General features: G+C 64.3%; 58 protein-coding genes and 3 pseudogenes. 39 read left to right on the forward strand and 22 right to left on the reverse strand.

The features are described 5' to 3' along the window. The 13 genes from PYV55_RS08875 to PYV55_RS08935 form a co-directional block, all read left to right on the forward strand. The coding region (locus tag PYV55_RS08875; RefSeq protein ID WP_472924677.1) for an EF-Tu C-terminal domain-related protein at positions 1-244 on the forward strand (244 nt) is incomplete at its 5' end. Between the two features lie 26 nt (positions 245-270). Further along, entirely contained in the window at positions 271-582 is a 312-nt protein-coding gene (rpsJ, locus tag PYV55_RS08880) for a 30S ribosomal protein S10 (protein ID WP_005796953.1), read from the forward strand. Between the two features lie 266 nt (positions 583-848). Further along, complete coding sequence (rplC, locus tag PYV55_RS08885) at positions 849-1,523, forward strand: 50S ribosomal protein L3 (RefSeq protein WP_275850297.1); 675 nt, start codon at positions 849-851, stop codon at positions 1,521-1,523. Continuing rightward, positions 1,523-2,143, forward strand: coding sequence for a 50S ribosomal protein L4 (rplD, locus tag PYV55_RS08890; RefSeq protein WP_275850298.1), 621 nt, complete (start codon positions 1,523-1,525; stop codon positions 2,141-2,143). Before rplC ends, rplD begins: the two co-directional genes overlap by 1 nt. Then, complete coding sequence (gene rplW / locus PYV55_RS08895; protein ID WP_275850300.1) at positions 2,140-2,454, forward strand: 50S ribosomal protein L23; 315 nt, start codon at positions 2,140-2,142, stop codon at positions 2,452-2,454. The genes rplD and rplW overlap by 4 nt, the downstream gene beginning before the upstream one ends. A 3-nt stretch (positions 2,455-2,457) precedes the next feature. Beyond that, the gene (rplB, locus tag PYV55_RS08900) at positions 2,458-3,282 is read left to right on the forward strand and encodes a 50S ribosomal protein L2 (RefSeq protein WP_275850302.1); all 825 of its coding nucleotides are present in this window, start codon (positions 2,458-2,460) and stop codon (positions 3,280-3,282) included. 10 nt (positions 3,283-3,292) lie between these two features. Further along, entirely contained in the window at positions 3,293-3,571 is a 279-nt protein-coding gene (gene rpsS, locus PYV55_RS08905) for a 30S ribosomal protein S19 (RefSeq protein ID WP_114484378.1), read from the forward strand. Positions 3,572-3,580: 9 nt separating this feature from the next. Continuing rightward, a complete protein-coding gene (gene rplV / locus PYV55_RS08910) occupies positions 3,581-3,913 on the forward strand; it encodes a 50S ribosomal protein L22 (RefSeq protein WP_275850305.1) in 333 nt (110 codons plus the stop codon). A gap of 17 nt (positions 3,914-3,930) precedes the next feature. Beyond that, on the forward strand, positions 3,931-4,806 hold the full coding sequence (gene rpsC, locus PYV55_RS08915; protein ID WP_275850306.1) for a 30S ribosomal protein S3: 876 nt from the start codon (positions 3,931-3,933) through the stop codon (positions 4,804-4,806). Between the two features lie 2 nt (positions 4,807-4,808). Then, the gene (gene rplP / locus PYV55_RS08920) at positions 4,809-5,225 is read left to right on the forward strand and encodes a 50S ribosomal protein L16 (RefSeq protein WP_275850308.1); all 417 of its coding nucleotides are present in this window, start codon (positions 4,809-4,811) and stop codon (positions 5,223-5,225) included. A gap of 17 nt (positions 5,226-5,242) precedes the next feature. Next, a complete protein-coding gene (gene rpmC / locus PYV55_RS08925; protein ID WP_275850309.1) occupies positions 5,243-5,449 on the forward strand; it encodes a 50S ribosomal protein L29 in 207 nt (68 codons plus the stop codon). Between the two features lie 9 nt (positions 5,450-5,458). Continuing rightward, positions 5,459-5,728, forward strand: a complete 270-nt coding sequence (rpsQ, locus tag PYV55_RS08930) for a 30S ribosomal protein S17 (protein ID WP_275850310.1) — start codon at positions 5,459-5,461, stop codon at positions 5,726-5,728. Between the two features lie 331 nt (positions 5,729-6,059). Further along, the gene (locus PYV55_RS08935) at positions 6,060-6,575 is read left to right on the forward strand and encodes a peroxiredoxin (protein WP_275850311.1); all 516 of its coding nucleotides are present in this window, start codon (positions 6,060-6,062) and stop codon (positions 6,573-6,575) included. 326 nt (positions 6,576-6,901) lie between these two features. Here PYV55_RS08935 and PYV55_RS08940 read toward each other — a convergent pair whose 3' ends face one another. After that, entirely contained in the window at positions 6,902-7,393 is a 492-nt protein-coding gene (locus PYV55_RS08940) for a GNAT family N-acetyltransferase (protein WP_275850312.1), read from the reverse strand. 60 nt (positions 7,394-7,453) lie between these two features. Continuing rightward, positions 7,454-8,122 carry a cytochrome b/b6 domain-containing protein gene (locus tag PYV55_RS08945; protein WP_275850313.1) on the reverse strand — a complete coding sequence of 223 codons (669 nt, stop codon included), beginning with the start codon at positions 8,120-8,122 and terminating at the stop codon, positions 7,454-7,456. Positions 8,123-8,267: 145 nt separating this feature from the next. Here PYV55_RS08945 and PYV55_RS08950 point away from each other — a divergent pair, with 145 nt between their 5' ends. Beyond that, positions 8,268-8,714, forward strand: a complete 447-nt coding sequence (locus PYV55_RS08950) for a c-type cytochrome (protein WP_275850315.1) — start codon at positions 8,268-8,270, stop codon at positions 8,712-8,714. 104 nt (positions 8,715-8,818) lie between these two features. Here the strand turns inward: PYV55_RS08950 and PYV55_RS08955 are convergent, their stop codons facing one another. Then, complete coding sequence (locus PYV55_RS08955) at positions 8,819-9,331, reverse strand: TlpA family protein disulfide reductase (RefSeq protein ID WP_275850316.1); 513 nt, start codon at positions 9,329-9,331, stop codon at positions 8,819-8,821. Between the two features lie 120 nt (positions 9,332-9,451). Between PYV55_RS08955 and PYV55_RS08960 the strand changes: the two genes are divergently transcribed. The 4 genes from PYV55_RS08960 to ptsP all read left to right on the forward strand — a co-directional run bounded on the left by PYV55_RS08960 (position 9,452) and on the right by ptsP (position 12,752). Then, positions 9,452-10,003 carry a hypothetical protein gene (locus PYV55_RS08960; protein ID WP_275850317.1) on the forward strand — a complete coding sequence of 184 codons (552 nt, stop codon included), beginning with the start codon at positions 9,452-9,454 and terminating at the stop codon, positions 10,001-10,003. A 280-nt stretch (positions 10,004-10,283) separates the two neighbouring features. Further along, on the forward strand, positions 10,284-10,736 hold the full coding sequence (locus PYV55_RS08965; RefSeq protein ID WP_275850319.1) for a PTS sugar transporter subunit IIA: 453 nt from the start codon (positions 10,284-10,286) through the stop codon (positions 10,734-10,736). Then, positions 10,705-10,974: an HPr family phosphocarrier protein gene (locus PYV55_RS08970; RefSeq protein ID WP_275850321.1), complete on the forward strand. Its 270-nt coding sequence runs from the start codon at positions 10,705-10,707 to the stop codon at positions 10,972-10,974. The genes PYV55_RS08965 and PYV55_RS08970 overlap by 32 nt, the downstream gene beginning before the upstream one ends. A gap of 23 nt (positions 10,975-10,997) precedes the next feature. Next, on the forward strand, positions 10,998-12,752 hold the full coding sequence (ptsP, locus tag PYV55_RS08975) for a phosphoenolpyruvate--protein phosphotransferase (protein ID WP_275850323.1): 1,755 nt from the start codon (positions 10,998-11,000) through the stop codon (positions 12,750-12,752). 119 nt (positions 12,753-12,871) lie between these two features. Here the strand turns inward: ptsP and PYV55_RS08980 are convergent, their stop codons facing one another. From PYV55_RS08980 to PYV55_RS09015, 8 genes are all read right to left on the reverse strand, one after another. Further along, positions 12,872-13,714: a TatD family hydrolase gene (locus tag PYV55_RS08980; protein WP_407066784.1), complete on the reverse strand. Its 843-nt coding sequence runs from the start codon at positions 13,712-13,714 to the stop codon at positions 12,872-12,874. A gap of 59 nt (positions 13,715-13,773) precedes the next feature. Continuing rightward, positions 13,774-14,445, reverse strand: coding sequence for a histidine phosphatase family protein (locus tag PYV55_RS08985; RefSeq protein ID WP_275850325.1), 672 nt, complete (start codon positions 14,443-14,445; stop codon positions 13,774-13,776). 97 nt (positions 14,446-14,542) lie between these two features. Further along, entirely contained in the window at positions 14,543-15,277 is a 735-nt protein-coding gene (locus PYV55_RS08990) for a LysE family translocator (protein WP_275850326.1), read from the reverse strand. A gap of 107 nt (positions 15,278-15,384) precedes the next feature. Further along, the gene (locus PYV55_RS08995) at positions 15,385-16,590 is read right to left on the reverse strand and encodes an HDOD domain-containing protein (protein WP_275850327.1); all 1,206 of its coding nucleotides are present in this window, start codon (positions 16,588-16,590) and stop codon (positions 15,385-15,387) included. A gap of 27 nt (positions 16,591-16,617) precedes the next feature. Beyond that, positions 16,618-17,847, reverse strand: a complete 1,230-nt coding sequence (gene flgL / locus PYV55_RS09000) for a flagellar hook-associated protein FlgL (protein ID WP_275850328.1) — start codon at positions 17,845-17,847, stop codon at positions 16,618-16,620. A 29-nt stretch (positions 17,848-17,876) separates the two neighbouring features. Continuing rightward, positions 17,877-19,823, reverse strand: coding sequence for a flagellar hook-associated protein FlgK (gene flgK / locus PYV55_RS09005; protein WP_275850330.1), 1,947 nt, complete (start codon positions 19,821-19,823; stop codon positions 17,877-17,879). Between the two features lie 16 nt (positions 19,824-19,839). Beyond that, positions 19,840-20,754 (reverse strand): flagellar assembly peptidoglycan hydrolase FlgJ, encoded by a 915-nt coding sequence (flgJ, locus tag PYV55_RS09010; RefSeq protein ID WP_275850332.1) that lies wholly within the window; start codon positions 20,752-20,754, stop codon positions 19,840-19,842. Beyond that, positions 20,754-21,881, reverse strand: coding sequence for a flagellar basal body P-ring protein FlgI (locus PYV55_RS09015; protein ID WP_275850333.1), 1,128 nt, complete (start codon positions 21,879-21,881; stop codon positions 20,754-20,756). The genes flgJ and PYV55_RS09015 overlap by 1 nt, the downstream gene beginning before the upstream one ends. A 115-nt stretch (positions 21,882-21,996) precedes the next feature. On the opposite strand from PYV55_RS09015, the gene PYV55_RS09020 reads away from it, so the two are divergent. Continuing rightward, positions 21,997-23,277: a glutamate-5-semialdehyde dehydrogenase gene (locus PYV55_RS09020; protein WP_275850334.1), complete on the forward strand. Its 1,281-nt coding sequence runs from the start codon at positions 21,997-21,999 to the stop codon at positions 23,275-23,277. 319 nt (positions 23,278-23,596) lie between these two features. Here PYV55_RS09020 and PYV55_RS09025 read toward each other — a convergent pair. From PYV55_RS09025 to PYV55_RS09040, 4 genes and pseudogenes are all read right to left on the reverse strand, one after another. Continuing rightward, positions 23,597-23,704 (reverse strand): annotated as a pseudogene (locus PYV55_RS09025) (transposase); the annotation flags it as partial. A gap of 312 nt (positions 23,705-24,016) precedes the next feature. Continuing rightward, positions 24,017-24,586: a YceI family protein gene (locus PYV55_RS09030; RefSeq protein WP_275850336.1), complete on the reverse strand. Its 570-nt coding sequence runs from the start codon at positions 24,584-24,586 to the stop codon at positions 24,017-24,019. A 28-nt stretch (positions 24,587-24,614) separates the two neighbouring features. Further along, on the reverse strand, positions 24,615-25,187 hold the full coding sequence (locus PYV55_RS09035) for a YceI family protein (protein WP_275850338.1): 573 nt from the start codon (positions 25,185-25,187) through the stop codon (positions 24,615-24,617). A gap of 9 nt (positions 25,188-25,196) precedes the next feature. Then, entirely contained in the window at positions 25,197-25,781 is a 585-nt protein-coding gene (locus tag PYV55_RS09040) for a cytochrome b (protein WP_275850340.1), read from the reverse strand. Positions 25,782-25,851: 70 nt separating this feature from the next. Between PYV55_RS09040 and PYV55_RS09045 the strand changes: the two genes are divergently transcribed. Then, on the forward strand, positions 25,852-26,832 hold the full coding sequence (locus tag PYV55_RS09045; RefSeq protein WP_275850342.1) for a LysR substrate-binding domain-containing protein: 981 nt from the start codon (positions 25,852-25,854) through the stop codon (positions 26,830-26,832). Positions 26,833-26,859: 27 nt separating this feature from the next. Continuing rightward, a complete protein-coding gene (locus tag PYV55_RS09050) occupies positions 26,860-28,134 on the forward strand; it encodes an IS256 family transposase (protein ID WP_275850344.1) in 1,275 nt (424 codons plus the stop codon). An 89-nt stretch (positions 28,135-28,223) separates the two neighbouring features. Here the strand turns inward: PYV55_RS09050 and PYV55_RS09055 are convergent, their stop codons facing one another. Next, entirely contained in the window at positions 28,224-28,382 is a 159-nt protein-coding gene (locus PYV55_RS09055; protein ID WP_275850378.1) for a hypothetical protein, read from the reverse strand. Between the two features lie 203 nt (positions 28,383-28,585). On the opposite strand from PYV55_RS09055, the gene PYV55_RS09060 reads away from it, so the two are divergent. Beyond that, complete coding sequence (locus PYV55_RS09060) at positions 28,586-29,569, forward strand: zinc-dependent alcohol dehydrogenase family protein (protein WP_275850376.1); 984 nt, start codon at positions 28,586-28,588, stop codon at positions 29,567-29,569. A 55-nt stretch (positions 29,570-29,624) separates the two neighbouring features. Continuing rightward, complete coding sequence (locus PYV55_RS09065; RefSeq protein WP_275850346.1) at positions 29,625-30,320, forward strand: dienelactone hydrolase family protein; 696 nt, start codon at positions 29,625-29,627, stop codon at positions 30,318-30,320. Positions 30,321-30,338: 18 nt separating this feature from the next. Here PYV55_RS09065 and PYV55_RS09070 read toward each other — a convergent pair whose 3' ends face one another. From PYV55_RS09070 to PYV55_RS09095, 6 genes are all read right to left on the reverse strand, one after another. Continuing rightward, positions 30,339-30,974, reverse strand: coding sequence for a phosphoribosyltransferase (locus tag PYV55_RS09070; protein WP_275850377.1), 636 nt, complete (start codon positions 30,972-30,974; stop codon positions 30,339-30,341). Between the two features lie 154 nt (positions 30,975-31,128). Next, positions 31,129-31,551 carry a universal stress protein gene (locus tag PYV55_RS09075; RefSeq protein WP_275850348.1) on the reverse strand — a complete coding sequence of 141 codons (423 nt, stop codon included), beginning with the start codon at positions 31,549-31,551 and terminating at the stop codon, positions 31,129-31,131. Positions 31,552-31,626: 75 nt separating this feature from the next. After that, positions 31,627-32,466 (reverse strand): metallophosphoesterase, encoded by an 840-nt coding sequence (locus tag PYV55_RS09080; protein ID WP_275850350.1) that lies wholly within the window; start codon positions 32,464-32,466, stop codon positions 31,627-31,629. 263 nt (positions 32,467-32,729) lie between these two features. Next, positions 32,730-34,595, reverse strand: coding sequence for a phosphoenolpyruvate carboxykinase (GTP) (locus PYV55_RS09085; protein ID WP_275850352.1), 1,866 nt, complete (start codon positions 34,593-34,595; stop codon positions 32,730-32,732). 277 nt (positions 34,596-34,872) lie between these two features. After that, on the reverse strand, positions 34,873-35,577 hold the full coding sequence (gene queC / locus PYV55_RS09090) for a 7-cyano-7-deazaguanine synthase QueC (protein ID WP_275850354.1): 705 nt from the start codon (positions 35,575-35,577) through the stop codon (positions 34,873-34,875). A 70-nt stretch (positions 35,578-35,647) separates the two neighbouring features. Further along, positions 35,648-35,797 carry a hypothetical protein gene (locus PYV55_RS09095; RefSeq protein ID WP_275850357.1) on the reverse strand — a complete coding sequence of 50 codons (150 nt, stop codon included), beginning with the start codon at positions 35,795-35,797 and terminating at the stop codon, positions 35,648-35,650. 215 nt (positions 35,798-36,012) lie between these two features. Here PYV55_RS09095 and rpmH point away from each other — a divergent pair, with 215 nt between their 5' ends. The 16 genes and pseudogenes from rpmH to PYV55_RS09175 all read left to right on the forward strand — a co-directional run. Beyond that, positions 36,013-36,147, forward strand: coding sequence for a 50S ribosomal protein L34 (gene rpmH, locus PYV55_RS09100; protein WP_114484042.1), 135 nt, complete (start codon positions 36,013-36,015; stop codon positions 36,145-36,147). A 75-nt stretch (positions 36,148-36,222) separates the two neighbouring features. After that, positions 36,223-36,702 carry a ribonuclease P protein component gene (locus tag PYV55_RS09105; protein WP_275850360.1) on the forward strand — a complete coding sequence of 160 codons (480 nt, stop codon included), beginning with the start codon at positions 36,223-36,225 and terminating at the stop codon, positions 36,700-36,702. Continuing rightward, positions 36,699-36,991, forward strand: a pseudogene (gene yidD, locus PYV55_RS09110) (membrane protein insertion efficiency factor YidD). Before PYV55_RS09105 ends, yidD begins: the two are co-directional and overlap by 4 nt. After that, on the forward strand, positions 36,988-38,712 hold the full coding sequence (gene yidC, locus PYV55_RS09115) for a membrane protein insertase YidC (RefSeq protein ID WP_275850361.1): 1,725 nt from the start codon (positions 36,988-36,990) through the stop codon (positions 38,710-38,712). The pseudogene yidD and the gene yidC overlap by 4 nt, the downstream one beginning before the upstream one ends. A gap of 101 nt (positions 38,713-38,813) precedes the next feature. Continuing rightward, entirely contained in the window at positions 38,814-40,238 is a 1,425-nt protein-coding gene (gene mnmE, locus PYV55_RS09120) for a tRNA uridine-5-carboxymethylaminomethyl(34) synthesis GTPase MnmE (protein WP_275850362.1), read from the forward strand. 349 nt (positions 40,239-40,587) lie between these two features. Beyond that, positions 40,588-41,898, forward strand: coding sequence for a tyrosine-type recombinase/integrase (locus tag PYV55_RS09125; RefSeq protein WP_275850363.1), 1,311 nt, complete (start codon positions 40,588-40,590; stop codon positions 41,896-41,898). 8 nt (positions 41,899-41,906) lie between these two features. Further along, the gene (locus PYV55_RS09130; RefSeq protein ID WP_275850365.1) at positions 41,907-42,404 is read left to right on the forward strand and encodes a hypothetical protein; all 498 of its coding nucleotides are present in this window, start codon (positions 41,907-41,909) and stop codon (positions 42,402-42,404) included. A 91-nt stretch (positions 42,405-42,495) separates the two neighbouring features. Continuing rightward, complete coding sequence (locus PYV55_RS09135; RefSeq protein WP_275850366.1) at positions 42,496-42,741, forward strand: helix-turn-helix transcriptional regulator; 246 nt, start codon at positions 42,496-42,498, stop codon at positions 42,739-42,741. A 2-nt stretch (positions 42,742-42,743) separates the two neighbouring features. Continuing rightward, positions 42,744-43,226 carry a helix-turn-helix domain-containing protein gene (locus PYV55_RS09140; RefSeq protein WP_275850367.1) on the forward strand — a complete coding sequence of 161 codons (483 nt, stop codon included), beginning with the start codon at positions 42,744-42,746 and terminating at the stop codon, positions 43,224-43,226. Further along, positions 43,227-43,814, forward strand: coding sequence for a hypothetical protein (locus tag PYV55_RS09145; RefSeq protein ID WP_275850368.1), 588 nt, complete (start codon positions 43,227-43,229; stop codon positions 43,812-43,814). Between the two features lie 87 nt (positions 43,815-43,901). After that, entirely contained in the window at positions 43,902-44,567 is a 666-nt protein-coding gene (locus PYV55_RS09150; RefSeq protein WP_275850369.1) for a hypothetical protein, read from the forward strand. Beyond that, positions 44,564-44,860 carry a hypothetical protein gene (locus PYV55_RS09155; RefSeq protein WP_275850370.1) on the forward strand — a complete coding sequence of 99 codons (297 nt, stop codon included), beginning with the start codon at positions 44,564-44,566 and terminating at the stop codon, positions 44,858-44,860. Before PYV55_RS09150 ends, PYV55_RS09155 begins: the two co-directional genes overlap by 4 nt. 55 nt (positions 44,861-44,915) lie before the next feature. Beyond that, positions 44,916-45,158, forward strand: coding sequence for a hypothetical protein (locus tag PYV55_RS09160; RefSeq protein ID WP_275850371.1), 243 nt, complete (start codon positions 44,916-44,918; stop codon positions 45,156-45,158). A 10-nt stretch (positions 45,159-45,168) separates the two neighbouring features. Then, the gene (locus tag PYV55_RS09165; RefSeq protein WP_275850373.1) at positions 45,169-45,432 is read left to right on the forward strand and encodes a hypothetical protein; all 264 of its coding nucleotides are present in this window, start codon (positions 45,169-45,171) and stop codon (positions 45,430-45,432) included. A 205-nt stretch (positions 45,433-45,637) separates the two neighbouring features. Next, the gene (locus PYV55_RS09170; protein WP_275850374.1) at positions 45,638-45,796 is read left to right on the forward strand and encodes a hypothetical protein; all 159 of its coding nucleotides are present in this window, start codon (positions 45,638-45,640) and stop codon (positions 45,794-45,796) included. Between the two features lie 454 nt (positions 45,797-46,250). Continuing rightward, positions 46,251-46,685 (forward strand): annotated as a pseudogene (locus tag PYV55_RS09175) (IS3-like element ISAzo10 family transposase); the annotation flags it as partial.

The raw sequence follows: 46,685 nt of genomic DNA on the forward strand, positions 1-46,685 counted from the left end.
GGAAGAAGGCGGCCGCCACACGCCGTTCTTCAACAACTACCGTCCGCAGTTCTACTTCCGCACCACCGACGTGACCGGCGCGATCGAGCTGCCGGCCGACAAGGAGATGGTGATGCCCGGCGACAACGTGTCGATCACCGTCAAGCTGATCAACCCCATCGCCATGGAAGAAGGCCTGCGCTTTGCCATCCGTGAAGGCGGGCGCACCGTCGGCGCCGGCGTCGTGGCAAAGATTCTTGCCTGAGCAGGGCATCAAGCAAGGAAAAAGCCATGTCCAAACAGAAAATCCGTATCCGCCTCAAGGCATTCGACTACAAGTTGATCGACCAATCCGCCGCCGAGATCGTCGATACCGCCAAGCGCACTGGTGCCATCGTCAAGGGGCCAGTCCCCCTGCCCACGCGCATGAAGCGTTTCGACATCCTGCGTTCGCCGCACGTCAACAAGACGAGCCGCGACCAGCTCGAAATCCGCACGCACCAGCGCCTGATGGACATTGTCGACCCGACCGACAAGACCGTCGATGCGCTCATGAAGCTGGACCTGCCAGCGGGCGTGGACGTCGAAATCAAGCTGCAGTAATCAAGCGAAAACGCAGCGGCACCCTGCTGCTGCGACGCTGAAGCAGCATAGTCCCACGCGAATCTTGCCCACCAGCGAGGTTCGCGTTATAATTTGCGGCTTCGTTTTTTGCGCCGCGCAAGCGGGTAAAAAACGAAGTATTTATTAACCTTCTTCCATGCGCAGAAAGTGGCCGGAGCTTCGCCTGAGGGCGGGTTCAGGACAGCCAAGGCGCAACGTCGCAGCCAATTGCAGTTGCGATGGTGGGAGTTTTGGAGAAACAACCAATGAGTCAGAGCAACTCCCTCGGGTTGCTGGGGCGCAAGGTGGGCATGATGCGTCTGTTCACCGATGACGGCGATGCAGTGCCTGTCACGGTGGTCGATGTGTCGAACAACCGCGTCACCCAGATCAAGACCCAAGAGAACGACGGCTATGTGGCCCTGCAGGTCACGTACGGCGCGCGCAAGGCATCGCGCGTAACCAAGCCCGAAGCCGGTCACCTTGCGAAAGCAGGCGTCGAAGCCGGTGAAATCATGCGCGAATTCCGCGTCAGCACCGAAACCGCAGCGCAGTACCAGCAGGGTGCCGTGCTGCCCGTGGCGTCGCTGTTTGCCGTGGGCCAAAAGGTCGATGTGCAGGGCACTTCGATCGGTAAAGGCTATGCCGGTACCATCAAGCGCCACAACATGGCCTCGCAGCGCGCCTCGCACGGTAACAGCCGCTCGCACAACGTGCCCGGCTCGATCGGCATGGCGCAAGACCCGGGGCGCGTGTTTCCCGGCAAGCGCATGACGGGTCATCTGGGTGACGTCACCCGCACCACGCAAAACCTCGACATCGTTCGCGTCGACGAGGCGCGCCAGCTGCTCCTGATCAAGGGTGCGGTGCCCGGCGCCAAGGGTGGTTTTGTCACCGTGCGTCCCGCCGTCAAGGCGCCCGCTGCGAAAGGAGCGAACTGATGCAGCTCGAACTCCTCAATGAACAAGGCCAGGCCGCATCCACGTTGGAAGTGCCCGAGACCGTGTTCGGTCGCGCTTACAACGAAGACCTGATCCATCAGATCGTCGTCGCCTACCGTGCGAACGGGCGCCAGGGCACGCGTGCTCAGAAAGACCGCGAGCAGGTGCGCCACTCGACCAAAAAGCCCTTCCGTCAGAAGGGTACGGGCAATGCGCGCGCCGGTATGACGTCCTCGCCGCTGTGGCGCGGGGGCGGTCGCATTTTCCCGAATTTGCCCGACGAGAACTTCTCGCAGAAGATCAACAAGAAGATGTACCGCGCCGGGATGTCTGCGATTCTTTCGCAGCTGGTGCGCGAAGGCCGTCTGGCGGTGGTCGATTCCATGAAGCTCGATTCGCCCAAGACCAAGGTGCTGGCCGGCAAGTTCAAGGCCATGAACCTGGACTCGGTGCTGGTGATTGCCGAAGAGGTCGATGAGAACCTGTATCTCGCCTCGCGCAATCTGAAAAACGTCTGCGTCGTCGAACCCCGCTATGCAGACCCCGTGTCGCTCGTGTTTTACAAAAAGGTGCTCGTCACCAAGGGCGCGATCGACAAACTCAAGGAGATGTTCGCATGAGCGCGCCCAAGTTTGACGAAGGCCGCCTGATGCAGGTGCTGCTCGCGCCCATCGTGTCCGAAAAGGCCACCATGGTTGCGGAAAAGGCGAATGCCGTGGCCTTCAAGGTGCTGCAAAACGCCACCAAGCCCGAGATCAAGGCCGCCGTGGAATTGTTGTTCAAGGTCGAGGTGCAGGGCGTTTCTGTGCTCAACACCAAAGGCAAGCAAAAGCGGTTTGGCAAGACCATGGGCCGTCGTGACAATGTGCGCAAGGCCTATGTCACGCTCAAGCCCGGCCAAGAGCTGGACCTCACCGGGGGAGCTGCGTAAATCATGGCTGTCATCAAGATGAAACCTACTTCGCCGGGCCAGCGTGCCGCGGTGAAGATCTCGCGTGGCCACCTCTACAAAGGTGAGGCGCATGCCGCGTTGCTGGAGCCCCAGTTCCAGAAGGCCGGCCGCAACAACAACGGTCACATCACGACGCGCCACAAAGGCGGTGGGCACAAGCACCACTACCGCGTGGTCGATTTCAAGCGCAACAAGGACGGTATTCCGGCCAAGGTCGAGCGCATCGAGTACGACCCGAACCGCACGGCGCACATCGCGCTGCTGTGCTACGCCGATGGCGAGCGCCGCTACATCATCGCTCCGCGCGGTGTGCAGGAAGGCGCCACGCTGCTGAGTGGCTCGGAGGCGCCGATCCGCGCCGGCAATACGCTGCCGATCCGCAACATTCCGGTGGGTTCGACCATCCATTGCATCGAGCTCAAGCCCGGTGCCGGTGCGCAGATTGCGCGCTCTGCGGGTGCTTCGGCAACGCTGCTGGCGCGCGAAGGCACCTACGCCCAGGTGCGTATGCGTTCGGGTGAAGTGCGCAAGATCCATATCGAGTGCCGTGCCACGATTGGCGAGGTCGCCAACGAAGAACACAGCCTGCGCCAGCTTGGCAAGGCCGGCGTGAAGCGCTGGATGGGCATTCGCCCGACGGTGCGCGGCGTGGCCATGAACCCGATCGACCACCCGCACGGTGGTGGTGAAGGGCGCACCGGCGAGGGCCGCCATCCTGTCGATCCCTGGGGCAATCTGACCAAGGGCTATCGCACCCGCAACAACAAGCGCACGCAGAACATGATCGTGTCGCGCCGCAAGAAGTAAGGGGTAGCAAATGACTCGCTCGCTCAAAAAGGGTCCGTTTGTTGACCATCACCTGCTGGCCAAGGTCGAAAAGGCCATCGCCACCAAGGACAAGAAGCCCGTCAAGACCTGGTCGCGCCGCTCCATGGTTCTGCCCGAGTTCATCGGGTTGACCATTGCCGTGCACAACGGCAAGCAGCATGTGCCGGTCTATATCACCGACCAGATGGTGGGGCACAAGTTGGGCGAATTCGCCCTCACGCGCACCTTCAAGGGTCACCCCGCGGACAAGAAAGTCCAGAAGAAATAAGGAACGACCATGTCTGAAACACGTGCAGTCCTCCGGGGCGTCCGCTTGTCGGTTGACAAGGGGCGCCTGGTCGCTGACCTGATCCGCGGCAAAAAAGTGGATCAGGCGCTGAACATCCTGAATTTCACGCAGAAAAAAGCGGCAGGAATCATCAAAAAGGTGCTCGAGTCGGCGATCGCCAACGCCGAGCACAACGACGGCGCCGACATCGACGAACTGAAGGTTACGACCATCTACGTCGAGCAGGGCACCACGCTCAAGCGCTTCACGGCGCGCGCCAAGGGCCGCGGCAACCGCATCAGCAAACCCACGTGCCATGTGTACGTGTCCGTTGGCACCTGAAAGCCTGAAGGAATACCATGGGACAGAAAATCCATCCGACCGGCTTCCGGCTCGCGGTCAGCCGCAACTGGGCCAGCCGTTGGTACGCCAACAACCGCGACTTCGCCGGCATGCTCGCCGAGGACATCAAGGTGCGCGAGTACCTCAAGTCCAAGCTCAAGAACGCCGCCGTCTCGCGCATCCTGATCGAGCGCCCCGCCAAGAACGCGCGCATCACCATTTACTCGGCCCGCCCGGGCGTGGTGATCGGCAAGAAAGGTGAGGACATCGAGAACCTGAAGAAGGAACTCACGGCGCGCCTGGGCGTGCCCGTGGCGGTGAACATCGAAGAAGTGCGCAAGCCCGAGATCGACGCCAAGCTGATCGCCGACAGCATCACGCAGCAGCTCGAAAAGCGCATCATGTTCCGCCGCGCCATGAAGCGCGCGATGCAAAACGCGATGCGTCTGGGTGCCCAGGGCATCAAGATCATGTCTTCGGGGCGCTTGAACGGCATCGAAATCGCGCGCACCGAGTGGTACCGCGAAGGCCGCGTGCCGCTGCACACGCTGCGCGCTGACATCGACTACGGCACCTCTGAAGCCAAGACCACCTACGGTGTGATCGGCGTCAAGGTGTGGGTCTACAAGGGTGACACGCTGGGCCGCAACGACCTGCCCGCAGCCGAAGCGCCGCGTGCGGAAGAAGAGCGCCGCCCACGTGGCCCGCGCCGCGATGGCCGCCCCGGTGGCGATCGCGCCGGCGCTGGCCGTGCACGCCGCCCCTCTATGAATGCCGCGCCTGCCGATGGCAGCGACAAACCTGCCGGTGCCGGTGGCACCGACGCCAACACCGCCGTTAAGCGCGTTCGTAAAGACGCGCCCGCTACAGCAGCGGACGGTAAAGGAGAATAAACATGCTGCAACCTGCTCGTCGCAAATACCGCAAGGAGCAAAAAGGCCGCAACACCGGTGTCGCCACACGTGGCAACACTGTGGCGTTCGGTGATTTTGGCCTCAAGTGCACCGACCGCGGCCGCCTCACGGCGCGCCAGATCGAAGCCGCACGCCGTGCCATCTCGCGCCACGTCAAGCGCGGTGGCCGCATCTGGATCCGCGTGTTCCCGGACAAGCCCATCTCGACCAAACCCGCCGAAGTGCGTATGGGTAATGGCAAGGGCAATCCCGAGTACTACGTGGCCGAAATCCAGCCCGGCAAGGTCGTGTTCGAAATCATGGGCGTGTCCGAAGAACTCGCCCGCGAGGCCTTCCGCCTGGCCGCAGCCAAGCTGCCGCTGCGCACCACCTTCGTCAGCCGTCTGGTCGGCGCTTGAGTGCAGGAGAAACCACGATGAATACTTCTGAACTGCGCCAAAAAGACGTGGCCGGCCTCGAAGCCGAGATCAAGTCTTTGCAAAAAGCCCATTTCGGCCTGCGCATGCAAAAGGCCACGCAACAGCTGGGCAACACCGCCACGCTGCGCGACACGCGCCGCGCCATCGCGCGCGCCAAGACCATTCTTGCTGAAAAGCAAGCCGCTGAAACCTCCAAGGCTTAAGGAGCGAACATGACGGAAGCTAAAAAATCCCTCAAGCGCACCTTGATTGGCAAGGTTGTCAGCGACAAGCGTGCGAAAACCGTAACCGTGCTCGTGGAGCGCCGCGTCAAGCACGCGCTCTACGGAAAGATCGTGATCAAGTCGAGCAAGTACCACGCGCACGACGAGAACGGCGAGTACCAACTCGGCGATTTGATCGAAATCACCGAGAGCCGTCCGCTCTCCAAGACCAAGAACTGGGTGGCATCCCGCTTGGTGCAAAAGGCAGGGCTGCTTTAACCCATATTGTTCATTAGGACGCGGGATGGTGGCGAGGCGGCTGGCGTGGCAGTTTGGTCGCGGGAGAGAAGTCCATGGCCAGTGCCATGGACGCCGAAGCCGCGGCAAAAATGACCGGCAGACGTCCGCCAACGCCCGCGTAGGTGCGCAGCACCGCCTAATGGACAATCTGGGTTTAAGCCCACCTTTTTTAAGCCCATCGCCGCGCAGGCTGCAAAGCCCCGGCAAACGACCCACAATGTGCGACCCACATCGTGGGTCGTTTTGTTTTGTGGGCTTTGCTTGGCGGGCGCATGGTGCGCCCCGGCGGGCCCCTCGGAGGAGAAACTTCATGATCAAAGTCGGAGATATGCTGCCTGCCATCACGCTGATGGAATACATAGACACGCCCACCGAAGGGTGCAGCCTGGGCCCCAATCCGGTGCCCGTGCAGCAGGCCGCTGCAGGCAAGACCATTGCGCTGTTGGCTCTGCCCGGTGCGTTCACGCCCACCTGCTCGGCCAAGCATTTGCCAGGGTACGTCGAGAAGGCTGCTGAATTCAAGGCTGCCGGCGTCGATGAAATCTGGTGCCTGAGCGTGAACGACGCCTTCGTGATGGACGCCTGGGGTCGTGAGCAAAATGTGCAAGGCAAGGTGCGCATGCTTGCCGATGGAGATGCGGAGTTTGCCAAGGCCACAGGGCTGACGCTGGACTTGACCGGCAAGGGGCTGGGTCTGCGCAGCAACCGCTATTCCATGCTGGTGCGCGACGGCAAGGTGCTGACGCTGAACGTCGAAGGGCCGGGCAAGTTCGAGGTCAGTGACGCCGACACTCTGCTCGCGCAGGCCAAAAGCCTCAAGGGCTGATGGTGCTGGATGCTCCTTAAACAGGAGCTTCTTGCGCTTGATGTAATTGGGCTGGAGGCCAAAAAGACTTCCAGCCAGCGGGGTTCAACCCAGATGGTCCATGAGGCGGTGCTTCGCACCTACTCGAGCGCTGGCGGGCGCCTGGCGGTCATTTTGGCCGCTGCAAAGGAACTCGTCATTGCGAGCCCCGCAGGGGCGCGGCAATCCAGTCCTGTCCGTTGCGGCGTGCGCAGGCGTTATTGCGCAGGCCCCATGGATTGCCGCGGGCCTTCGGCCCTCGCAATGACGGGGCACGATCATCCCGCGTCCGAATGAACAATCTGCGCTCAATCGATATCCACCTTGAGGTAGTGCGCCCCCGGAATCGGGTTGTGGTAATAGGGTGGAATCTCCGTGAAGCCCAGGCCGGCATACAGGGCGCGCGCCGACTCCATTTCGTCGAGCGTGTCGAGCAGCACGCAGGCGTAGCCCGCCTGCCGCGCCGCGTCCAAAATGGCCTGCGCCAGTTCGCGCCCGAGCCCGAAGCCGCGGAACGCCTTGCGCACGTAAAGGCGCTTCATCTCGGCGGCGTTCGGGTAGTCGGCGGTGTCCAGCGGGCGCAGCGCGCAGCAGCCCGCGATGGCGTCGTCGATGTGCGCCAGCAGCAGACAGCCGCGTGGCGGGGCATATTCGCCGGGCAGCGCGGCGAGCTCGGCTTCGAAGTCCTGAAAGCACAGGTCCACGCTGAGGCTATCGGCGTATTCGCGAAAGATCGTGCGCGTCGCCTCGATCTGCTCGGCAGTCGAAGGCGTCAGCAAAGTGATCTGGGGCTGGTCCACGGTGGCAAGAAAAAGCGCTGGAGCGGCAAAGTGTATCGTCTGCCAGCCGGCTCAAAGAGGTCAAAGGGCGTCCAGCCGCGACACCCACCACGCCAGCGCTGCGCACAGCACCAACAGCAGCAAAGCCCCCAAGCGCGTCCAGGCGTCGTCGCGCGCAGCCGGCACGGGCATGGGCAATTGCTTGTCGCCGCTCAACATGGGCGGCACCAGAGCCTGCTTTTTTTTCACGGCGTAAAAGACGATGCTCAGCACGTGCAGCGTCACCAGCGCCAGCAGCAGCAATTTGCCGACCTCGGAGTGGTAGGCCGTTGCCAGCTCCACGGTGGCGCCCGAGACGAAGCGCGTGAGGGGCCCGGCGAAGGCGATTTCGTCGTCGCTCAGCAGGCCCGAGCCGACCTGTGCCGCCAGCAGCAGCAGCAGCGCCAGCACCGACCATGCCCCCAGCGGGTTGTGCCCGACCATGTCGGTGGGCTCATGGATGCCGCGCAGGTAGCGCAGCGCCCGGGCGGGGGACGATAAAAACGTGCCAAAGCGCGACCAGTGTCCGCCCACGAAGCCCCAGACCAGCCGAAACAGCAGCAGCGCGAGCACCGTGTACCCCAGACGGAAATGCCACACCATGGCGTTGCCGCCGATCTCGGCGGTGACGACCAGGCTGACGACGCAGACGACCAGCGCCCAGTGGAACAGGCGCGTCGGAAGATCCCAGATGCGAACGGTGTAAGCCATGTAAATGCGCTCCAAGCGAAGAGCGTACATTGTGCAGGATGGCGTTCCGTAAGCCCCCAATGTCCGAGCAGCATGCTCGCGCAAAGGTCGGTTCGCGGCATACTTGCGCGCTGGAATTTTTCAACCATCCCCAAGGAGTCTCACCATGAAAGCTTTTGCTGCCCTCATTCTTGCCGTCGCCGCCGCGGGCGCGAGCGCGCCGGCTGCCGCGCAGTTCGCCAAGGCCGAAGATGCGGTCGAATACCGTCAGGGAGCCCTGTTCGTCATGGGCCAGCACTTCGGGCGTATCGGCGCCATGGTCAATGGCAAGGCACCATTCGACGCCAAGGCCGCGCAGGAGAATGCCGAAGTGGTCGCAAGCCTGGCCAAGCTGCCCTGGGCCGCTTTCGGGCCGGGCACGGAGGGTGGCAAGGCCAAGCCCGCCGTCTGGAAGGAGTCCGCCAAATTCAAGGAAGGCGCGGAAAAATTCGAGGCAGAGGCGGTGAAGCTCGTGGCCGCGACCAAGACCGGCAACCTGGACCAGATCAAGACGGCCTTCGGCGCCACGGCCAACACCTGCAAGGCTTGCCACGACGACTTCCGCAGCAAGTGATGGGTACGCCAAGCGCTCCTCATATGAGAGCTGCTTGTGCTTGATATGCCTTGACAAACGGCCGATTTCATTGCAAATTTCATTGCAAATCGGCCACTGTGCTTTCAGCCCTCGGCGAGCAGCGTTTCGATCAGCTGGTGCAACTCGGCAAAGTCGGGCGCGCCCACGTAGCGTTTGACGATCTCGCCGCGCTTGTTGACGATGAACGTGGTTGGGGTGAGCTTGACATCGCCCCAGGCCTGCGCTGCGGCGCCGGTGTTGTCGATCGCGACCTTGAACGGCAGTTTGCGGCTTTGGGCGAAGTTGAGCACGTAGCTCGGCGGGTCGTAGCTCATGGCCACGGCCAGCGTGTCGAAGCCGCGGGCGTGGTACTTGTCATAGGTGGCGACGATCTGCGGCATTTCGGCCACGCAGGTGGTGCAGCTCGTGGCCCAGAAGTTGACCAGCGTGACCTTGCCGCGCAGGTCCGCAGTCGTCTGGCGCGAGCCGTCGAGCAGCACGAAGGTGGATGCGGGCGCGGGCGCGCGGCCCGACCCCAGATAGACCCAGGCCCCGACGGCGGCGACCAGGGCAAAGGCCGCCACGGCGGCCCCTTGTTTCCATTGTTTGATGCGCATGGCGTTTCCCGAAAGTGCATGATTGTGCAAGAGCGCACGGCTGTGTGCATGGGACGGCCCGGGGGCGGAAAAGTTCGCCCCGCTGCGCGTGGGGGCGACAGTGCGGCCGATAATCGAAGCATGCCAATCCCGAAACATGCGCTGGCGCCCGGTGGGGCCGGTTTGCTGGCTTTTTTGCTCGCGGCCTGCAGCCCGGCGCTGAACTGGCGCAGCGTGCCGCTCGAGGGCGCCGCGCTCAGCGTCGCGCTGCCCTGCAAGCCCGACCGCGCCGTGCGCGCGGTGGACCTGGGCGGCGGCAAGGCCGATCTGGCCATGGTGGGCTGCGAGGCCGATGGTGCGCTGTTTGCCGTGTCGCAGCTGGCGCTGGCCGACCCCGCGCAGGCGAGTGCCACGCTGGGGCGCTGGCGTGCTGCCGTGCTCGCGCGGCTGGGGGATTCGGCGCGGGTGGTCCAGCAGCAAGACTTTGCCCCGCGCGGCGCCTTGCCATTGCCGGGCGCGGTGCGCATCGTGGCGCATGGGCGGCGGCCAGAGGGCGGTGCCGTCACGCTGCAGGCAGTCTGGTTCGCGCGCGCCCTGGGGCCGCAGGTGCGGCTGTACCATGCCGCGCTCTACACGCACAAGGCCCGGCCCGCGCTGGCGGACACTTTTTTTGACGGGCTGACGCTGCAATGACCGGCGCGTCTCGAGGCCGGGGTGTTTTTTCTGCTGCGCAGCCGCCCTTCCTGTGGCTAGTGCAGTGTTCGACGCTATCTGCGACATAAAACCGCGTCTTTTCGGCCCGGGCTGCGTTGCAAATCCTCGCGATACCACCCGGTATCGCTGCGGTTTGCGCCTTGCCCAGACCATAAATCCATCGGTTTTATTTGTCGCATCAAGCATCAAACACTACACTAGGCACTTTGGCCCGATCCCGCAGCCTCTGCAGCGCACGCGATAATGCGCGGTGGATTCCATGAGCACCAACATCTTCATCATCGCCCACGCGCCCCTGGCCCATGCGCTGCGGGAATGCGCCTTGCACGTGTTTGCCGATTGCGGGCCGGCCGTGCTGGCACTCGACGTGCAGCCCCATGTGCCGCCCGAAGAGTCGCTCGCGCTTGCGCAAACCCTGCTGCGCCAGTTCGGCGCCGAGCCTACGCTGATCCTCACGGACGTATTCGGCGCCACACCCTGCAACATCGCCCAGCGCCTGATCGACGGCGTGCACGCGCGCCTGGTCACGGGCGTGAACCTGCCCATGCTGCTGCGCGCCATCAGCTACCGCGCCGAGCCGCTCGAGGCCGTGGCCTCGCGTGCGGTGGTGGGCGGCATGCAGGGGGTGATGCAGGTGGCGGCCACTGCGCCGCAGTACCAGACGTTTCGCCGCAACTCCCATGATCAAGACCCGTACTCTCATCAACAATAAACTGGGCCTGCACGCCCGCGCCTCGGCCAAGCTCACCAAGCTCGCAAGCAGCTTTCCGTGCGAGGTGTTTCTGAGCCGCGGCGAGCGCCGCATCAACGCCAAGAGCATCATGGGCGTGATGATGCTTGCCGCAGGCATGGGCACCGAGGTCGAACTCGAAACCAGCGGCGAACGCGAGCAGGAGGCCATGGACGCGCTGCTGGCCCTGATCGCCGACAAGTTCGGCGAAGGCGAATAAGCCGCGGACAAAGGCACGCGCCCATGAGCTTTGCCCTCCACGGTCTTGCGGTTGCACGCGGCATCGCCATAGGGCGCGCCGTGCTGGTGGCGTCGAGCCGCGTCGAAGTCGCGCACTACTTCATCGAAGCCGAGCAGGTGGAGGCCGAGATAGCGCGCGTGCGCCGGGGCCGCAACGCCGTGGTCGAGGAATTGCAGCGCCTGCAGGCCGAGATGCCGCACGATGCCCCGCCGGAGATTGCCGCGCTGCTGGACGTGCACCTGATGCTGCTGCAGGACGAAACCCTGGGCGAAGGGGTCAAGCAGTGGATCAGCCGGCGCCTGTACAACGCCGAATGGGCGCTGACCACGCAGCTCGAAGTGCTTGCACGCCAGTTCGACGAAATGGAGGACGATTACCTGCGCGAGCGCAAGGCCGACCTGGAGCAGGTGGTCGAACGCATTCTGCGCCACATGCAGGGCACACCGCCCCCCGTGGCGGCGCCTGCGAGCGGCCCGCGGCGCCAGACCGCGCAGGACCAACTGCTCGACGGCAGCGTCGATGTGCCGCTGGTGCTGCTGGCGCACGACCTTTCGCCCGCCGACATGCTGCAGTTCAAGCAAAGCGTGTTTGCGGGCTTCGTCACCGACGTGGGCGGCAAGACGTCGCACACCGCCATCATCGCGCGCAGCATGGACATCCCCGCCGTGGTGGGGGCGCGCACCGCGAGCCAGCTCGTGCGCCAGGACGATTGGGTGATCATCGATGGCGACGCGGGCGTGCTCATCGTCGATCCCTCGCCCCTGGTGCTGGCCGAATACGGTTTTCACCAGCGCCAGTCCGCGCTCGAGCGCGAACGCCTGGCGCGCCTGCTGCACACGCCCGCGCTGACGCTCGATGGCGAGCCGATCGAGCTGCTCGCGAACATCGAGCAGCCCGCCGATGCCGCTGCCGCGGTGCAGGCTGGCGCCATGGGCGTGGGGCTGTTTCGTACGGAGTTTTTGTTCATGGGGCGCGCCGGCAGGCTGCCCGACGAGGACGCGCAATACCGCGCCTATTGCGCCGCCATCGAGGGCATGCAGGGGCTGCCCGTGACCATACGCACCATCGACGTGGGTGCCGACAAGCAGCTCGACAAAACCTTCAAGGACGAGCACCTGAACCCGGCGCTGGGCCTGCGCGCGATCCGCTGGAGCCTGGCCGATCCGGCCATGTTCCGCACGCAGCTGCGCGCCGTGCTGCGCGCCGCGGTGCACGGCCCGGTGAAGCTGCTGTTTCCCATGCTCGCGCATGTGCACGAAATCGAGCAGACGCTGGCGCAGCTGGACCTGGCGCGCACCGAGCTCGAGGCACGCGGCGTGGCCTATGGCGCGCTGCAGCTGGGCGCCATGATCGAAATCCCCGCGGCTGCGCTGACGGTGCACAGCTTTTTGCGCTACTTCGACTTTCTCTCGATCGGCACGAACGACCTGATCCAGTACACGCTGGCCATAGACCGCGCCGACGAGTCCGTGGCGCACCTGTACGACCCGCTGCACCCGGCGGTACTGCGCCTCGTGGCCGAAGTCATCGCCGCGGGCCGTGCGCAGGGCAAGAGCGTGAGCATGTGCGGCGAAACCGCAGGCGACGTGGGCATGACGCGGCTGCTGTTGGGCCTGGGGTTGCGCAGCTTTTCCATGCACCCGGCGCAAATCCTGGCCGTCAAGCAAGAGGTGCTGCGCGCCGACACGCGCCGCCTTGCCCCGTGGGCGCAGCAGGTGCTGGCGGGCGAGGCATCCGCCAACCTGAGCGCCAGTTAACCGCAAAAATGACCGTCCGCAGCCCGCCTGCGCCCCCGCCGGTGCGCAGCGCCCGCTGATGGGCAATCCGGATTGATGCTCTCATAAAAATAGCTTCCAGGGCTCTTGTTTCGGGCGCTTTACGCCGTTTCGGCACCCAGCAAGGGCGCCAGTCGCGGCAGCGCGGCGAGCGCATTGGCCGTGGTCGCCCGCGCCAGTTCCTCCAGCGTCAGGCCGCGCAGTGCGGCCAGCGTCTGCGCGATGCGCGGCAGCTCTGCGGGGCTGTTGCGCCCCTGCGCCTGGCCCGCCCCACGCGCAGCCGCAGGGGTGTAGAGCCATTGCGGCGGCATGTCGGGCGCGTCGGTTTCGAGCACGAGCGCGGCCAGCGGCAGCTGTGTGGCCAGGCGCCGCAGCTGCAGCGCGCGCTCGAACGTGAGTGCGCCACCGAAGCCGAGCTTGAAGCCCAGCGCAACGAAGGCTTGCGCCTGCTGCCAGCTGCCGTTGAACGCATGCGCGATGCCGCCCGGCACGGGGATTTCGCGCAGCGCGCGCAGCAAGGCGTCGGCCGAGCGCCGCACGTGCAGGATCACCGGCAGGTCGAAGCGGCGTGCGAGCCGCAGCTGGGCGCGGTAAAAATGCAGCTGCCGCGCCGCATCGAGGCCAGGCACGAAATGGTCGAGCCCGATTTCGCCGACCGCCACGAGGCGCGGGTCGCCGATCTGCTGCGCGAGCAGCGCCTCGAGCGCGGCCAGGTCTGCGTCGGCGGCGCTGCCCGTGTAGAGCGGGTGGATGCCCAGCGCGTAGCTGTCGCCAAAGCGCTGCGCGAGCTGCTGCACCGCGGGCCAGCCGGCGCGCGTGACGGCGGGCAGCACGCAGTGGCGCACGCCAAGCGCCGCGGCCTGCTGGCGCACGGCATCCGCGTCGGGCGCGAATTCGGGGGCGTCGAGGTGGCAGTGGGTGTCTATGAAATTGCAGATGTCCATAGCAAAAACCCTTCTGCGCGAGGATATAAGAGCGCTGATAGCTCTCTTTTTGAAAGCCGTTAAGCGAAGGTGATCCAGTCCGCGTGCTCGACTTCGTGCAGGTGCGGCAGGGTGTTGAAGGTCTGCAGCATGAGCCGCCTGGGCGAGACGCTGAACTCGGTCACGGCGCTGTTGCGAATGCGCATGTTGAGCGCGATCGTTACCTCTGGCGCCGTGCCCAGCACCTCACCCACGGCGGTGGCAATGGGGCCGCCGCTGCTCACGAGCAGTACGTTCTGGCCGACGTGCTGGCTGCGCACCTGCTCGAGCACGGCGCGCACGCCGCCTGCAAACGCCTGCCAGCTCGGCATGCAGACGGGGCTGATGGTGCCGGCCATCCACTGCGCGAGCGCGTCGCACAGCAGGCGGAAATGCGCGCGGTACAGCGCCGGCGTGTCCGGGCGCGGCAGCGGCTCGGGGTGGATGGCGTGGATCAGCGCCTGGCTGTCGTATTCGTTGAGGCTGGGCAGCTCGACGGGCTGCGGTGTGATCTGCAAGCCCGTGGCGATGCCTGCGAGCGTCTGCTGGTGGCGGCGCAGCGTGCCCGTGAGGATGGCGTCGAACTGCAGGCCGCGGGCGCGCCAGTGCGCGCCCAGACGCTCGGCCTGGCGCTGGCCGAGCGCGCTGAGCTGGTCGTAATCATGCGCGCCGAACGAGGCCTGGCCGTGGCGCACGAGGTAGAGGGTTCCCATTCCTGAATTTTGAGTGAAAATGGCCTCAAGCGCTTGTCGCACGTGCGACGGCAGCTACCATCATCGTAGCAACCAAGCCCTATCTGCCAAGCGCCGCCTACAAACGCAGCATCCAAACCGCCGTGGCCACGAGCACGAGCGCGAGCGCGCGGTTGAACCACAGCAGCCGCTGGCCCTGCGCCAGCCAGCGGCGCAGCAGCACGCCCAGGAGTGCGTAGGTGAAATTGCTCGCGAACGCAAAGGCCAGCATGACCGCGCTGACGATGGCCAGGCGCTCGGCAGGGATGGCGGCACTTTGCTCTGCGGTGTTCACGACCCAACCCGCACTGAGCGTGAGCGCGAGCATCCAGGCTTTGATGTTGACGAACTGCAGCGCCACGCCCTGCCAAAAGCCCAGTCCCAGGAGCCTGTCGGACTTTGGAATCGTCGGCTGCGAATGCGCCGCAGCGGCCCATTTTTTACCGGCCTCTTGCCCCATAGTCCCGCTATGGGGCTGTGAATCCGGCAAAAACTGGCCTCGCTGGGGCGCATTCTCGCAATCGCCGCCCAAAGTTCGACAGGCTCCTGGCCGCGCCTCGTCGGCCTGCGCGAGCCGTGCGCTGCCGCTGAGCCGGTAGGCCAGCCACAGCATGTACGCCACGCCCAGCAGCGTGATGGCCCAGCGCAAGGCCGGCATGCGCGCGATCAGTGCCGCCAAACCGAGGCCGCTGGCGAGCAAAATCAGGCTCCAGCCGGTGGGCACCGCCAGGCAAAAACGCAGCGCATGGCGCAGCCCGAGGTTCGCCGCGAGCGCGGTGGACAAGGTGGTATTGGGCCCAGGCGAAAAAGTCATGGCTGTGCAAAAAAGCAGCAGCGTCGTGAATTCGGTGGCATTCATGGAAAGTCGGCAAGCGCCCACCCGCCGCGCAGCGGGCATGTTCGTGTTTCGGGCTGGGCGCGTCAGTTGTGCGCCACCTCGAGGTCGGCCAGCATGCGCAGCAGGGCGCGGTTGACTTCCTCGATGTCGTAGGCGTGGGTTTTGCACAACTGCAAGATGGTCTGCGCGTCGTCGGCTTCGAGCGCGCAGGCGATCTCCAGCGGCGGCGCGTAGGGGCCGGTGCGCAGTATGTTGGCGTCGTAAATGCGTTCGGACAGCGGGATGCGGCGCAGGATGCTGCCCAGCGGCTCGCCCAGCAACAGGTCGAGCTGCGAGAACAGGCCGCACAGATACACCTCGCGGCGCAGGTCGTTTCCCTCCCCGGCGTCGAGCAGGCGTGCGGTGAGCTCGGCGCGCATCACCATGCTGGCGCGCACGGGGTGCAAATCGGGCTCGGTGCTGGCGCTGGGCAGTTGCTGTGCGAGCCAGCGTTCCAGCGTGCCGTAGCCCAGCAGCACCAGGCCGCGGCGCAGCGAATCGATGCCCGTGCGCAGCCCGAGCGCGGCAGAGTTCACGTGCACCAGGAAGCGGTAGGCCAGCAGGGGGTCGCGCCCGAGGATGTCCTCGAAGGTTTCTATCGACTGCTCCTGGTCTATGGCTTTCATGAGCGCGTGCACGACTTCATGCGCCGGCTGGATGGGCTGGTGGCGCAGGCTGTAGAGCACATCCTCGGTCGGCCAGCCCGCCAGCGCGAGTGCGTCGCGCTGGTCCAGGCAGTGTGCAAGCAGCGCCCGGCTGGGCACGTTTTCGAACATCTGCCGCGCGGGCAGCGGGCTGGCGCCGGGCGCGGACTGCAATGCGGCGAGTGCGTATTCGGGCGGGATGCTGAGCAGGCAGTGGTCGAAGCAGTCGAGGAGGTCGGGCGCGGGCTGGCGGCCCAGGTCACCGCGCCAGACGAGCTTGAGGCCGCGCCGGTGCGCCGCCTGCACGCGCTGCAGCACCTCGGCGTCCTGCAGCCAATGATCCTGCACCTCGATCCAGGGCGCGACGCGCTCGGGGTGGTCGAGCAGGCTGCACAGCAAGGATTTGGTCTGCGCGGCGATGAGCACGGGCGGGGAGGAGGACGACCACAACTCACGCAGGGTGCGCAGCAGGTGGGCGCCATCGGCCGGGGGAATGCCATCCGCTTCCTGGCCATGGACATACAAGGTGACGCCAGCGAGCTGGCGTGCACGGTTCCACAACGGGCGGTAGCCCAGAACCAGGCTGCGGAGAACGGATTGGAGCATGGAGGGCCGTCGGAACAACGCCCGGCGTCAGTTGAGGTAGTTGAGCAAGGAGAGCTTTTGCACCTGCGCGTACGACTGCAGTGCGGCCTGGTGCGCAGTGCTCTGGTTTTGGAAGTCCGAAATGGCTTTGATCATATCGAGGTCTTCGGCGCTCGAGCGCTGGGCTTCGAGCTGCGTGCCGCGTGTGTCGAGGTCGCTCTGGATACGGTCGGCGCGGTTCAGCAGCTCACCCGCGAGGCCGCGCGCATCGGACAGCCGGCTCATGGCGAAGTCGATCTGGCTCAGTCCCTGCGCGATGCCACTGCTCACGGTGGTCGGGTTGCCGCTGCGGATCGCGGCGATGGTGTCGTCGAGCACCTGGAACACGCTGGTCTGCGTGCTCGGCGAGACCGTGAAGCTGTCGCCATTGGCGGGTGCGCCGGTGATGTCTATCGCGCGGCCCGCGAAGCTGATGGTCGTGGGGGATGTGTAGGTTTGGTTGGTAGGTAAGCCGCTTGTGGGCGTGGCGGGCGGAGGGGTCTGATCGATGACGTCGTAAGTGGTGGCTCCCGTCGCGACGTCGACGGCGAACTTGACTTGATAGGTGTGGCCATCGCCGGCCAGGGCAGGGTCGGTCACCCGGTCTGCCGTCACTTGCGCCGTACCGGCATTGCCGGACGCCGCCGTCACGGCAAACACGCCGTTGCCCGTGGGTACGCTCATCCAGGCGGCATCACCGTCGAGCAGCGGCGCGATGCTGGTCGTGCCGCTGGCGACCTGCCCGGGCAGGCCTTTGAACGTGGTGGGGGGCGAAGCGCCCGTGAACGGGGTGCTGGCACTGCCCAGCGCCTGGAACAAGGGCAGGCCGTTGGCGTCCTTGCTGTTGGCGTAGCCCAGGATCTGCTCGCGCAGGCCCTGCAGTTGCAACGCGATGGTGTTGCGGTCGGTGGCCGAGAGGGTGCCGTTGCCGGCCTGCACCACGAGTTCGCGAAACGCCTGCATGGCGTCCGTGGCGCTGCCCAGCGTCGATTCGGCCAGCGCCATGCTGTCCTTTTGCGCATTCAGGGCGCGCAAGTCGGTTTCGTTGCGGCTGATGCGCGTGCGTGCGCGCTCGGCCTGCGCCGCGGCCACGGGGTCGTCGCTCGCGCGCAGCACGCGCTTGCCGGCGCTGAGGTGCTCCTGCTGCTGCGCGAGCGTCGTCTGCTGCGCCTGCAGGTTGCGGATCGTGTTGTCGTAGAGGTTGGCCGTGCCCGCGCGGGCGATGAGGTTGCTGCTCATGGCGTGGTGCTCCTTGCTCCTGGGGCGGTTCAGCCCATGGTCTGCAGCAGGCTGTCGAAGACCGTTTGCGCGACCTGGATCATTTTGGCCGAGGCCTGGTAGGCCTGCTGGTACTGGATCAGCTTGGCCGCTTCCTCGTCCAGGTTCACACCCGAGATGGCAGTGCGGTCACTTTCGAGGTTCGCGGCGATGGTGCCGGACATCTGCGCTGCGAACTGTGCGCTTTGCGTGCGCGTGCCGACCTGCGCCATCGCGCTGGCAAAGCCGTCGCTCAAGGGTGCGCCGTCGAACATGGGCGCGTCGCGCAGTGCCAGCATGGCTTTGGCGTTGCCGGCGTCGCGCTGGAAGTAGTCGCCGGCAGCCAGCGCGTCCCCCACGGTGACGGTGTCGCCCTGTTTCGGGGTGCCACTCAAGGTCAGGGACCAGCCCGTGGGCGGCGTGGCGCTGTCGTAGGTGATGGCCTGCCCGGAAACATAGCTGTAGGTGGTGGGCAGTGCCGGTGGGACGGCCGGATCATCGCTGCGGGTGTAGGTGTTCGGCCCGGTGAACGTCAGCGTGAAGGGCACCGACGCACCGGGAGGGTTCGACAGCGCCTGCAGGCTCGCCAATTGCAGCGAGCCGGTGTTTCCCGTTCCCATGGCCGCATTGACCGGATTGGCCGCGGCGAGCTGGCTCGGCGTGTGCACCAGCGCCTGCATTTTTCCGGCCGCCTCCCGCAGCGGCTGGATCAGGAATCTGTCGCCCGCCTGGGGCGTGCCCGTCACCGTGGTCGTGAGCCCTTCGCCCCGCAGGATGTCCTGCAGCGTATTACCGGTGGTGCCATCGAAGGACAGGGCCACGCCATCGGACTGGCGCACGACCGTGCCGACCGCGGCCGCCGTGAACGTGACCGTGTAGGCCGAGGCTTTGAGCTTGGCAGGGTCGGCCACCGCCAGACCGATGCCTGCACCCGAAGGATTGCCTGCGCCCGCAATGGCATCTTTCAGGGCGATGGGTTGGAACAAATCGCCGCCCGTCTTGCTGTCGAGCGTGAGGCCCAGGCGGTTTTGCGCATTCAGCGTCTGCGTCAGGCTGAGCGCCATGCGCCCGAGCAGATTGCTCCCTTCCTCGAGGTCGCCGTTGTAGAACTTGAGCTGCCCGGCCAGGGAGCCGCCGCCAATGACCTGCTCGTCGATAGCCTGGGGCGTGCCGCCGGGCGGCGTGAAAAACAGCTTGAGCTGTCCGCTGCCCGAAAAATCCGGCGCGTTGTCCACCGACAGCGTCGCCGCCGTGTTGCCGAGCACGAGCGGCTGGTTGCCCACGAACACGCCCAGCGAGCCGTCGTCGGCCGGCACTTGCGTGGTTTGCACGTACTGGTTGAGGTTGCGGATCGCCTGGTCGCGCTGGTCCAGCAGGTCGTTGGGGGCTTTGCCGCTGCCCTGTGCGCGCACGATCTGCTCGTTCAGGCGCGCGATCTGGCTGGCGAGGTCGTTGACGGCTTTGACGCCCGTGTCCAAATCGCTGCGCACGCCGGCAGCGATCTGGTCGAGCTGGTCGGACGCCGAGCGCATGCGTGCGGCGGTCTCGTCCATGCGCGTGAGCACCACCGTGCGCGCGGTGAGGTCGGTGGGGGCGCTCGCCACGTCGGCAAGCGCATTCATCATGTCGTTGATCGCGGCGCCCAGGCCGCTGTCGCCGCCGCTGAACACGTCCTGCAGGCGTTGCAGGCTTTGCGCGCGGGCGCTGTCGGCGGCGCTCACGGCGGCAGCGGCCGTGGCCTGGCGCGTGAGCATGTCGCTCTGGTTGCGCACGATGGCCTGCACTTCCACGCCCTGGCCGATGAAGCCGCTGCCGGTGAACTGGCCCGGCAGGTTCTGCAGCGCCACGGTCTGGCGCGAATAGCCGGGCGTGTTCACGTTGGCGATGTTGTGGCCGGTCGTCTGCAGGACCACCTGGTTGGTCTGCAATGCGCGCACGCCGATGTTGAAGAGGCTCATGAATCGTCACCCACTTTCAGGAACGCTGCACGCCCTGCGCGCTGTGGATCGCGCTGCTGAGCTTGCGCGCGTAGGCGGGGTCGGTGGCGTAGCCGGCTTTCTGCAGCTCTGCCGCATAGGCCACGGCCGAGCCGACCTTGGCGCGCGCCGCGGCGTAGCGCGGGTTGTCGTTGATGAGCCGCGCGTAGTCGTGGAAGGCGTCTTCATACGAGTCGTAGGCGCGGAATTTGGCCACGACCTTGCGCGCCACGCCGCCTTCGTATTCGGTCGTCGTCACCGTGGCCACCTTGCCCGTCCAGCCCTTGCCAGCCTTGATGCCGAACAGGTTGTACGAGGGTGAGCCGTTGGCCTGGCGGATTTCGCTTTTGCCCCAACCCGTCTCGTGCCCGGCCTGGCCGAGCATGAAGTGCGCGGGGATGCCGCTTTCCTGCGCCACGCGCTCGGCCGCGGCGCGGTGGAATTGCACGAAGCCCTCACGCCCCGCCGGCGCAGCGGCGCCCGCGTTGGCACTGGCAGCGACAGCGCCCGCGCCCGCAAAGCGCGTGCGGCTTGCGGCCAGGCTCAGCGTCGAAGGCACGGACAGCGCGGTGTCGCCGCTGCCACCCCCCATTTGCTGCGAAAGCTGGCGCACGATGGCGTCCGAAAGGCCACCGGGCTGGCCCGCCATCTGCACCGAGAGCTGCTGGTCGAGCAGGTCGGCGCCCAGATTGCCCTGCGGGCCGTCGAGCAGGCCGGACTTCATGGTCGCCTCGCGCATGCTCTTGATGAGCTCGCGCATGAACAGCGACTCGAACTGCTTGGCCGCCGCGCGCACGGCCTGCGGGTCGTTGCTGCTCGCTGCGTATTTGAGTGCATTCAGCGAGCGCGCGTCGGCAGCCAGCGTATTCGCCGTGCCGGCGCTCAGGCTTGCAGGGGCCGAGGGCAGCGACATCAGATCACCTCCAACTCTGCATTGAGCGCCCCCGCCGCCTTGATGGCCTGCAGAATCGCAAGCAAGTCCTGCGGCGTGGCGCCCAGCGTGTTGAGCGCGCGCACCACGTCGGCAAGCTGGGGCGAGGGTGGCACCTGGATGACGCGGCCGGGCTCCTGGTTGATCTGGATGTTGCTCTTTTGCGCCACCACGGTCTGCCCTTGCGCGAACGCATTGGGCTGGCTGATCACGGGCGTCGAGCTGATGGTGATCGACAGGTTGCCGTGCGCGATCGCGCAGGGGCCCAGCGTCACGGCCTGGTTCAGCACCACCGAGCCCGTGCGCGCGTTGATCACCACCTTGGCCGCGGGCGTCGGTGCCTGCAGTTCCAGGTCTTCGAGGTCGGCAATGAAATTCACGCGCGCAGCCGGGTCTAGCGGTGCGCGCACCTGCACCGTGCGGCCGTCGAGCGCACGCGCCAGGCCTGCGCCCAGGCGCGCGTTGATGACCTCGGCGACGCGGCGCGCGGTCTGGAAGTCCGAGGCGTCGAGCCCGAGCTGGATGGTGTCGCCCTCGTTGAGCGGCGTGGGCACGCTGCGCTCGACCTGCGCGCCTTGCGGGATGCGCCCCGCGCTCAGGTGGTTGATCTGCACCTTGCTGCCGCCCGCAGCAGCGCCCGCGCCGCCCACCACCAGGTTGCCCTGCGCGAGCGCGTAAATTTCGCCATCCGCGCCGCGCAAGGGCGTGGCAATCAGCGTGCCGCCCTTGAGCGACTTGGCGTTGCCCATCGAGGACACGACCACGTCTATGGTCTGCCCCGGCTGGGCGAACGCGGGCAGCTGCGCCGTCACGATCACCGCGGCCACGTTCTTGAACTGCAACTGCGAGGCCATGGACGCCGGCAGCGTGATGCCCAGCTGCTGCAGATAGTTCGACACGCTCTGCGTGGTGATCGGCATCTGCGTGGTCTGGTCGCCCGTGCCGTCCAGCCCCACGACGATGCCGTAGCCCGTGAGCTGGTTGCTGCGCACGCCCTGCACGGCCGCCACCTCCTTGATGCGCAGCGCCAGCGCGGGCCAGGCCGTACCCGCAAGCACCAGGGCCAGCAGCAGACCGCGCCACAGAGAAAGAGCAGACAAGGCTTTCATGCCCCCGATTGTGGGCACCTGCGCGTACGCCGCAAGCCCCAAAAAGCACCATGAAAACCGGCCAATTGCAATATTGGTGTGCGCGGCAGGCGCAGCGCTGGGGCAAAATCCGCCCATGAACGCCACCGACATCGTGCACTACACGCAAACCCTGGGTTTGCAAGCAAAAACGGCCTCAGCCCTTATGGCAAGTGCGTCAGCAGCTATCAAAAACAAAGCGTTGACGGCACTTGCCCAATTGCTGCGCACGCACAGCGCCGCGCTGCAGACCGACAACGCGCAAGACCTCGAGCGCGCGCGCGCCGCGGGTCTGGCGGCGCCGCTGGTGGACCGGCTCAAGCTCACGCCCGCCACCATCGAAACCTGCGCGCAGGGCTGCGAACAGCTGGCCGCCATGTCCGACATCGTCGGCGAGGTGCTTGAGCTGCGCCAGCAGCCCAGCGGCATCCGCGTGGGCCGCATGCGCGTGCCCATAGGCGTGTTTGGCATGATTTACGAAAGCCGCCCGAACGTGACCATAGAGGCCGCGAGCCTGTCGATCAAAAGCGGCAACGCCTGCATCCTGCGCGGCGGCTCCGAGGCCATCCATTCGAACCAGGCGCTCGCGCGCCTCGTGCAGCAGGCGCTCACCGAGGCCGGCCTGCCGCCCGAGGCCGTGCAGCTCGTGCAGACCACCGACCGCGAAGTCGTGGGCCAGCTCATCGCGATGCCGCAGTACGTCGATGTGATCATCCCGCGCGGCGGCAAGGGCCTGATCGAGCGCATCAGCGCCGGCGCCAAGGTGCCCGTGATCAAGCACCTCGACGGCAACTGCCACACCTACGTCGATGACCCGTGCGACCTAGCCATGGCCGTCAAAATCGCCGACAACGCCAAGACGCAGAAATACAGCCCTTGCAACGCCACCGAAAGCCTGCTCGTGGCGCGCAGCGTGGCGGCGGCGTTCTTGCCGCGCATAGGCGCCATCTACGCGCAAAAAGGCGTGGAAATGCGCGCCTGCCCCGAGAGCCTCGCACTGCTCGCGCCCGTGCCCGGCGCGCGCGTGGTGCCCGCGACCGAGCAGGACTGGTTCGAGGAATACCTCGCGCCCATCGTCAGCGTGAAGGTTGTGGCCGACGTGGAAGAAGCCATCGCGCACATCAACCACTATTCGAGCCACCACACCGACGCCATCGTCACGAGCCACCACATGCATGCGCAGCGCTTTTTGCGCGCCGTCGATTCGTCCAGCGTCATGGTGAACGCCAGCACGCGCTTTGCCGACGGCTTCGAATACGGTCTGGGGGCTGAAATCGGCATCAGCACCGATAAATTCCACGCCCGCGGCCCCGTCGGGATCGAGGGGTTGACCTCGCTCAAATGGGTGGTGCTGGGCGAGGGCGAGGTGCGGGGCTGAAAAGCGGGTGACGCAGTGGCGCCGCAGTGGCGTCTTGGTGCGGTTCGCGCTATATGGCGCTAGTGCAGTGTTCGACGCTATCTGCGACATAAAACCGCGTCTTTCCGGCCCGGGCCGCGTTGCAAATCCTCGCGATACCACCCGGTATCGCTGCGGTTTGCGCCTTGCCCAGACCAAAAATCCATCGGTTTTATTTGTCGCATCAAGCATCNAACTAGCAGCCTGTCGGACTTGAGCCGACAAACGGGGCGAATTCGAGCTGAAATTGGCTGAAATTGCTGTTTTTGAGCGAAAAACGCACTTTCCCCCCTGTTTTCCCCTACGCAAGACGCAATACGGCCAGGCGCTTCAAATTCCACGCCAGGCAAACCAGCGTCCACTCGCCCGCGACCTGCTCCAAACCGCGCAGTGAGAACTGGCGAAGCCCAGCACAGATAAGCCGACTCAAGGCGCAGATCGGGCTGCAGGAGAGCATGCGTGAAAGTGGTATCCAGCAGCCCGACACCCACATCAGCCCGCCGCCGCTGGGGCAGGCGGGCTACGGGCTACGCCCTGCGCCCGCCTGCCCCAGCGGTTGAGCACTTTCCCTACTTCCCCCTCCCCCTGTGCTCACAGGTCAGGGGGACATTTCTATTTGGCTCAGAAGGGGACATTTCTACTTTGCGTTGACATTGCTGTAACTGCCTACGATGGTCCGTGCCGCCAGTTCAGGCGCACATCGCTCAGACCCCGTGGGTACTCATTCAGCGATTGCCTCGACCGGGATCGTCAGGGTGACTTCATCGCTGACATAAGGCGCGTACTTGCCCATGTTGAAGTCGGAGCGCTTCACCACGGTGGTCGCATTGGCGCCACAGGCATCTTTCTTTACCATCGGGTGTGGCATGCACTTGAACGAGCTCACCTTCAGCGTCACTGGTTTGGTGATGCCCTTGATCGTCAGGTTACCCTTCACCGCAACCAGCTTGTCGCCTTTGAACTTCACACTGTCGGACTTGAAGGTGATGGTGGGGTACTTCTCGGTGTTGAAGAAGTCCTCGTCTTGAAGATGGCCTGTGAACACGGGATAGCCGGTGTCGACCGACTTGGCGTCAATCTCGATGTCGACCGTACCCGTTTTCGCCTCGCGGTCCAGAACGATCTTGCCGCTCACCTTGTCGAAGCGTGAGAGCTGGGTCGAATAGCCGAAGTGGCTGTATTCAAAGCGCGGCATGGTGTGGGTAGGGTCTATGGTGTAGGTGACCGGGGCTGCCAGCGCAGCGGCTCCTAGGGCCGACAGGATGGCGAGGGTGATGACTTGTTTGCGCATGGGAAACTCCTTCTGAGTGGTTGAGGGATTAGTTTTTTGCCGGCGCGGACGTGGCGACAATGTGGAAACGAATCTGCACCTCGTTGGCGATGGTGCTGAGGTCGGCCCAGGCGCCTTCGCCAATGGCGTAGTCGAGGCGCCGGATGTTGAAGACGCCATCGAAGGCCGTTTTGTTGCCGCTTGGCGTGACAGTGAAAGGTACGACCACGTCGCGCGCACGGCCCTTGATCGTCAGTTTGCCCGTCGCCTCGTAGTGATTGCCGCCCAGGGCGCGCACCGCACTGGACACAAAGGTGGCACTTGGGTAGACCTTGGCATTGAACCAGTCCTTGTCCAATACCGCGTCGTTGGCTTCCGGCGAGCCCGCATCGATGCTCGCCAGGTCAATGCTGATCCGGGTGTTCGCTGCCGCGGGCTTGCTGGGGTCGAAGCTGAGATGTGCCGCGAAATGCTTGAAGCGGCCATCCATGTTTACGCCCATCTGCTTGTATGCGAATGCGATGGCGCTTTGCGCAACCTGCACCTCGCTTTGCTCAGTGGCCCGTGCGGAAGCTGTGGCGAGCAACAATGTTGCCGCGATGGCGAGGGGTAAGGTTTTCATGGCGGACTTCTATTTACCGAAGGGCGACATGCGTGAGAGCGTCGCATCACGATCGAGGATGTGGTGTTTCAGGGCTGCGGCCACATGCAGCGCAAGCAGGCTCAGCAGGCCGATGTTGAGGGCTTTGTGCAGGTGTTCCAGTTCCACGCCCAGTTCGCGATTTTTTCCGACCAGGTCGGGCAGTGGCAGGATGCCCAGATAGACCACTGAAAAACCCTTGGCCGAACTCATCAGCCAGCCAGACAGCGGTACAGCCAGTAGCAAAAAGTAGAGCAGGCCGTGGGTGACGTGTGCCATGCGCTGCTGCCAGGCCGGCGCAGGCAGAGCGGCTGGCGGTGTGTGCCGAATGCGCACGACAAGACGGACAACAAAAGCGAGCAGCGCGGTAACGCCGATCCACTTGTGATAAGAAAACAACCGCAGCTTGTACGGTGATAGCGGCAGCTCGTGCATATACACGCCCAGAGGCAGGGCCGCTGCGATCAGTCCAGCGCTCAACCAATGCAGCCAGATCGCCGGCAGCGCGTAGCGTGCGGATACGCTCCTCGCCGCCGGCTCCAGAGGCGGCAGGTAATTTTTGCTGCGTGTGGACATGGCGACACTGTATGCATGGCGCCGATGTTTGCGGCCCCTTCGCTTTCACGGCATCATTCAAATTATTTGAATGAATTTCGCCATCATGAGCCAGTGGAAAGCCTCTGCACGGGACGTCCTCACCCCCGACGCGCTAGGGATGCTGCAGCGGATTGCCGATAGCGGCAGCTTCGCAGCGGCTGCACGCGCAAGCAGCATGGTCCCTAGCGCGCTGACCTATCGAGTGCGCCAAATCGAAGAGGCGCTCGACGTCTTGCTGTTCGATCGCAGTTCCAGGCAGGCGCGACTCACAGAGGCTGGGCGGGAGCTCGTCATCGAAGGAAATCGGCTGCTCAGCGAGATTGACAGTCTCGCGAACCGTGTCCAGCGCATAGCGACGGGCTGGGAGCCGCAATTGACGTTGGCCGTTGACGGCATCATTGACCGCACGACCTTGCTGGAACTATGCGAATCTTTTTTCGCGCTCAACTCGCCGACCAGGTTGCGCATTCGGGAGGAAACGCTGTCGGGGACGCTCGTCGCATTGACTTCGGGACTGACGGACCTGGCATTGGGCGTGGTCGCCGAGGCGGCGATCCCGGGCATACAGATGCGGCCCCTCGGTGTTCAGCGCTTCGTTTTCGTGGTCGCGCCGCATCATCCCTTGGCAAAGACGCCAGAGCCGCTTGGCGACCAGACCATTTTTCAGCACAGAATCGTGGCAGTCGCAGATTCGGTGCAACGTGGCAGTGGAATGACCGTTGGCATTCTCGAAGGCCAGGATGTGTTTACCGTGCCCAACCTGCAAGCCAAGGTGGAAGCACAGTTGCGTGGCTTGGGTTGTGGTTTTCTCCCGGAAGGATTGGCCTTGCCCTGGATTGAAACCGGCAAGTTGATCGCTAAGCGAGTAGAAAGGACAGAGCGCCAGCTGCCAGTGAACTATGCTTGGATCAATGTAGCCAAAGGTGCCCAAGGGCGTGCGCTGCAGTGGTGGCTGGAGCAACTGCGGCATCACACTACGCGGCAATCGTTGATGCGCCCCCGGTCGAGCCTGTCAGAAACTTTGTGTTGAGGCATAACATGTCGAGAAGGAGCACGAATGCCACACAAGACGAAGACAGCCGCTGAGGCGGACAAGACGGCGCAGCCGCAAATTCCATCGGAGTTGCTCGAGCAACTCGTGAGCGGGCCGATGACGGCCGGGCAAGTCCAGGGCCTGTTTGATCAGTTCAAGAAGGCGGTACTGGAACGCGCGCTCAGCGCTGAGATGAGTCACCACCTGGGCTATGCCCCCGGCCAGACCAAGCCTGAAGGGGTGAGCAATCACCGCAACGGCAAGAGCGCCAAAACCGTGCTCACAGATGCTGGGCCCCTGCGCATCGACGTTCCTCGCGACCGCGAGGCCAGCTTCGAGCCGCAGATCATCGGCAAGCACGAGCGGCGCCTGGCCGGCTTTGACGACAAGATCATCGCCATGTACGCACGCGGCATGACGGTACGCGAGATTCAGGCTTTTTTGCTCGAGATGTACTCGGTAGAGGTCTCGCCAGACCTCATCAGCCGGGTCACCGAGGAGGTGATGAGCGAGGTGACGGCCTGGCAGACACGTCCGCTGGAGTCCATGTATCCGGTGGTGTTTTTCGATGCGCTGCGCGTGAAGATCCGCGAGGACGCCGTGGTGCGCTCCAAGGCCGTGTACCTGGCGCTCGGGGTGCTGCCAGACGGCACGCGCGACATCCTGGGTATCTGGATCGAGAACACCGAGGGTGCCAAGTTCTGGATGAAGGTCTTCAACGAGCTCAAAACGCGGGGGGTGCAAGATATCCTGATTGCCGTGACAGACGGGCTCAAAGGCATGCCTGAGGCGTTGGCCGCAGTGCTGCCGGCCACGACGCTGCAAACGTGCATCGTGCACTTGATCCGCAACAGCCTGGACTTTGCCTCCTGGAAGGATCGCAAGGCGCTGGCTGCGGCCATCAAGCCTATTTATACGGCGGTGAACGCCGAGGCCGCCCAGGCCGAGCTGGAGGCGTTTGCAGCCGGCCCGTGGGGTCAGAAGTTCCCGACCGTCGTGAGCGCCTGGCGCAGGGCCTGGGAGCGGGTCATTCCTTTCTTTGCCTTCCCGCCCGAAGTGCGGCGCGTGATCTATACGACCAACGCCATCGAGAGTGTGAATGCGCGGCTGCGCAAGATCATCAAAACGCGCGGCCACTTCCCCAGTGACGAAGCGGCCACCAAGTTGATCTGGCTGGCGCTTCGCAACATCACCAAGGATTGGGGCAAAGTTGTGCACAACTGGAAAGCCGCGATGAATCAATTCGCGATCCTCTACGAAGATCGGTTCACGCGACCGGCGCAAAATGCAGCACATTGAAAGGTTGGCAGCCAGGCGCACAATGAGCACACCAGGAAGGCACCAGCGGCGGCCTGTAAAAGCGTAATTGAGTAACTGATTCACCCGCTTCACACACAAAAATCCTGACACTCCCCAGCGCCGCTCACATCTAGGCGGTCGACCACTTCGACGATGAATCTGGCCAGGTGGTCTTGCGGGAGCCATTCATCCAGCGAGGGTGGCAGCAGGTACCCAGTCTGGCGGTCAACACTTTGGAAGCGGCTCATCTGTCGGTAGGGTTGGGTGACAATGCCCAGATTATCCCAGCTGGGCTGCTTAAGTCCGACAGGCTGCTAGCAGCCATTTTGACGTAAATATGACTCCCGCCACAGGATTCAGCATATCCACCTCCCACGTCAACATGCAAGAATGGGCAACGCCTTCTCGCCCGCCTGTTCTGGAGGATCGCCCCGTGACGCTACCGACATCCATGCGCGCCATGCTGCTCGAGCGCCCGGGCACGCCGCTGCGCCTCACGCAGTTGCCCGTGCCCCACCCGGCCGAGGGCCAGATCCTGCTCGCCGTGCAGGCTTGCGGCGTGTGCCGCACCGACTTGCACCTGGTCGATGGCGAACTGCCAGACCCGGTGCTGCCCATGGTGCCCGGCCACGAGATCGTCGGCACGGTGGCGGCGCTCGGGCACGGCGTACAAGGCTTGCATATAGGCCAGCGCGTGGGCGTGCCCTGGCTAGGCTGGACCTGCGGCCACTGCCGCTATTGCCGGCGCGGGCAGGAGAACCTGTGCGAACGGGCGTGCTTCACCGGCTACCAGTTGCCCGGCGGCTACGCCGAGTACACGCTGGCCGACGCGCGCTACTGCTTCGCGCTGCCCGAGGCGCCCGCACCCGAGCACCTCGCGCCACTGCTGTGCGCGGGCCTGATCGGCTACCGTGCGCTGCGCCTCGCAGGCGACGCGCAGCGCGTAGGCTTGTACGGCTTTGGCGCGGCGGCGCACATCATCGCGCAAGTGGCCCGCGCGCAAGGACGCGAAGTGTTCGCGCTCACGCGCCCAGGCGACACCGCGAGCCAGGAATTCGCGCGCAGCCTGGGCGCGGTGTGGGCCGGCGGTTCGGACGAAACGCCGCCCGAGCTGCTCGACGCCGCGCTGATCTTCGCCCCCGCGGGGCCGCTCGTGCCCACGGCGCTGCAGCATGTGGACAAGGGCTGCTGTGTGGTCTGCGCAGGCATCCACATGAGCGACATCCCGAGCTTTCCCTACGCCTGGCTCTGGGGCGAGCGCCAGCTGCGCTCGGTGGCCAACCTCACGCGCCGCGACGGCGCGGAATTTTTCGAGCTCGCCGCACGCACGCCGCTGCGCACCGAAGTGCACTGCTTCGCGCTGGAGCAAGCCAACGAGGCGCTCGAGCAGCTGCGCCGTGGTGCCTTCCAGGGCGCGGCGGTGCTGCGCACCTGATGCATGCACCTGAAGCACATCTCCGAGGCCCGAGGGATCGACAAGGGGGACTTCCATGACGAAACCATCGCCCAATGCACCCGGCGGCAGCCGCGCTGGAGGCTCACTCGAGCAACTGGTGCATGTCCCGGCGGGCACCGCTGCCATCGAAGGCGCGCTGGCGCTGCCTGACGCAGCGGCCGGCCTCGTGCTGTTTGCCCACGGCAGCGGCAGCAGCCGGCACAGCCCGCGCAACAACTACGTGGCCCGCGTGCTGCGGGAGCGGGGCCTGGGAACGCTGCTGCTCGACCTGCTCACGCCCGCAGAAGACCAGGACGTGCGCACCCGCTTCGACATCCCGCTGCTCACCGAGCGCCTGCTCGCAGCCACGCGCGGGGTGCGCGCGCAGCCCGCCACGCAAGCCTTGCCCGTGGGCTATTTTGGCGCGAGCACGGGCGCTGCCGCGGCCTTGATGGCAGCGGCAGCGCTCGACCCGCAGGTGCAGGCTGTGGTCTCGCGCGGCGGCCGCCCCGACCTCGCGGGACATGCGCAGCTCGCACGGCTGCAGTGCCCCGTACTGCTGCTGGTGGGCGGACGCGACGAAGAAGTGCTCGCGCTGAACCGCCTGGCCGCGGCACAGATGCGTTGCCCACACGAGATCGTCGTCATCCCCGGGGCCACCCATTTGTTCGAGGAACCGGGCACGCTCGAAGCCGTCGCGCAGTGCGCGGCCGACTGGTTCGTGCGCTATCTCACGCGCTCTGCGACCTGAATTTTTCCAGTGGCCGGCTCAGCGTGCGTGCCGCTCGCGCAGCAGCGCGACCACTTCATCGTCCTCGACCTGCGGGAACTGCTCGTAAAACTGCCCCACGGCTTGGAAATCAGGCGGCGCCTGCAGGCAGACCACCTCGTCGGCGAGCGTGCGCACCTTTTCGAGCGCCTCGCGCGACGCCACCGGGACGGCGCAGACCAGACGCTGCGGCTTGCGCGCACGCAGGCCATGCAAGGCCGACACCATGGTCGCCCCCGTGGCCAGCCCGTCATCGACCACGATCACGATACGCCCTGCCGGGTCTATGGGCGGGTGGATCGGCGTGTAGCACGCGCGGCGGGCCGCGATCGTTTCGAGCTGGCGCTGCTTTTCTGCGGCGATGTAATCCTTGTCGGCACCGACTTCTGCGGCGTCAGGCGCGAGGTAGGTCCAGCCGCTTTCATCGATGGAGCCGATCGCGAGTTCCGGCTGGTAGGGTGCGCGCAGCTTGCGCACCAGCACCACGTCGAGCTCGCCAGCCAGCGCTTGCGCGAGCGCCTTACCCATGGGAACGGCGCCGCGCGGGATCGCGAGGATCAAAGGTTTTTTGCCGCGGAAGTGCGCGAGGCGCACCGCGAGCTGGTGCGCGGCGTCGAGGCGGTCTTTGAAAATCATCACGGGTGCGCTCCTTGCCGCGGTGCGGGCGGGGCAGGCAGGTATGGCGAACTCGTTTACACCCACGACTTACGCAAATCGGGCTGAGGCAAGGCGCTCGCCGCATGGCAAAACACTTTGCTGCATCTTTGTTTGCGTAAGTCCAGACACCTTCTCAGCGCACGAGCAGCACCGGCACCTTGCAGTGCGCGAGCACCGCCGTGGCCACCGAGCCCATGACCAAGGTGGCCAGCGCGCCATGGCCGTGCGAGCCCATCACGAGCAGGTCGAACTTGCCGCCGTCGGCTTCCTTGGCGATGGTTTCGCCGATCGGCCCGACCTTGACGCGGCGCTCGGCCTGCACGCCGTGGCGCGCCAAGAACTTGCACACCGGCGCGAGGATTTTCTCGGCCTCATCGGCGTAGTACTGATCGACCACCGCCTTGCCCAGCGCGGCGCGCGCGCGCGGCGGCAGCTGCGGCTGCACCGTGAGCACGGTGTATTCGTTCGCGCTGGACAACCAATGCTCGTGCGTGACCAGGTAGGCCAGCATTTTTTTGGTGTAAGCGCTGCCATCGACGGCAAGCAGAATTTTCATGGGGCGTTCTCCATCATTGGGAAAAAGAAAAGAAGCGCGCCAGCATGTTGGTCGTTTTTTCTACGCGCCCGCCCATCATAAAGTGAGCACGCACTGCGGCCGGAACTGCGCCTGCTCGCCTTTTTGCGCGTAACCGAGCGGATTGGCGGCGACGCGGCAGTTCCAGGGCGCGCTTGCTTCGGTGTGGCCACTCGCGACGTAGTCGCTGGGCGCGTGCAGGTGGCCGTGCAGCCACAGCTGCGCCTGCGGCAGCAAGGCGTCGAGCGCATTGCAAAAGCCCGCCGTGCCCGGCGTGAGTCCATAGCGCGGATCGGCGCTGCGCAGGCTGGGTGCGAAATGCGTGACCACGACCGTGGGCCCGGCAAAAGGCTGTGCGAGCGCGCTGCGCAGCCAGGCCTGGCACTCGAGCGCCTGCGCGCGCACGGCTTCGGCGAGAAAAGGGCTGCCCGCGCGCGTCGTGCCGGTTTTGCGCAAATAAAAATCGGCGGCACGAAAGGCTTTTTCGCGCTGTTTGAGCAAGTGCGCGAGCGCATGGCCCGCGGCTTTGCCGGCGGGCAGCGTGGCGAGCGCATCAAAGTCGCTCCACAGTGTGGTGCCTATGAAGCGCACCCCGCCCAACACCACGGTCTCGCGTTCGAGCCAGACGAGCCCCAACTGCGCGCAGCTGCGGCGCAGGCGCTCGTGCGCGGCGTCGAAATCCTGCGCGTCGTACTCGTGGTTGCCCGGCGCGAACAGCACGGGCACGGGCCAGTTGGCAAAGCGTTCGAGCCCGAAGTGCTCACCGAGGAGCGCCGAGCCGCTTTGGTACGAGCCGATGTCGCCCGCGAGCACGAGCACATCGGCGTGCGGCGCGGGCTCAGGGATGAACTGCGGATGGACCTCGAGGTGCAGGTCTGAGAGCAGCTGGATGCGCATCGGCGCGCGCCCTCTTTTTATGAAAAATGCCTCTCAAGGCAATACCAGCGTGAGCTAGTGTAGTGTTTGATGCTTGATGCGACAAATAAAACCGATGGATTTTTGGTCTGGGCAAGGCGCAAACCGCAGCGATACCGGGTGGTATCGCGAGGATTTGCAACGCGGCCCGGGCCGAAAAAACGCGGTTTTATGTCGCAGATAGCGTCGAACACTACACTAACAGCTACATTTATAGAAGCAAAGCGACGCTGGCAACGCACGCCTCAGGCCGCGGCCAGGTGCTGCTCCATCGCCGCTTTGGTGGCGAGCAGCTCCTTGGGCAGATGGTAAGCCAGCATGCCGAACAATTCGGCGTGCAGCTTGAACTCCTCGGTCCAAGCAGCCTTGTCGATGTGCGTGACGGCCTCGAACTGTGCGGGCGTGAAGTCTAGGCCCTGCCAGTTGATCTCGGCGTACTGCGGCGCGATGCCGAACATGGTCTCATGCCCCTGCCCGCGGCCTTCGATGCGGTCGATCATCCACTTGAGCACGCGCATGTTCTCGCCGTAGCCGGGCCAGACGAACTGGCCTTCGGCATTTTTGCGGAACCAGTTGACGCAGAAAATGTTGGGCAGCGTGTGGCCCATGCGCTCGAGCTTGTGCTCCATGTCCAGCCAGTGCTGGAAGTAGTCGCTCATGTTGTAGCCGCAAAACGGCAGCATCGCAAATGGGTCGCGGCGCACCACGCCCTGCGCGCCGAACGCGGCGGCGGTGGTCTCCGAGCCCATGGTCGCGGCCATGTAGACGCCCTCCATCCAGTTGCGCGCCTCGGTCACGAGCGGCACCGTGGTCGAGCGGCGCCCGCCGAAAATGAAGGCGTCGATCGGCACGCCAGCAGGGTCGTCCCACTGCGGGTCGAGCGCGGGGTTGTTGGTCGCGGCGACTGTGAAGCGCGAGTTCGGGTGCGCAGCCTTGCGGCCGGCCTTGCCGTCCTCGGGCGTCCAGTCCTTGCCTTGCCAGTCGAGCAGGTGCGCAGGCAATGCACCCGTGTCTTTTTCGAGCCCCTCCCACCACACGTCGCCGTCGTCGGTCAAGGCCACGTTGGTGAAGATCACGTCCTGGTGCAGGCTGGCCAGGCAGTTGGGGTTGGTGAGGTGATTGGTGCCCGGCGCGACGCCGAAGTAACCGGCCTCGGGGTTGATCGCGTACATCTTGCCGTCGGCGTGCGGCTTGATCCAGGCGATGTCGTCACCGATGGTGGTGACCTTCCAGCCTTGGAAGGCCGGCGGCGGCACGAGCATCGAAAAATTGGTCTTGCCACAGGCGCTCGGGAAGGCCGCGGCGACGTGGTACTTCTTGCCCTCCGGGCTGGTCACGCCCAGGATCAGCATGTGCTCGGCGAGCCAACCCTGGTCGCGCCCCATGACCGAGGCGATGCGCAGCGCCAGGCATTTCTTGCCCAGCAGCGCATTGCCGCCGTAGCCCGAGCCATACGACCAGATTTCGCGCGTTTCGGGGTAGTGCACGATGTATTTGGTCGTGGGGTTGCAGGGCCAGGGCTTGTCTTGCTCACCTGGCTGCAGCGGCGCGCCCACGGTGTGCATGCAGGGCACGAAGTCACCCTCGACACCGAGCACGTCATACACGGCGCGGCCCATGCGCGTCATGAGGCGCTGGTTCACGGCCACGTAGGCGCTGTCGGTCAGCTCGACACCGATATGCGCGATGTGCGAGCCCAGCGGCCCCATGCTGAACGGCACCACGTACATGGTGCGCCCGCGCATGCAGCCGTCGAACAGCGGCTGCAGGGTGGCGCGCATCTCGGTCGGGGTCATCCAGTTGTTGGTCGGGCCCGCGTCTTCCTTCTTTTCGGAGCAGATGAAGGTGCGGTCTTCGACGCGCGCCACGTCCGACGGGTCGGACCACGCTAGGTAGCTGCGCGGGCGTTTGGCGGGGTTGAGCTTTTTGAAGGTGCCGGCATCGACGAGCTGCTGGCACAGGCGGTCGTACTCTTCTTGCGAGCCGTCGCACCAAAAGACGCGGTCTGGCTTGCACAAGGCGACCATATCGGCCACCCAGGCGAGCAGGCGCGGGTGCTTGACGTAATCCGGGGCGTTGATCTCGAGGCCCTGCAGGGCGGGTGCATTCATGGGGAGCTTCCTTCCTTCAAAACGGTTTTCAAAGGAAGCGCCCCATCAGGGCATCATGCGCAGGGGCGCGGCGACGAAAGCGGGGCGCTGCCTTTGAAAACGGCTCGAATCCGTTACGGGCAGTCGGCGGGCGGATACGGGCTACGGCCTTGGGTCATCAAAGCGATGGCACAAGGGGCCGGGCTTTCCACGGGTCGGCTGGGGGAGACGATTTTATGAAGCACGCGCGCGGTTTTTCAGCGGCCTTCTGCGATTTGCATGCAAAATTTGCATAAACTCATGCAGCCCGTTCGCGCCAACGCTCATAACCCGCCTGCCGCAGCGCACAGGCCGGACAGTGGCCGCAGCCGTAGCCCCAGGCATGCCGCACTCCCCGCTCTCCCAGGTAACAGGTGTGCGTGTGCTCGATCACGATGTTCACCAGCGCCTGCCCGCCCAGAATGTGCGCGAACTCCCAGGTCTGCACCTTATCGCGCCACATCAGCGGCGTCTCGAAAGTGAAGTGCTGGCCCATGCCCAGCGACACGGCCACCTGCAGCGCCTTGATGGTGTCGTCGCGGCAATCGGGGTAGCCCGAATAATCCGTTTCGCACATACCGCCCACGAGCGTGTGCAGCCCGCGCCGGTAGCCCAAAGCCGCCGCGAGCTGAAAAAACAGCAGGTTGCGGCCCGGCACGAAGGTGTTGGGCAGGCCCGCAGCATCCATCTGAATTGCCACGTCGCGGGTGAGCGCCGTGTCGCTGATGCGCCCCAGCACCGACAGGTCGATCACATGGTCCTGACCCAAGCGCTCGCCCCAGGCGGGGAATTGCGTCCGCAATGCACCCAGCACCTGCACACGCGCCTGCATCTCCACATGGTGCCGCTGCCCGTAGTCGAAGCCCACGGTCTCCACCAGCGCAAAGCGCTCGAGCGCCCAGGCCAGACAGATCGTGGAGTCCTGTCCGCCCGAAAAAAGCACCAGTGCATGTCCTGCTCGCATGGGAATCTCCTTGGCACACAAACGAAAAAGCCCCGCAGAGCGGGGCCACGAGGGGATCGAGCAAACCCGATCAAGCCATGCTGACGGCGATGAAGGCCAGCAGAAACATCAGGAGCGCACCCACGATGGGCAGGACGACAGGCGCCACCGAAGTCACTTCCTCGACAGGGTCTGCGGCTTCATTGCCGGAATGCTGGACGGTGCTGGAATGGCTGGACATCGCAAGGCTCCCCAAAATGCTGAAAATTGGTTTGATTCTAGCAAGCCCATGGCAGAGGGCGTTTCGGCGCAGTTCTCCTCCCACTTTTCAGCGCCTTTGCGCGTACAACGGGCGTCCAACGCAGCGGCATACCCTTTGGGCCGACAGAATCATTGCCAGGAATGGGGCAGCCTGCGATAATCGCCGGTTTTCCTGAGTACGAAGGGACCCAAGCCATGAAACGCACCTACCAACCCTCCAAAACCCGCCGCGCCCGCACCCACGGTTTTCTCGTGCGCATGAAGACACGCAGCGGCCGCGCCATCATCAATGCGCGCCGTGCCAAGGGCCGCAAACGCCTGGCTGTCTGAAGCACGCATGCGGCTGGCTTGACCGGGCTGTGGCGGTGACACTTTTTGACTGAAACCGCGACGCGGTGCGCCTGCATGCAGCGGCTTCAGAACCGCGCACAGTTTCAGGCCGTCTTGGCGGCAGGTACCGTGGCGCGCACGACGCATTTTGCGTTGCACGCTTTGATCTGGCCCGCGCCCACCGCGGTCCCGGCCAACCAGTCTAGCGAGCCCCGTGCCCGCCCCCTGTTTCCTACCAGCGGCATGTGGCTTGGTGCCATGGTGCCCAAGCGCTGGGCCCGCCGGGCCGTCACGCGCAACACCATCAAACGCCAGATTTATGCCCTGGCCCCGCAGTACGAAACCCGCCTGCCGTGCGCGGCGTATGTGGTGCGCCTGCGTTCTACATTCGATCGCAAACAATTCGTCAGCGCCACTTCCGAGCCGCTGCGCCAGGCCGTGCGCGCCGAATTGGAGCTGCTGTTCCGCCAGGCGGCGCGCCGAGCCGCTACGGTTACGCCCATACCCGCGGCGCGCGGATTGTCCAAGCCCCAGGCGCCGGAGGTGATGCCATGATGCGTGCACTGCTCATGGGACTGGTCAAAGGCTATCGGCTGCTGCTGAGTCCCTGGCTGGGTTCGGCCTGCCGCTTCGAGCCCAGTTGCTCGGCCTATGCGCTGCAGGCCCTCGAGCGTCACGGCGCCGCGACGGGCAGCTATCTCACACTGCGCAGGCTGGCACGCTGCCAACCCTGGTGCTCCGGCGGTCATGACCCGGTGCCGCAAGAATTGCCGCGTACCATGCGGCTTTTTTCGCGCCTGCGTCCGCCCGGCCCCCACCATCCTCACCAACAAAATCCTCATGAGTGACATCCGCCGCACCATCCTTTGGGTGATTTTTGGCTTTTCCATGGTTTTGCTGTGGGACAAGTGGCAAATACACAACGGCAAGCCCGCCACCTTCTTCCCCTCGGCCACGCCCGCCGCCGCACCCGAGCCTCAGCGCGGCGCGAATGCTGGCCCGTCCGCAGGTCATGGCAGCGTGCCGTCCGCGTCCTCCCAGGCTGCAGCGCCCGGGACCGTGCCAGGAGCTGCGCCCGTGCCCACGCAGGGCACCGAGCCGCAGGTACACGAGCGCGTCACCGTGGACACCGACGTTTATCGCTTGCAGTTCGATAGCGAAGGCGGCACGCTGATATTCGCCGAACTGCGCAAATATGCCGACACGGCAGACAAGGCCAAGGGCTTCGTGCTGTTTGATCAGAGCCCCACGCGCGTCTATCTGCCACAAAGCGGGTTGATAGGCGGTGCGGGCGCAGGTGGCTTGCCCACACACAAGACGCCCATGAAGCTGATGCCCGGCCCACGCACGCTGCAGGACGGCCAGAACACGCTGAGCATCCGTTTCGAGTCGCCCGACCTCGGCGGCATCAAACTGGTCAAGACCTGGACACTGAAGCGCGGTGCCTACGACATGGTGGTGCGGCATGAGGTGGTCAACACCGGCAGCACCCCGGTCGCGCCGCAGCTGTATCTGCAGCTCGTGCGCGATGGCAACAAGCCGCCGGGAGAGTCGTCCTTTTACTCGACCTTCACGGGGCCGGCGATCTACACCGAGGCCAAGAAGTACCACAAAATCGAGTTCAAAGACATCGAGGCCGGCAAGATCGACATCGACAAGTCCGCCACCAATGGCTATGTGGCGATGGTGCAGCATTACTTCGCTTCAGCCTGGCTGCTGCCCCAAGGTGCGCAGCGCGAATTTTTTGTGCGCAAGGTGGACAGCAACCTTTATTCCGTGGGCATGCTCGCACCGCTGGGCACGATCGCTCCCGGGGCGAGCCAAGCCGTCGAGGCGCGCCTGTTTGCCGGCCCGGAAATCGAAAAAACCCTCGAAGCGCTCACGCCTGGTCTGGAGCTGGTCAAGGACTATGGCTGGCTCACCATTCTTGCCAAGCCGCTGTATTGGCTGCTCGACCACCTGCACAAGCTGCTCGGCAACTGGGGTTGGGCCATCGTGGCGCTGGTGGTGCTGCTCAAGCTCGCGTTTTACTGGCTCAACGCCAAGGCCTACGCGAGCATGGCCAAGATGAAGGCCATCAACCCCAAGATCATGGAGATGCGCGAGCGCCTCAAGGACAATCCGCGGCAGTTGCAAACCGAGATGATGCGCATCTACCGCGAGGAGAAAGTCAATCCGCTCGGCGGCTGCCTGCCCATCGTGATCCAGATTCCGGTGTTTATCGCGCTGTATTGGGTGCTGCTGTCGAGCGTGGAAATGCGCAACGCACCCTGGATCGGCTGGATCCAGGACCTTTCCTCGCCCGATCCGTACTTCATCCTGCCGCTGCTCATGACGGCGAGCTCGCTGCTGCAAACGGCCCTGAATCCCGCGCCGCCCGATCCGGTGCAGGCCAAGATGATGTGGTTCATGCCGCTGATTTTCAGCGTGATGTTCTTCTTCTTCCCCTCGGGCCTGGTGCTCTACTGGCTCACAAACAACCTCCTGTCGATCGCGCAGCAGTGGCTCATCAACCACCGCATGGGTGTGCCTTTGCGCCTGAACCTGCCCAAATTCAAAGGATGAATTGACGGGCGTCCCATTGCGAAGGCCGCTTTGCGCGGCCTTTTTCTTCTGCGCGCGTCCCTCCCTCTCGCTCCTTCTGCCCGCGTCACTACACTGCCCCCATGCTTGCACGCCACGCCGACCCCATCGTCGCCATTGCCACGGCGCCCGGCCGCGGGGCTGTGGGGATCGTGCGCGTGTCGGGCAAGCAGCTGGGAGGCCTTGCGCAAGCGCTGTGCGGTCGCAGCCTGCGCCCGCGCGAAGCCACCTACCTGCCCTTTCTGGACGCCCGCGGTGAGGCCATAGACCAGGGCCTCGCGCTTTTTTTTCCTGCACCGCACAGCTACACCGGCGAAGACGTGCTGGAATTGCAGGCGCACGGCGGCCCCGTGGTGTTGCAGTTGCTGCTCGCGCGCTGCCTGGAAGCGGCCGCAGAACCCGATCAGACGGCTCACGCGCCGCGTCTTCCGGCTCTGCGTCTGGCACAGCCGGGCGAATTCACCGAGCGCGCCTTTCTCAACGGCAAAATCGACCTGGCGCAAGCCGAGGCCGTGGCAGACCTGATCGATGCCAGCACCGAGGCCGCAGCGCGCAGCGCGAGCCGCTCGTTGAGCGGGGCGCTATCGCACGAGGTACAGCTGCTGCGCGACGCGCTGATTCAGCTGCGCATGCTGGTCGAGGCCACACTCGACTTTCCTGAAGAAGAAATCGACTTTTTGCGCAGCACGGATGCGCGTGGACAGCTACAACGATTGCAGCAACGACTGGCGCAAGTGATGCAACGCACGCAGCAGGGCGCGCTGCTGCGCGAGGGCATCAAGGTCGTGATCGCGGGGCAGCCGAATGCCGGCAAGAGCTCGCTGCTCAATGCGCTCGCGGGCGCTGAGCTGGCCATCGTCACGCCGATCGCCGGCACCACGCGCGACCGCGTGCAGCAGACCATCCAGATCGAAGGCGTGCCGCTGCACGTGATCGACACCGCGGGCCTGCGCGAAAGCAGCGACGAGGTCGAGCGCATAGGCATCGCGCGCGCCTGGGAGGCCATCAGCACCGCGGATGCCGTGCTCTTTCTGCACGATCTGACGCGCGCCGACGAACCCAGCTACCGCGCGGCTGACGCCGCCATAGAAAACGCCCTGGCGCAACGCCTGCCGGCGCGCGTGCCCCTCATCGACGTCTGGAACAAAAGCGATTGCGCGCCCACGGCGCACCCTGCACAAATTGCCCCTGACCGCCCCGCCATCGCGCTTTCGGCACGCACCGGGCAAGGGCTGGACGCGCTGCGCCGCACGCTGCTGCAGGTGGCAGGCTGGCAGGCTGCGCCAGAGGGCGTCTACATCGCCCGCGCCCGCCACGTGCAAGCCCTGCAAGCAGTGCAAAACCACTTGCAACAGGCCAACGCGCTGCTCGATGCACCCGATCTGCCGCTGGACCTGCTGGCCGAAGAGCTGCGCCTGGCGCAAAACGCGCTGAACACCATCACGGGCGAGTTTTCCTCGGACGACCTGCTGGGCGTGATTTTTTCGCGGTTTTGCATAGGAAAATAGCGAGGCATCCGAAGCGATCCCCAAAAACCTGCGTTTCCCTCTGTAAGCCCGCGTCACTGCGGGCTTTTTTGTTTGATGCTGGCTTGAGTGTTCCGGGTCAATCCGCATAGAATTGTGCCCATGGTTGTGCCCATGGCCGGGTTTATGGAAACCACCATGGGCACACTTTGTGCCCTAGCCCCCATTTTTGAGGGTCAAAAAGTGGGTTTTCCATGGGCACAAATCGGGGGCGCGATCCTCTGGAAGCCGCACCAAATAAGGCTTTCTGGCGTTTGTGCCCATGGATGCTGCTGTGCCCATGGTCAAACCGACTGTCATGGGCACACAAACGCTGGAAGGCGCATGAATCATGGCTTTGACGGATACCGCACTGCGGAAGCTGAAAAATAGCGAAACGGGCCAGAAGGCCGATGAAGGCGGGCTGTTCTTGGATGTGATGCCCGGAGGCGCGAAAGTGTGGCGCATGCGCTACCGTCTGGCGGGCAAGCAAGAAAAGATCACGCTTGGGGACTATCCAACCTACTCCCTGGCCGAAGCGAGAAGCTGGCGCGATGACTGCAAAGCCCTGGTCGGGCGTGGCTTGTCCCCCATGTGCCTGAAGCGCGGCGACCCGATCCCCGACGATGCCCAACCCGCCACAAAGGAACTGGCGCACCTGTTCATCCGAGAGTGGTGTCTGAAGGCAAGGGAGAAGGTGAAGGCCAAGGAAGAAGCAAGGAAGGCCGGGGACACCGTGGAGGCGTTTGGGGCTGTCTGGTATGCCGAAGTGGTGGAGCCTGCAAACACCAACCCGCGCAACATCAAACGGGTTTTGGAGAAGGACGTTTACCCGGCCATCGGTGCAAAGCAACTGGCCGAGGTAACAGTCACTGACATTCTGGCGATCACTGACAAGGTGAAGGCGCGTGGGGCCGATCAAATGGCCCTGCAAACCCGCAACGTGCTGAAGCGATTTTTTGCCTACGCCATTGCCCGGCAAAAGACCCAATTCAATCCCGCCGCCGCCATCGAGGGCCGGTTCATTGCCCAGGCCCGGAGCCGTGACGTAGCACTGACCCCCGATGAAATTGGAAAGCTGCTGCGGGCTATCTACCAATCAAGCATGAAGCGAGCGCACAAGCTGGCGCTGCACCTGCTGATCCTGTGCATGGTGCGAAAGTCCGAACTGATCGAGGCCAAGTGGTCAGAGCTTGACCTTGAAAACGGCGAGTGGGCCATCCCTGGCGAGCGCATGAAAAAGGACAAGCCGCACCTTGTCCCGCTGTCACGGCAAGCCGTGGCGATGTTTGAAGAACTGAAGGGGCTTGCAAGCGGGTCAGAGTGGGTTTTCCCGAGCCGTTGGGACTTGGATCAACCCATTGCCAAAAGCACTTTGAATGTCGCTGTCCGGGCGCTGGCCGTGGAGGTGCGCGACTTTGTGATCCACGATTTTCGGCGCACCGCGTCAACGCACTTGCACGAGGCCGGTTTCAATTCGGACTGGATCGAGAAGGCGCTTGCCCACGAAGCGAAAGGCATCCGGGGCATCTACAACCGGGCGCAATACCTGGATCAACGGCGCGACATGCTGCAATGGTGGGCTGACTTTGTGGACAGTCAAATCGAAGAAGGCCGCAAGGTAGTGATCGGGCGCTTTGGCAAGGCGTTTCTCGCCGCGTGAGGTGAAGCATGGCGAAGAACGACCGCGCCAAGACCGCCGCAAAGCGGCTGCAACTGCGCCGGGCACTGATCGACCCGCGCCACGACGAAAGCGCGGCTGAGAATGCATACCGAATGCTGGTGGGCATCCCTGATGCAACCCCTGCATCGTTTGCTGAAACGCCGCGCCGCACCGTGAGATTGAATCAGGCCGGGAAGCGCGGCCCAAAAACTGACCCTGAAGCGGCACAAGTAGCCGCTGAAAAGAAGTTTCTCGATTCGCTGCTGAACATTGACCGCCTGTCACGACTACCCAGGCTGCGAGAGGGCAGGGGCAATGCACTGGATGTGTTTGTGAAGCGAGAGGCTGAAAGGCTGAAGGCCGAAGGTTTGCCACCTTCAGAGCGTGTCCGTGCGATCCAGATAAAGATCGAAAGCGATCAAGAACTGCGAGGCAAACGGGGAACCGTATCCCGTAGCGCAATCGTCAACTCGCTTAAGCGCCAAGGGCTTTGGTGGGGCAAATAGCGGGAGATGAAACTGACGTTTTGATCTGCGATAGGCCGCGAAACTCTGAGTCATGCCGGTATGTCCCGGTGAATGCTTCGGAGTAACGAGCATGGCCGAAAAATCCCGAACTGCGCTGACCATCCTACGGCGCAAGCAAGTGGAGGCCCGCACCGGGCTTTCCCGATCCACCATCTATTCCCGCCTGAAGCCCAATCCCAAGCGGCCCGGCGACTTTGATCCGACGTTCCCCAAGCCTGTCCCTTTGGGAGCAAAGTCTGTCGGGTGGGTGGAATCTGAAATCGAAGCCTGGCTATCGGCGCAAGTTGAGCGAAGCCGTGGCAAGCATGGGGGTTAATCATGAGGACTACCCCCGCCACAAAAGGAAAGGGCCGCGCTGCGAACGCGGCCCAGACCAAAACCAAACACCTGTTGAGTGTCGCGGTCAATTCTGGCCGCAAGCTGCACCCCGCACAAGTGGCCGCGCCTGGATCACGTGCTGCTGTCGCTGCGATGCAACGCAAACGCGATCAAGAGGCCAGACTGAATGCCCCGCTTGAGGTGACACCGCCTGAGCGCCGCGCCCGACTGCAAAAAATCCTGCGCGACATGCGCGGTAACGATGCTGACACCCAGGCCCGCCGCGTATTGCTGGCGCTGGAAGGCGGGCCATGCACAAGCCTGGAGCTTCGTAAGTATCTGGACTGCATTCAGGTGAGCACAAGGGTTCATGAGCTTCGCCAACGCGGGTTTGAAATTGAAACCGTGTGGGTGCGACAAACCACGGACGCGGGAAAGCTGCATCGGGTGGGCCTGTACGTGCTGCGGGTGAGGGCGCGATGAATGGGCCGCGACAAGAAACGCGGGATTGCTGTCCGGGGCGCATGGCAACCCGTGTCGCTTGCATTCCTGCGATCCCGCGCATGCGCCCAACTGTCACCGCACGCTGCAAAGCTGCTGCTGGACTTGTTGGGCATGTTGGGCACCAATGCATCCCGCAATGGCGATCTGTCGCTGGCACCTTCAATCATGCGGGTGCGTGGCTGGTCAGGCCGAACTTCGCTGGAAGCCGCGACAAGGGAGCTTGTCGAGGCCAATCTTTTGATCCAGACCCGACAAGGCGGGCGCAAGGATTGCAGTCTGTGGGCTGTGACCCTGTACCCGCTGGACTGCGACCTGAAGAAGATAGAAGTCCGGCCCGGCTGCTACCTGACAACCGACTACGCCGGGGCAAATGGTGTGCTGGAAGCGCCGCCAACTGCCGACCGGCCCGCTGTCTGGCGAAGGGCCAGAAAAAACACTTTGGCATGCCCCGCCACGGGACAAACCCCGCCCGAACTGTCCCGCCACGGGACAAACCGGAGCGAGGCAACGGGCAAGAAAGGGGGCTTTGTACCGCCATGGGACAAAACCCCCCAAAAGCCGCCTTGACTTTGTACCGCCACGGGGCACCTATCTAGATAAGCCATCTCCCATGCAATCCCCAACCATCCCATGAACCATTGAAAGGACTGAACCATGACGACGAAATCCAAGGCCATCGAGCAACTGGCCGCAATCAAAACCGAACGCGACCGCCTGAGCGCCGAAGCCCAGGCCATCAATGCCAAGGCTGACGCCTTGCGCGATCAACTGGCCGAACTGGAAGCCGCTGCAACTGGTGACGCTGAAGCCGTCGCCGCTGCAACTACTGCGCTGGCCGCTGCGCTTGAAGCTGGTGACCGTGAAGCCATCGAGAGCGCCCGAAATCGGGCCGCTGCTGCGTCAAAAGCCGAAGCGAAGGCCAACGCACGCGAAACCGAAATAAAGGCGCTGCGGGCCGCTATTGCTGGACTGCATGACAAGGCCCGCCCCATTGGGCAACGCATGATGGAGCTTGCCGACCATGAAAAGGCGCTGATCGGGCAACGCTTGGACGAAGTGGCCGCCGATGTTGGGCAACGCTACCGGGCAAAGATGGGAGAGCTTGCCGTGATCGTGGCCGAGGCCCAGGCGCTGGCCGTGACTGCCATCAAGATCGACCGACCCGGAAACTATGCCCCGCCGCCCTATGCCATGCCTTCGCTGGTGGGCGAAAGTATTTGCGAGAGTGGCCGCGTGGCGATTGAACTAGCCCCGATGCGTGACAAGGCCATTTCCGCGCTGGTGGAGAGCTTGCACGCTGAAGGCTTCGCCGGGGTGTGAGCGTGAAGAAGGGCCGCGCTATTGCCGTAGTCCATGACCCGCAAGGCCAAGAGCCAAGCGGGTTTTTGGCCGACCCCCCTACCCTTCGCCGCAGTCGGGCGACCCTTCGCACGCTGGATGATGTGGCCGTAGAACTTGCCCGGCTGTATCGCCGGGCTGAGCGAGGCCAGATTCATACCGCCGATGCGAGCCGCCTGGCCTACATCCTGACCAGTTTGGGCAAAGTGATCGAGGCCAGTGTGATCGAGGCGCGGCTGACTGCATTGGAGGCCATAGCCGATGCGAAGCCGTGACCGCCTGGCCCGACTTGAAGCCCGCTTTCTGCAAAGCCCCCAACAAGGGCCATCAATGGGGCAAGCCAAGGAAGAAGCCTTCACCCGCTTGCTGCTGGCGCTGCGTGCTGCCCTGACCTGCAACGGGGCAAACCACGAAAGCGCCATTGCCGGGCTGTTCGAGCGCATGAAAGGACATGCCATGACCGCCGCCGATGCTGCTGCACTGTCGAGCCTTCGCGCCGATGACCTGGCGACCATGGGCATGACCACTGCCGAACTGGTCAACCTGCTGCATGACCTGCATTGCCAGTATTGAAAGACCCGCCATGAGCTTGATTACCCGACTGTCCAAGCTGGAAGCCCGCTTGCGGGCCATGCCCGCCCGATACCCGGCCCCTGCGCTGGTGGGCTATGTGAGCGCCGATGGTGAGCCGGTGGAAGCCTTCGCTATTGCCCAACTGTCCAACTGTTGGCCGCTGACTGTCGAGCGTGAGTGGCTGCGTGTCGCTGGTGAACCAATGGAAGCCTTCGCCGCCCGCGTGATCGAGGAAGCCCCGCCCGGTGCGCTGCTGGTGGAGGTTACGAAGTGAACGACAAGAAGCGCCCCGCACCGTCATTCACGCGGGCGACCCATCCGAAGCCCGACCCATTCCCGCCCGGGGCCACTGTGCCCCTATTCGCCGCCTGGCATCCCGAAGCCCTGGCCGTGGCCGCATTGCTTAACATGCGTGGCCGGGGTGAGCGTTACCTGATGGGCCGCAAGCCCGAAGCCCCGACCAACTGACGCGAGCGACCATGAGCGACCAGACCGGCGACGATGCTGCCGAGCTTGAGGCGTTTCTTTCCAAGGCACTGCTGGCCTACCGCTTGAGCGATCCCGAGGGCCGCGCCGAACTGCTGCAACTGATGCTGTTGGCCCGGCTGCGATTGGAGAGCGCACGCGATCCAGAATGATGAAGTCGAAAAAGTGTGCCCATGTTTGTGCCCATGGCTGAGGGCCGATCAACGTAAGTTGTTGTCACGCTTGGCATGCGGAATAGAAGTCATGTTCTGCATAGGAAAATAATAAGCCTTCCGGCGCAGTCCGAAGCCTTCCACAAAAACACCCGTAAGCCCGCGTAAATGCGGGCTTTTTGTTACTAAGCAATAAATAAAATTAGTTCACAAATCCACATTCAGGATGCCTAAAGAATCCGCGAATAATTTCCGGCAACTCCTTCAACCTCTCAAGCGCCTCTCTCAGCATCTTGCGCATATCGTATTTGTCGCGCGGAAATTGCTTGACAACGCGTTCCTTGACATTTTTCCATACCTGTTCGTCAGGGTTGAGTTGTGGCGAACCCCCCACGTCAGAATAGTTGTCGCCTCCATAGAACCAGAACCCCGGGGGCGGCGATGAAGGACAGAAGTGGCTCGATACGGACAAGTATTCAAAGACAAAGCGGTGGCGCGGTTGTTGCCACCGGAGAGCGCGGCGGTGGAAGTCGTGGCGCGTGAGATTGGAATTGGGGTAGGCACGCTGCAGCGCTGGCGCGAGGATGTGCAGTCCATGCCCGCCCTCGGGCGGGCATGGACTGCGCGCGCCCGATTGGAAGCCGTGATCACCACGGCGGCGCTGGACGAAGCCAGCAAGAATGCCTGGTGCCGCCAGCACGGCGTGTACCCCGCCGAGTTGGACAAGTGGCACGCCAGCGCGACCGCTGCGCTGGCTGAACCCGAGCAGGCCCGTGCCAGCCCGCAGGCCACGCGAGCCGACAAAAAACGCATCAAGGAACTCGAACGCGACCTGCTGCGCAAGGAGCGCGCCCTGGCCGAGACCGCCGCCTTGCTGGTCTTGTCAAAA

The organism is Extensimonas soli (assembly GCF_029211265.1).
GTDB classification, from domain to species: domain Bacteria; phylum Pseudomonadota; class Gammaproteobacteria; order Burkholderiales; family Burkholderiaceae_C; genus Extensimonas; species Extensimonas soli.

Excerpts from the sequence above, each read along its gene's own strand:
- rpsJ (WP_005796953.1), top strand. The coding sequence starts at position 271 with ATGTCCAAACAGAAAATCCGTATCCGCCTCAAGGCATTCGACTACAAG.
- rplC (WP_275850297.1), top strand. The coding sequence starts at position 849 with ATGAGTCAGAGCAACTCCCTCGGGTTGCTGGGGCGCAAGGTGGGCATG.
- rplD (WP_275850298.1), top strand. The coding sequence starts at position 1,523 with ATGCAGCTCGAACTCCTCAATGAACAAGGCCAGGCCGCATCCACGTTG.
- rplW (WP_275850300.1), top strand. The coding sequence starts at position 2,140 with ATGAGCGCGCCCAAGTTTGACGAAGGCCGCCTGATGCAGGTGCTGCTC.
- rplB (WP_275850302.1), top strand. The coding sequence starts at position 2,458 with ATGGCTGTCATCAAGATGAAACCTACTTCGCCGGGCCAGCGTGCCGCG.
- rpsS (WP_114484378.1), top strand. The coding sequence starts at position 3,293 with ATGACTCGCTCGCTCAAAAAGGGTCCGTTTGTTGACCATCACCTGCTG.
- rplV (WP_275850305.1), top strand. The coding sequence starts at position 3,581 with ATGTCTGAAACACGTGCAGTCCTCCGGGGCGTCCGCTTGTCGGTTGAC.
- rpsC (WP_275850306.1), top strand. The coding sequence starts at position 3,931 with ATGGGACAGAAAATCCATCCGACCGGCTTCCGGCTCGCGGTCAGCCGC.
- rplP (WP_275850308.1), top strand. The coding sequence starts at position 4,809 with ATGCTGCAACCTGCTCGTCGCAAATACCGCAAGGAGCAAAAAGGCCGC.
- rpmC (WP_275850309.1), top strand. The coding sequence starts at position 5,243 with ATGAATACTTCTGAACTGCGCCAAAAAGACGTGGCCGGCCTCGAAGCC.
- rpsQ (WP_275850310.1), top strand. The coding sequence starts at position 5,459 with ATGACGGAAGCTAAAAAATCCCTCAAGCGCACCTTGATTGGCAAGGTT.
- PYV55_RS08935 (WP_275850311.1), top strand. The coding sequence starts at position 6,060 with ATGATCAAAGTCGGAGATATGCTGCCTGCCATCACGCTGATGGAATAC.
- PYV55_RS08945 (WP_275850313.1), bottom strand. The coding sequence starts at position 8,122 with ATGGCTTACACCGTTCGCATCTGGGATCTTCCGACGCGCCTGTTCCAC.
- PYV55_RS08950 (WP_275850315.1), top strand. The coding sequence starts at position 8,268 with ATGAAAGCTTTTGCTGCCCTCATTCTTGCCGTCGCCGCCGCGGGCGCG.
- PYV55_RS08955 (WP_275850316.1), bottom strand. The coding sequence starts at position 9,331 with ATGCGCATCAAACAATGGAAACAAGGGGCCGCCGTGGCGGCCTTTGCC.
- PYV55_RS08960 (WP_275850317.1), top strand. The coding sequence starts at position 9,452 with ATGCCAATCCCGAAACATGCGCTGGCGCCCGGTGGGGCCGGTTTGCTG.
- PYV55_RS08965 (WP_275850319.1), top strand. The coding sequence starts at position 10,284 with ATGAGCACCAACATCTTCATCATCGCCCACGCGCCCCTGGCCCATGCG.
- PYV55_RS08970 (WP_275850321.1), top strand. The coding sequence starts at position 10,705 with ATGATCAAGACCCGTACTCTCATCAACAATAAACTGGGCCTGCACGCC.
- ptsP (WP_275850323.1), top strand. The coding sequence starts at position 10,998 with ATGAGCTTTGCCCTCCACGGTCTTGCGGTTGCACGCGGCATCGCCATA.
- PYV55_RS08980 (WP_407066784.1), bottom strand. The coding sequence starts at position 13,714 with ATGGACATCTGCAATTTCATAGACACCCACTGCCACCTCGACGCCCCC.
- PYV55_RS08985 (WP_275850325.1), bottom strand. The coding sequence starts at position 14,445 with ATGGGAACCCTCTACCTCGTGCGCCACGGCCAGGCCTCGTTCGGCGCG.
- PYV55_RS08990 (WP_275850326.1), bottom strand. The coding sequence starts at position 15,277 with ATGACTTTTTCGCCTGGGCCCAATACCACCTTGTCCACCGCGCTCGCG.
- PYV55_RS08995 (WP_275850327.1), bottom strand. The coding sequence starts at position 16,590 with ATGCTCCAATCCGTTCTCCGCAGCCTGGTTCTGGGCTACCGCCCGTTG.
- flgL (WP_275850328.1), bottom strand. The coding sequence starts at position 17,847 with ATGAGCAGCAACCTCATCGCCCGCGCGGGCACGGCCAACCTCTACGAC.
- flgK (WP_275850330.1), bottom strand. The coding sequence starts at position 19,823 with ATGAGCCTCTTCAACATCGGCGTGCGCGCATTGCAGACCAACCAGGTG.
- flgJ (WP_275850332.1), bottom strand. The coding sequence starts at position 20,754 with ATGTCGCTGCCCTCGGCCCCTGCAAGCCTGAGCGCCGGCACGGCGAAT.
- PYV55_RS09015 (WP_275850333.1), bottom strand. The coding sequence starts at position 21,881 with ATGAAAGCCTTGTCTGCTCTTTCTCTGTGGCGCGGTCTGCTGCTGGCC.
- PYV55_RS09020 (WP_275850334.1), top strand. The coding sequence starts at position 21,997 with ATGAACGCCACCGACATCGTGCACTACACGCAAACCCTGGGTTTGCAA.
- PYV55_RS09030 (WP_275850336.1), bottom strand. The coding sequence starts at position 24,586 with ATGCGCAAACAAGTCATCACCCTCGCCATCCTGTCGGCCCTAGGAGCC.
- PYV55_RS09035 (WP_275850338.1), bottom strand. The coding sequence starts at position 25,187 with ATGAAAACCTTACCCCTCGCCATCGCGGCAACATTGTTGCTCGCCACA.
- PYV55_RS09040 (WP_275850340.1), bottom strand. The coding sequence starts at position 25,781 with ATGTCCACACGCAGCAAAAATTACCTGCCGCCTCTGGAGCCGGCGGCG.
- PYV55_RS09045 (WP_275850342.1), top strand. The coding sequence starts at position 25,852 with ATGAATTTCGCCATCATGAGCCAGTGGAAAGCCTCTGCACGGGACGTC.
- PYV55_RS09050 (WP_275850344.1), top strand. The coding sequence starts at position 26,860 with ATGCCACACAAGACGAAGACAGCCGCTGAGGCGGACAAGACGGCGCAG.
- PYV55_RS09055 (WP_275850378.1), bottom strand. The coding sequence starts at position 28,382 with ATGAGCCGCTTCCAAAGTGTTGACCGCCAGACTGGGTACCTGCTGCCA.
- PYV55_RS09060 (WP_275850376.1), top strand. The coding sequence starts at position 28,586 with ATGCGCGCCATGCTGCTCGAGCGCCCGGGCACGCCGCTGCGCCTCACG.
- PYV55_RS09065 (WP_275850346.1), top strand. The coding sequence starts at position 29,625 with ATGACGAAACCATCGCCCAATGCACCCGGCGGCAGCCGCGCTGGAGGC.
- PYV55_RS09070 (WP_275850377.1), bottom strand. The coding sequence starts at position 30,974 with ATGATTTTCAAAGACCGCCTCGACGCCGCGCACCAGCTCGCGGTGCGC.
- PYV55_RS09075 (WP_275850348.1), bottom strand. The coding sequence starts at position 31,551 with ATGAAAATTCTGCTTGCCGTCGATGGCAGCGCTTACACCAAAAAAATG.
- PYV55_RS09080 (WP_275850350.1), bottom strand. The coding sequence starts at position 32,466 with ATGCGCATCCAGCTGCTCTCAGACCTGCACCTCGAGGTCCATCCGCAG.
- PYV55_RS09085 (WP_275850352.1), bottom strand. The coding sequence starts at position 34,595 with ATGAATGCACCCGCCCTGCAGGGCCTCGAGATCAACGCCCCGGATTAC.
- queC (WP_275850354.1), bottom strand. The coding sequence starts at position 35,577 with ATGCGAGCAGGACATGCACTGGTGCTTTTTTCGGGCGGACAGGACTCC.
- PYV55_RS09095 (WP_275850357.1), bottom strand. The coding sequence starts at position 35,797 with ATGTCCAGCCATTCCAGCACCGTCCAGCATTCCGGCAATGAAGCCGCA.
- rpmH (WP_114484042.1), top strand. The coding sequence starts at position 36,013 with ATGAAACGCACCTACCAACCCTCCAAAACCCGCCGCGCCCGCACCCAC.
- PYV55_RS09105 (WP_275850360.1), top strand. The coding sequence starts at position 36,223 with ATGCAGCGGCTTCAGAACCGCGCACAGTTTCAGGCCGTCTTGGCGGCA.
- yidC (WP_275850361.1), top strand. The coding sequence starts at position 36,988 with ATGAGTGACATCCGCCGCACCATCCTTTGGGTGATTTTTGGCTTTTCC.
- mnmE (WP_275850362.1), top strand. The coding sequence starts at position 38,814 with ATGCTTGCACGCCACGCCGACCCCATCGTCGCCATTGCCACGGCGCCC.
- PYV55_RS09125 (WP_275850363.1), top strand. The coding sequence starts at position 40,588 with ATGGCTTTGACGGATACCGCACTGCGGAAGCTGAAAAATAGCGAAACG.
- PYV55_RS09130 (WP_275850365.1), top strand. The coding sequence starts at position 41,907 with ATGGCGAAGAACGACCGCGCCAAGACCGCCGCAAAGCGGCTGCAACTG.
- PYV55_RS09135 (WP_275850366.1), top strand. The coding sequence starts at position 42,496 with ATGGCCGAAAAATCCCGAACTGCGCTGACCATCCTACGGCGCAAGCAA.
- PYV55_RS09140 (WP_275850367.1), top strand. The coding sequence starts at position 42,744 with ATGAGGACTACCCCCGCCACAAAAGGAAAGGGCCGCGCTGCGAACGCG.
- PYV55_RS09145 (WP_275850368.1), top strand. The coding sequence starts at position 43,227 with ATGGGCCGCGACAAGAAACGCGGGATTGCTGTCCGGGGCGCATGGCAA.
- PYV55_RS09150 (WP_275850369.1), top strand. The coding sequence starts at position 43,902 with ATGACGACGAAATCCAAGGCCATCGAGCAACTGGCCGCAATCAAAACC.
- PYV55_RS09160 (WP_275850371.1), top strand. The coding sequence starts at position 44,916 with ATGGGGCAAGCCAAGGAAGAAGCCTTCACCCGCTTGCTGCTGGCGCTG.
- PYV55_RS09165 (WP_275850373.1), top strand. The coding sequence starts at position 45,169 with ATGAGCTTGATTACCCGACTGTCCAAGCTGGAAGCCCGCTTGCGGGCC.
- PYV55_RS09170 (WP_275850374.1), top strand. The coding sequence starts at position 45,638 with ATGAGCGACCAGACCGGCGACGATGCTGCCGAGCTTGAGGCGTTTCTT.